Source organism: Pseudomonas sp. AD21 (genome assembly GCF_002878485.1).
Lineage (GTDB): Bacteria > Pseudomonadota > Gammaproteobacteria > Pseudomonadales > Pseudomonadaceae > Aquipseudomonas.
The window spans coordinates 1-57,671 of record NZ_NQYG01000012.1 but is presented as its reverse complement, the minus strand read 5'-3'; the positions used below and the strand labels follow the sequence as shown (position 1 = coordinate 57,671).

Here is a 57,671-nt window from a genome sequence, read left to right as displayed (position 1 = left end):
CACGCCGTCGCAATTGACCAGCAAAAAGGCGTTGGCGCTTTGCTCTACCGCGCGCTGGAACAGGTGCAGGGCGCTGGTGGCGGTGCGACGGTTATGGTTGTTGATGACCTGCGCGAACTGGTCGGCCAGCTCACCGGCAAAGGCGATTTCATCGGACTGCCAGGCGCGGGTAACGCCGGTCTGCTCCAGGCACAGCACGCCGACCACTTGGCCATCGACGCGGATGCTGGCGTCGAGCATCGCATTGACGTCGCGCGGGCGCAGGGCTTCGGCCATCTCGCGGGTGCGCGGGTCGCGCATCGCATTGTGCGCGTCGATGGCGCGGCTGCCATGCAGGGCTTCCATGTAGTCGGGGAAACCGCTGATGTCGATTACCTCCGGCAGGAGGTATTCCTGGGTCGCGCGGTGATACGCCGAAATCGGCACCAGCAGATTACCTTCGAGGTTCCACAGGCTGGCGCAATCGATTTCATAGATGTCGCAGGCGCAGCGGGTGATCAGCTCGGCGGCTTCCTGCAGCGAGTTGTGGCTGCTGTAGCGCTGGCGGGCCAGCAGCAGGATCAGATCCTGTTGGGCGCGCACTCGCTCAAGGTGCAGCAGTTGTTCCTGCTGGGCGCGCTGGTTCAGTTCCAGGGCGATCTGCAGGCGGGAATTCTGGGTTTCGAGGTCGACGGACGGTAGCGTCGGCGCTTCGTCGAACACGTTGTCGACGGCCAGCAGATAGCCGCGTAACAGATGTCGATTGTGCTGTTTGTAGGCCTCACCGAGTTCGAGGATGCTCAAGGCACCGGCGGCGGTGTGCAGGGTGTAGCGCACCAGATAATGCGGGCTGTCGCGCAGTTGCTGCTGGATCGCGTCGTGCAGTTGATAGCGCGCTTCGGGCTCCATCAGGCTGGCGTAGGGCGAGCCGACCAGCGCGCAGAGTTCGACGGCTGGCTGGCCGAACTGGCGCTCGCAATTGGGATCGAGAAACAGCATCGCCCAACTGGCTTCATTCAAGCGCTCGAAACGCAGCATGCCGAGCCGCGAGGGCACAGGCAACTGCGTCACTACCTCGGCCGCCATACGGCTGGCGGCATCGGGTTGGCTCTTCATGAAGGAACTCGCTTGGAAATATGCTGAACGCGCCGGGCTCTCGCCCTCTTTACTGTTGCCTGCGGCAAGGTTGCATCATTGCGGCACCGACTGACAAGAGAGATGAAGGCCAAGTGCTATAAGAATATGTCGGCCGCCCAAGGCATTTCTCCAGCGCGCGTTGCAAAGTAATGCGATTGAACTCCTGAAGTACCATTCCAGAGCGGTTTGTGCGCGGGAACGGCATTTTTTCATAGCTTCAGCGCAGGGTGATTTCGGTCGATTGCAGGCGTTTGCCATCACGATCATGGTAATTGACCTGAATGGCTCCAGCGTCGACCAGCAGATGGGCGAAGTTGTCTTCGCTGACCACTGCGCTGGTCAACTCATGCTGATAGTCGCCCGCTGCGGTGCGCACCAGCGGCTGATCGAGAATGAACGTCGACGCCGTGGCGTAGGGCAGCAGCTTGCTGTTGCAAAACGGCGAGGAAACGATGGTGTGGACTTCGAAGTCCGGGTCTTCGCTGTGGGTCAGGCGCGCGGTCAGCGAGCCGTGCACGTCGCCGGAAACAAACACGACATTCCTGATCCGTTGGGTGCGGATGGTTTCCAGCAGGCGCAGACGCTGTTCGGGGAAGGCTTGCCAGGCGTCGTCACCCAGCCGTTTGCGATCCGGGTAGAACATCACGCTGGTCACGACGAATTTGACCCGTGCCGCACTGTTGGTCAGCCATGTGAGTAGCGCCTGCTCCTGCTCAACATCGAGTACGCGGCGATCAGCGGCGGACAAGTTGCGCCGGGTGCGACTGTCGGTCACGAACCATTCAACATCACCGTCGTTGAATTGATACCAGTAGTGCTCGAGTTTTGCCCGGTTCACTGTGTCGTTAGTTGTCAGTTGATGCGCAGGACTGTGGCTGGCTTGATAAATCTCATAAGCCGCCATGGCGTTGGAATATAACTCGTTGTCTGATCTTTCGGCATTCGCCGGCCAGTTATCTTCGATTTCGTGATCATCAAGAATCATGTAAGTCGAGGTACCAGCCATCAATCGCTGAATATTGGGCTGCGAGAATGCCGCACGGTACTTACTGAGGATCTCCTTGTATTCGCGATCGGGTGCGAACCGATTAAGGTCGTCGACATAAATCTGATCGCCAGTCATCAGCGTGGCGCTGATCGGCGGTTGCGCACCTTCAATCAACTGGTTGATGGAAGCGAAGATCCGGTCACAGAGGTGGGGCAGGGTCGGGATGCCGGCGGTCATGCGCAAATAGCGGCAAGAGCCGACGATGTAAGCCCGAGGCTGCAGGGCCTGGCTGGAGCGAGTGCGCAGGCGGTAGATTTCCCGGGGCCACTGTAGCGGCAGCTCGGCCACACTGTTCACGGTATGCACCGGATTCATCGGGCTGAACCAGCCGGTCTGGTATTCGTATTCGGTGTCGCTGCTCAGGTTGTTAAGCGCGAACACTTGCGTCATGTCGCGCAATGAACCGAGTTCGGCAAAAATACTGGCTGACCACTGCTGTGTGCCTGCTGCCCGGTAACGGATCGCCGCAAATACCCGCGCAGGGCCCTGATTGTCTGCGCGCATAAATATTCGTGCATGGTTAGTTGTAGTGTGGCCGATGATCGGGCCAATAGTCGGTTTGAACATATTCGAATCCATTCGAGTAAGTTTTATGTTTTGTTAATAACATGGGGGATTTGTTATTTAACTAGAGGGCCGAAGGTTAGTTGCCTGCCGGCAAAAAATATCGAGGCGAAGTGGACTGCGTTCGTAGCTTAAGTAAGCCGAACGTGTAGGAAGGGGCGCTGCTTTTGGTTTCAGGCAAAAAAAGCCCCGTCAAACTGACGGGGTTGAGGTACGAGCGTGTGGCGCTCGAAAACGTGAAACACAAGCGGCCCTCCGTTGCCGGAGGGCCGCTTGGGATTACAGCAGGATGGTGCGGATGTCCGCCAGCAGGCTGCCCAGACGCTGGGTGAAGCGTGCGGCAGCGGCGCCGTTGATCACACGGTGATCGTAGGACAACGACAGCGGCAGCATCAGTTTCGGCTGGAAGGCTTTGCCGTCCCAGACTGGCTGGATGGTTGCCTTGGATACACCGAGGATCGCCACTTCCGGCGCGTTGACGATCGGCGTGAAGCCGGTGCCGCCAATGTGGCCGAGGCTGGAAATGGTGAAGCAGGCGCCTTGCATGTCGTCAGCGGTGAGCTTCTTGTCGCGGGCTTTGGCAGCCAGCGCAGCGGCTTCGGCTGCCAGTTGCAACAGGCTCTTCTGGTCGACGTTCTTGATGACCGGTACCAGCAGGCCATCTGGAGTGTCGACGGCGAAGCCGATGTTGACGTACTTCTTGCGGATAATCGCTTTGCCGCTTGGCGCCAGCGAACTGTTGAAGTCCGGCAGCTCCTTGAGCATGTGTGCGCACGACTTGAGCAGCAGCGGCAGGATGGTCAGCTTGACGCCGGCCTTCTCTGCAACAGCTTTCTGCGCCACGCGGAACGCTTCCAGCTCGGTGATATCAGCCGAGTCGAACTGAGTCACGTGCGGGATGTTCAGCCAGCTGCGGTGCAGGCTCGACGCGCCGATCTGCATCAGGCGAGTCATCGGCACTTCTTCGATTTCGCCGAAACGGCTGAAATCGACGACCGGAATCGGCGGGATGCCCGCGCCACCGGTTGCGCCAGCAGCAGCGGCCGGTGCTTCCTTGGCCTTCTGCATCATCGCTTTGACGTAAACCTGCACGTCTTCTTTCAAGATACGACCGTGCGGGCCGCTGGCGCCGACAGCGTTCAGCTCGACGCCGAACTCACGGGCCAGTTGACGCACGGCTGGGCCGGCGTGAACTTTTGCGCCCGGTTTCGCTGGCGTAGCAGCCGGTGCGGCGGCTGGAGCGGCAGCAGGGGCAGGCGCAGCGGCAGCCGGAGCAGCAGCGGCTGAAGCACTTGGAGCAGCAGCCGCAGCTGGAGCCGGGGCAGCAGCAGGCGCTGCGCCTTTGACTTTCAGCTTGAGGATCAGGTCGCCAGTACCGACTTCGTCGTCCAGCTTGATCGAAACACTTTCCACCACGCCTGCGGCAGGCGACGGGATTTCCATGCTCGCCTTGTCGGATTCCAGAGTGATCAGCGACTGGTCGGCTTCAACGCTGTCGCCAGCCTTGACCAACACTTCGATGATCTTGGCTTTGCCAGCGGAGCCGATGTCCGGAACGTGGATGTCCTGAACGCTGTCGGCCACTGGAGCAGCCGGGGCTGCTGCAGGAGCAGGTGCAGCGGCCGGAGCAGCAGCTTGAGCCGGAGCGGCAGTCGCAGGGGCCGCAGCCCCCGCCACTTCCAGATCCAGGATCAGGTCGCCAGTGCCGACTTCGTCGTTGAGCTTGACGCTGATGGCCTTGACCACGCCAGCGGCAGGCGACGGGATTTCCATGCTGGCCTTGTCGGATTCCAGGGTGATCAGCGATTGATCAGCTTCGACCTTGTCGCCGACCTTGACCTGGATCTCGATGATCTGCGCCTTGCCCGACGAACCGATGTCCGGCACGTGCACTTGCTGAACCGACGCGGCAGCAGGGGCAGCGGCAGGCGCGGCAGCAGGAGCAGCAGCCGGTTTGGCTTCAGCTTTTGCCGCCGGTGCAGCGGCAGGCGCAGGAGCCGCTTGCGCGGCGCCCTCGACTTCCAGCTCAAGCAGTTCGTCGCCTTCTTTCAGACGGTCGCCCAGCTTCACTTTCAGGCTTTTGATGACGCCGGCTTTCGGGGCCGGCACTTCCATGCTGGCCTTGTCCGATTCCAGGGTCAGGATGCTCTGGTCGGCTTCGATACGGTCGCCGACCTTCACAAACAGTTCAATTACTTCACCTTCACCGCTGCCGATGTCAGGTACGCGAATGAGTTCGCTCACAAAATGTCTCCTCAGCAGTCCAGTGGGTTGCGTTTTTCCGGGTCGATGCCGAATTTGACGATGGCCTCAGCCACGACTTTAGGTTCGATATCACCACGGTCAGCCAGTGCTTCCAGGGCTGCCAACACCACGAAATGACGGTCGACTTCGAAGAAATGACGCAGTTTCTTGCGGCTGTCGCTGCGGCCGAAACCGTCGGTGCCCAGGACTTTGAATTCCTTGGACGGTACCCACTGACGGATCTGCTCGGCGAACAGTTTCATGTAGTCGGTAGACGCGATGACCGGACCCTTACGGCCGTTCAGGCACTCTTCGACGTAGCTCAGCTTAGGCTTCTGGCCCGGCTTCAGACGGTTGCTGCGCTCGACAGCGAGGCCGTCGCGACGCAGTTCGTTGAAGCTGGTAACGCTCCACACGTCGGCGCCAACGTTGAACTCTTCACGCAGAATCTTCGCCGCTTCACGGACTTCACGCAGGATGGTGCCGGAGCCCATCAGCTGTACGTGGTGCGCCGCATCGCGGGTGTCTTCTTCGAGCAGGTACATGCCTTTCTTGATGCCTTCTTCGGCACCGGCCGGCATGGCTGGCTGCTGGTACGACTCGTTCATCACGGTGATGTAGTAGAAGATGTCCTGTTGCTCTTCGGTCATCTTCTTCATGCCGTCCTGAATGATCACCGCCAGCTCGTAGCCGTAGGTTGGATCGTAGGTGCGGCAGTTCGGGATGGTCGCGGCCAGCAGGTGGCTGTGACCGTCTTCGTGTTGCAGGCCTTCACCGTTCAGGGTGGTACGGCCGGCGGTGCCACCGATCAGGAAGCCACGGGTGCGGCTGTCGCCAGCGGCCCAAGCCAGGTCACCAATACGCTGGAAGCCGAACATCGAGTAGAAGATGTAGAACGGCAGCATCGGCTGGTTATGGCTGGAGTACGAAGTACCGGCAGCGATGAACGAGCTCATGGCGCCCGCTTCGTTGATGCCTTCTTCAAGGATCTGACCTTTCTGGTCTTCCTTGTAGAACATCACCTGGTCTTTATCGACTGGCTCGTAGAGCTGGCCGACGGACGAGTAGATGCCCAACTGACGGAACATGCCTTCCATACCGAAGGTACGGGCTTCGTCCGGGATGATCGGCACGATGCGCGGGCCGATTTCCTTGTCCTTGACCAGTTGTGCGAGGATCCGCACGAAAGCCATGGTGGTGGAGATTTCACGGTCGCCCGAACCATCGAGGATGGCTTTGAGGGTGTCCAGATCCGGCGTCGGCACGCTGAAGCTCTGTGCGCGGCGCTGTGGAACGAAACCGCCCAGTGCAGTGCGACGCTCGCTGAGGTAGCGGGCTTCGGCGCTGTTTGGCTCTGGCTTGAAGAACGGCAGGTTCTCCAGCTCTTCGTCCTTGACCGGGATGTCGAAACGATCGCGGAACAACTTCAGGCTGTCGACGTCGACTTTCTTGGTGTTGTGCGCAGTGTTTTTCGCTTCGCCGGCACCGGTGCCATAACCTTTGATGGTCTTGGCGAGGATGACAGTCGGTTGTTCTTTGTGATTGACCGCTTCGTGGTACGCCGCGTAGACCTTGTACGGGTCGTGGCCGCCACGGTTGAGTTTCCAGATCTCGTCGTCGGACAGATCAGCAACCATCGCCTTGAGTTCTGGCGTGTTGAAGAAGTGTTCACGGACGAACGCGCCGTCTTTGGCTTTGTAGTTCTGGTACTCGCCGTCGATGACTTCGTCCATGCGACGTTGCAGGATGCCGTCGACGTCTTTGGCCAGCAGTGGGTCCCAGAAACGGCCCCAGATGACTTTAGTCACGTTCCACTGAGCACCGCGGAACACGCCTTCGAGTTCCTGGATGATCTTGCCGTTGCCGCGAACCGGGCCGTCGAGGCGCTGCAGGTTGCAGTTGATGACGAAGATCAGGTTGTCCAGTTTCTCGCGGCCGGCCAGGGAGATCGCGCCCAGGGATTCCGGCTCGTCGCACTCGCCGTCGCCCAGGAAGCACCAGACTTTCTGTTTGCCCGGCTGGATGAAACCGCGGTGTTCCAGGTACTTCATGAAGCGTGCCTGGTAGATCGCCTGGATCGGACCCAGACCCATGGATACGGTCGGGAACTGCCAGAAGTCAGGCATCAGCCAAGGGTGCGGGTAGGACGACAGGCCCTGACCGTCGACTTCCTGGCGGAAGTTGTTCATCTGGTCTTCGGTGATGCGGCCTTCCATGAACGCACGGGCGTAAACGCCTGGCGAGGTGTGGCCCTGGAAGTAGATCAGGTCGCCGCCGTGTTCGTCGGTCGGGGCCTGGAAGAAGTAGTTGAAGCCGATGTCATACAGGGTCGCACTGGAGGCGAAGCTGGAGATGTGACCACCCAGGTCAGAATCTTTCAGGTTCGTACGCATTACCATGGCCATCGCGTTCCAGCGTACCAGCGAGCGAATGCGGCGTTCCATGAACAGGTCGCCAGGCATGCGTGCTTCGTGGGTTACCGGAATGGTGTTGCGGTAAGGCGTGGTGATGGCGTAAGGGAGCTGCGAGCCGCTGCGGGTCGCGAGTTCGCCCATACGGGTCATCAGATAGTGAGCACGGTCTTCGCCTTCTTTGTCGAGAACCGATTCCAGGGCGTCCAGCCATTCCTGGGTTTCGACGGGATCGAGGTCTTGCATGGCTTGCTCCAGGGCGGAAAGGCTTCCAGAATCGGTTGCCTGAGTTTGCGACTGGCCTTGTGGGCAGACGATTTAAAATTCTTGGATTGCCGACAGGTTGTTTCGGCGGCGTGTAGTTTTACTACAAATCTTTGAGCATTTCAGCCTTTCGGATGTATAGACGAGTAGTAAAACTACAGATGAAAGGCTTGTGGCCTCCGACTGCGTTGTGAGAATAATCGTTAAGGTTGGTCGATTGCCATCCATAAAAGGTGAAACTTTGATGCTGGGTGCTAAAGAAGAAGAAATTTCAGCTATTTCTAACTTTTGTTCGACAGTCCTTCGCGTAGCGGGTTTTCATCATTCACTACAAGCGGCCATTTACACGCCGATCAAGGATAGACCATGACCCTGCCCGCGCTTGCCGGACTGCCCGCCATTCTCCTGCCGTTGGTCACTCGATCCGAGCAGTCGTTCCGTACGGCCGTCGCCTCACTGGAAGACGATTACGGCTTCTCGACCTGGACGCCGGAGCGCTGGGCGCAATTCGCCCGCGTCAGTGCCGCCAGCGATTTCTTCATTGAACAGAGCGTTCGTGACCCTTTGATGTTGCTGTCGCTGGTGCAGTCCGGTGAACTCGACCGGCCGTTCGCGCCGGGTGAGCTGTGCGCGCAGATTGCCGCCGCCGTGAACACCGCGCAAGGCGAAGACGAACTCGGGCGCGTACTGCGTCGTCAGCGCGCTCGCCAGCAAGTGCGGATCATCTGGCGTGACCTGAACCGCCAGGCCGATCTGGTGCAGACCTGCCGTGATCTTTCCGACATGGCCGACGCGACCATCGACCAGGCCTATCAATGGCTGTACAGCCGCCATTGCCAGCAGTTCGGCACGCCGACCGGCCGGCGCAGCGGCTTGCCGCAGCAGATGGTCATCCTCGGCATGGGCAAGCTCGGCGCGGTCGAGCTGAACCTGTCGTCGGACATCGACCTGATTTTCGCCTACCCCGAGGGCGGCGAAACCGTCGGTGTGAAACGCGCGCTGGATAATCAGGAGTTCTTCATCCGCCTCGGCCAGCGTCTGATCAAGGCCCTCGACCCGATGACCGTCGACGGCTTCGTGTTCCGCGTCGACATGCGCCTGCGCCCGTACGGCTCCTCCGGCGCGCTGGTGCTGAGCTTCAATGCGCTGGAGCAGTATTACCAGGATCAGGGCCGCGACTGGGAACGCTACGCGATGATCAAGGCGCGGGTGGTGGCCGGCGATCAAGCGGCTGGCGCGCAGTTGCTCGACATGCTGCGGCCATTCGTCTATCGGCGTTATCTGGACTTCTCGGCGATCGAAGCGCTGCGCACCATGAAGCAGCTGATCCAGCAGGAAGTGCGGCGCAAGGGCATGGCCGACAATATCAAGCTGGGCTCCGGCGGTATCCGCGAAGTCGAGTTCATCGCCCAGGCCTTCCAGTTGATCCACGGTGGACGCGATCTGAGTCTGCAGCAACGTCCTCTATTAAAGGTATTGAGCACGCTGGAGGGGCAGGGCTATCTGCCGCCAGCGGTGATCAGCGAGTTGCGCGAAGGTTACGAATTCCTGCGCTACACCGAACACGCGATCCAGGCGATTGCCGACCGCCAAACCCAGATGTTGCCGGACAGTGCTCAGGATCAGGCACGGATCGCGTTCATGCTCGGTTTCGCCGATTGGGACGCTTTCCACGAGAAACTGATGTTCTGGCGTGGCCGGGTGGCCTGGCACTTTGCGCAGGTGATCGCCGATCCTGATGAAGAGGAGGGCGCCGATTGCGAAGTGGTGGTTGGCGGTGAATGGCTGCCACTGTGGGAAGAGGCGCAGGATGAAGAAGCCGCTTGCCGACAGTTGGAAGAAGGCGGATTCAAGGACGCGACCAAAGCGCTGAAAGCGCTGGCCGGTTTGCGCAGCAGCCCGCAGTTGCGTGCGATGCAGCGGTTGGGACGTGAGCGTCTTGATGCCTTTATTCCGCGCCTGCTGGCGCAAGCGGTGGAGCATGCCAATCCGGATCTGGTGCTTGAAAGGGTATTGCCGCTGGTTGAAGCAGTGGCCCGGCGTTCGGCTTATTTAGTGTTGCTGACGGAAAACCCCGGCGCCTTGCGGCGCTTGCTGACGCTGTGTGCGGCCAGTCCGTGGATTGCCGAGCAGATCACGCGCTTCCCGCTGTTGCTCGACGAATTGCTCAACGAAGGTCGCCTGTTCAAGCCGCCACTGGCCCCTGAACTGGCCGCCGAGCTGCGCGAGCGCCTGACGCGGATTCCCGAAGACGACCTCGAACAGCAGATGGAAGCCTTGCGTCACTTCAAGCTCGCGCACCGTTTGCGCGTCGCCGCTTCGGAAATCGCCGGCAGCCTGCCGTTGATGAAAGTCAGTGATTACCTGACCTGGCTGGCCGAAGCGATTCTGGAGCAGGTGCTGGCCCTGGCCTGGCGCCAGACGGTCGCCAAGTACGGTACGCCGCTGCGGACCGACGGCACCTTGTGCGATCCCGGCTTCATCATTGTCGGTTATGGGAAAGTCGGCGGGCTGGAACTGGGGCATGGTTCGGACTTGGACCTGGTGTTCATCCATGACGGCGATCCGCAGGCGGAAACCGACGGGCCGAAGCCGATCGATGGCGCGCAGTTCTTCACCCGGCTGGGCCAGCGGATCATTCACCTGCTGACGGCGCAGACCAACTCCGGTCAGTTGTATGAAGTGGACATGCGCCTGCGGCCGTCCGGTGCGTCAGGGCTGTTGGTCAGTTCGCTCGGTGCGTTCGAGCGCTATCAGGAAAATGAAGCCTGGACCTGGGAACATCAGGCGCTGGTGCGGGCGCGGGTGCTGGTCGGCAGTCAGGATGTCGGGCAGGCGTTCGAGAAAGTCCGGGCGCAGGTCTTGGGCAAGGCGCGGGATCTGGCGAAGCTGCGGCAGGAAGTCAGCGAGATGCGCGCCAAGATGCGCGACAACCTCGGCAGCAAGGGCACCGCGGCGGGCACGGCGGCAAATGCCTTCGAGGCCACTGCGCCGTTCGACCTCAAGCAGGACGCCGGAGGTATCGTCGATATTGAATTTATGGTGCAATACGCGGCCCTGGCGTGGTCGCACAGCCCCCCGCCATTGCTGCGCTGGACCGATAACATCCGCATTCTGGAAGAGCTGGAACACGAAGGGCTGATGCCTGCCGAAGACGCCAGCCTGTTGCGCGAGGCCTATAAAGCCTACCGCTCCGCCGCCCACCGGCAGGCCTTGCAGAAGGACGCCGGGGTAATCCCGGGCGATCAGTTTGTCGAGGAACGCCGGCAGGTACTGCGGATCTGGCGTGAGTTGGGGCTAAGCTGATCCACAGACTTGTGGCTAATGCAAAACCCTGTAGGAGTGAGCCTGCTCGCGATAGCGGAGTGTCAGACAACATTAATGTTGAATGTAACGACCCCATCGCGAGCAGGCTCACTCCTACAGTGGATCTGCGGTGTATGCAGATTCAAGGCAGGACGAACAAACCATGTGGGAGCGAGCCTGCTCGCGATAGCGGAGTGACTGTCGACAGTGATGTTGAAGGTAATGACCCATCGCAAGCCGCCGGTGTTCCCACTGTGATTCTCGAGGCGGGGAGGCGTAAATGCCTCCCCGGTTCGTTTATGGAAACCACATGAATATTCTGATCGTTGGGCCCAGTTGGGTCGGTGACATGGTGATGGCGCAGACACTGTTTCAGTGTCTCAAACAGCGCCACCCGCAATGCGAAATCGACGTGCTGGCCCCCGAGTGGAGCCGGCCGATCCTTGAGCGTATGCCCGAAGTGCGCAAGGCCTTGAGCTTTCCGCTCGGCCACGGCGCGCTGGAATTGGCGACGCGCCGGCGGATCGGCAAGTCGCTGGCCGGCCAGTACGATCAGGCGATCCTGCTGCCCAACTCGCTGAAGTCGGCGCTGGTGCCGTTCTTTGCCGGCATCAAGCAGCGCACCGGCTGGCGCGGCGAGTTCCGCTACGGCCTGCTCAACGACGTGCGTGCGCTGGATAAAGAGCGTTATCCGCTGATGATCGAGCGTTTCATGGCGCTGGCCTATGAGCCGAACGCCGAGCTGCCGAAACCCTATCCGCGCCCGAGCCTGCAAATCGACCCGGTGACCCGCGAAGCGGCGCTGGCCAAGTTCGGTCTGACCCTCGACCGCCCGGTGTTGGCCCTGTGCCCCGGCGCCGAGTTCGGCGAGTCCAAGCGCTGGCCGTCCGAGCACTATGCCAAGGTCGCTGAAGCGCGGATTCGCGAAGGCTGGCAGGTGTGGCTGTTCGGCTCGAAAAACGATCATGCAGTGGGCGAAGACATTCGCGCGCGGCTGATTCCCGGCCTGCGTGAAGAGTCGGTCAACCTCAGTGGCGGCACCTCGCTGGCCGAGGCGATCGACCTGATGTCCTGTGCCGACTCGGTGGTATCCAACGATTCCGGCCTGATGCACGTCGCCGCCGCACTCAACCGCCCATTGGTGGCGGTTTACGGCTCGACTTCGCCGGGGTTCACTCCGCCGCTGGCCGAGCACGTCGAAATCGTTCGGCTGGGTCTCGATTGCAGCCCTTGCTTTGATCGCACCTGCCGTTTCGGCCATTACAACTGCCTGCGCCAGCTGATGCCGGACGCGGTCAACGATGCCTTGCAGAAACTGCAGGGCTCTGTGGTCGAGGTTCAATAAGTTGCGGGTATTGCTGATCAAGACTTCATCGCTGGGCGACGTGATTCATGCGTTGCCGGCGCTGACCGATGCGGCCCGGGCCATCCCCGGGATCAAGTTCGACTGGGTGGTGGAAGAAGGCTTCGCCGAGATCCCGACCTGGCACCCGGCCGTCGGCAAAGTGATTCCGGTGGCGATCCGCCGCTGGCGCAAGAACCTCTGGCAGACCATCAAGAGCGGCGAGTGGAAGCGCTTCAAGCAAAGCGTGCGTGCCAGCAAGTACGACCTGGTGATCGACGCTCAGGGCCTGTTGAAAAGTGCCTGGCTGACCCGCTACGTCAAAGCCCCGGTGGCCGGTCTCGACAAAGGTTCGGCGCGGGAGCCGATCGCTGCACGATTCTATGACCGCAAACTGGCCGTGGCCCGGGGGCAGCACGCTGTCGAGCGCGTGCGGCAGTTGTTCGCCATCGCTCTGGGTTATGACCTGCCCAAAGGCTTGGGCGACTACGGCCTCAACGTCGAGCGTCTGGTGGAATTGCCACGCAAGAGCGCCTTCGTGGTGTTCCTGCACGGCACCACGTGGGACACCAAACACTGGCCGGAAGCCTACTGGCGCGAGCTGACCGAGCGGGTCGGCTATCTTGGCGTCGGCGTCAAACTGCCGTGGGGCAATCCGCTGGAGAAAGCCCGCGCCGAGCGCATTGCTGCCGGGTTCAAGCACGCCGAAGTGTTGCCGAAGCTGAACCTGGCCGGCGTCGGTAAAGTGCTGGCCGGTGCCCAGGCCTGCGTGGCGGTCGACACCGGCCTGGGCCATCTGGCGGCTGCGCTGGACGTGCCGACGATTTCGCTGTTCGGTCCGACCAACCCGGGCCTGACCGGCGCCTACGGCAAGGTGCAGATTCACATGGCCAGTGATTTCCCCTGCGCCCCTTGCCTGCAAAAGAAATGCACTTACCAACCGACTGCGCAGGATGCCCGTCAGTTTGACCTGAAACGCGAGCAGCCTCTGTGCTTCACGCGTGTGAATCCCGAGCGTGTCGCCAGCCGACTGAGCACGTTGTTAATGGCTGAGGAGCTGCGCTGATGCAATTGGCATTTGTCCTGTACAAATATTTCCCGTTCGGCGGCTTGCAGCGCGACTTCATGCGCATCGCCCTCGAATGCCAGAAGCGCGGTCACCAGATTCGCGTCTACACCCTGATCTGGGAAGGCGACGTGCCGCCCGGGTTCGAAGTGCTGGTGGCGCCGGTCAAGGCGTTCTTCAACCACCGTCGCAACGAGAAACTCAGCACGTGGATGGAAGCGGACCTGGCCAGGCGTCCGGTGGACCGGCTGATCGGCTTCAACAAGATGCCGGGGCTGGACGTCTACTATGCCGCCGACGGCTGCTTTGAAGACAAGGCGCAGAACCTGCGTCACTCGCTGTACCGCCGCTGGGGCCGCTATCGCCACTTCGCCGAGTACGAGCGCGCGGTGTTCGCCAAAGACGCGAAAACCGAAGTGTTGATGATTTCCGAAGTGCAGCAGCCGCTGTTCATCAAGCACTACGACACGCCGCTTGAGCGCTTCCACCTGCTGCCGCCGGGCATTGCCCAGGACCGTCGCCGGCCGGCGGATGCCGATGAGATTCGCGCCGGTTTCCGCGCCGAATTCAACCTCAAGGATGACGAACTGCTGCTGGTGCAGATCGGTTCCGGGTTCAAGACCAAGGGCGTCGATCGCAGCCTCAAGGCGCTGGCCGCACTGCCGGCGGAGCTGAAGAAACGCACCCGGCTGTTTGTAATCGGCCAGGATGACCCCAAATTGTTCCAGATGCAGAGTGCAACTTTGGGCCTGGGCGACAACGTGACGTTCCTCAAGGGCCGCAGCGATATCCCGCGTTTCCTGCTCGGCGCCGATCTGTTGATCCACCCGGCGTACAACGAAAACACCGGTACGGTGCTGCTCGAAGCGCTGGTCGCCGGTTTGCCGGTACTGGTCAGCGCGGTCTGCGGTTACGCCCATTACATTGCCGAGGCGGACGCCGGGCGAGTGCTGGACGAGCCGTTCGATCAGGCGCAACTCACCCAATACCTGACCGAGATGTTGACCGACGCCTCTGCACGCGCGGCCTGGAGCCGCAATGGTCTGGCCTTCGCCGAGACGGCCGACCTCTACAGCATGCCGCAACACGCGGCCGATGTGATTCTGGCGGAGCACGCTTAAATGAAGTTGATGCTGGCTGAACCGTTCAAGAGCCTTTGGGCCGGACGCGACCCGTTCGCTGAAGTCGAAGGCTTGCAGGGCGAGGTCTATCGCGAGCTGGAAGCTCGACGGACGCTGCGCACGGAAGTCGACGGCAACGGATTTTTCGTCAAGATCCACCGTGGCATCGGCTGGGGGGAAATCTTCAAGAACCTGCTGACCGCCAAGCTGCCGGTGCTCGGCGCGGGTCAGGAGTGGAAGGCGATCCAGCGTCTGCAGGAAGTCGGCGTGCCGACCATGACTGCGGTCGCCTATGGCGAGAAGGGCAGCAACCCGGCCGATCAGCATTCGTTCATCGTTACCGAAGAGCTGGCGCCGACCATCAGCCTCGAAGACTTCAGCATTGAATGGGTCAAGCAGCCGCCAGAGCCAACGCTCAAGCGTGCGCTGATCGCTGAGGTGGCACGCATGACCGGCATGATGCACCGCGCCGGGGTCAACCACCGCGACTGTTACATCTGCCACTTTCTGCTGCACACCGACAAGCCGATCACCCCGCAGAGCTTCAAGCTCTCGGTGATCGACCTGCATCGCGCCCAGACCCGCCCGGCGATCACTCAGCGTTGGCGCAACAAGGATCTGGCGGCGCTGTACTTCTCGGCGCTGGACATCGGCCTGACCCGCCGCGACAAACTGCGCTTCCTCAAAGGCTATTTCCAGCAGCCGCTGCGGCAGATCCTGGCGCAAGAAGCACCGCTGCTGAGCTGGCTCGAAGGCAAGGCCAACAAGCTCTATGCGCGCAAACAGCGTTACGGGGATGCGCTCTGATGGCGGGTTGGACTCTGGAGCCGCAGTACAGCGATCTGGCCGAAGATTTCGGCAGCCTCGAAGCGGTGTTTGCCCTGCAGGGTGAACGCCTGACCCGCGATCCGCTGTCCGAAGTCATTCGTGTGCAGCGCAACGGCGTCAATTACTACGTCAAGCGCTACGTCGGCGCGGGCAAGGGTTTGCGCCGTTACCTGGGCAAGCCCCGGGTGAAGATGGAGTGGCAGAATCTCAAACGCTTCGCCAAATGGGGTATTCCCACCGCTGAAGTAGTGGGCTGGGGCCTGGAGCGGCGTGGCGCCGCCTATGCCCGTGGAGCGATGATCACCCGTGAGCTGCCGCGCACCGAGGACCTTTCGGCGCTGGCCGACCGTAAAGATCCCAAGCTCAAGGATCGCCGCTGGGTCGATGGCATCAGCCGGCAATTGGCGGTTTACACCCGGACCATGCACGATCAGCGCTTTACCCATAACGACCTGAAGTGGCGCAACCTGCTGATCGACGATCAGGCGCAGCTGTTTCTGATCGACTGCCCGAACGGTGATTTCTGGCGCGGCTTCTGGCTCAAGTACCGCATCACCAAGGACCTGGCCTGTCTCGACAAAGTGGCCAAATATCACCTGTCGAACACCCAGCGCCTGCGCTTCTACCTGCAATACCGCGGACGTGACCGGCTCAATGCCGCCGACAAGAAACGGATTCGTCACGTGGTGAGATTTTTCGAGGGACGCGAATGACTGATTTCCTGGCCGCTGAAGACCGGGCGCTGCTTGAGCGTCATGGCCTCGGCACTTTCGATGCGCTCTGGGCCAAACAGCTCGAAGCGGTGGACGAGCCGAACACCGATGGCGGTGGCTGGAGCAGCGTGTTTCGCCTGGAGCTGGAAGGGCAGGCCTACTACCTCAAGCGTCAGAGCAATTACCTGACCCGCACCCTGCACGCGCCGTTCGGCGAACCCAGCTTTGCCCGTGAGTTTCGCAATATCAGCCGCTACAACAAGCTGGGGATTCCCGCGTTGCAGGCGGCGTTCTTCGGTGAGCGCAAGGTCAAGGGCGACGTCCACGCGATCCTGCTGACCCGCGCCCTCGACGGCTGGGATGACCTCGATTCGCTGTTGCAGCGCTGGTCCGAGCTGACCGCTGCGCAGCATTCGGCAATTCTCCAGGCCTGTGGACAGCTGGCGCGCCAGCTGCACGGCGTACGTCAGGTGCACGGCTGCTTTTACCCCAAACACATCTTTTTGCGGGCTGATGGCGAGCGCTATCGGGCGCAGTTGATCGACCTGGAAAAGACCCGGCCCCTGCTGTTCGGTCTGCGTGATCGGGTCAAGGATCTGGAGCCGTTGCTGCGTCGCGCGCCGGAATGGAGCGAGGCGCAATTGCGCGAGTTGCTGGCGGCGTATCTCGATCAGCCAATCGACAGTTCGCTGGTCGACAGTTGGGTTTCGCGACTGACCGCACGTCGCAGTCGCAAGGAGACCCGTTGATGCGGTTGTCCGAACTGAAAAACGCCGGACGTGCGCCGAGTCTGCCGCTGACGATCACTCTCGCCGATGCGGCAGGCCCTGCGGATCTGCAGTTGCTGAGCCTGCTGCGAGTGTTGCCCGGACAGCGCTATGTCGGTGCCGGGGTCTGGCGCGGGCGGCCGGTGCTGGCCAAATTGCTGGTGGGCAGCAAGGCTGCGCGGCATTTTCAGCGCGAGCTGACGGGCGTAAAGTTGCTCGCCGACCAGGGCCTGACCACGCCGTTGCTGTTGGCCGATGGCCTGCAGGACGGCGAGGGCGGCTGGCTGCTATTCGAATTCCTTGAAAACGCCGAAAGCCTCGGTGACACCTGGCAGCAGGTCGAGTCGCTGCCAGTGCTGGCGGACGAGCAATCGGCGGTACTGGCCGAAGCGCTGGGGGCCATCGGTCAACTGCATGGCAAGGGCCTGTGGCAGGAAGATCTGCACCTGGACAACCTGCTGCGCCATGACGGTCAGTTGTACCTGATCGATGGCGCCGGAATTTGCGCCGAGACCACCGGTCAGCCGTTGTCGCGGCAGAAGGTGCTGGAAAACCTCGGGGTGTTTTTCGCCCAGTTGCCCAAGTCGCTGGAGCCGTTCACCGAAGAATTGCTGGTGTATTACCTGCTGAGCAACAGCGAGCACGCGCTGCCGCTAGAGGCACTGCAGAAGCAGATCGCCAAGGTTCGCGCCTGGCGCCTGAAGGATTACCTGATCAAGGTCGGCCGCGAGTGCACCCTGTTCAGTGTGCAGCGCGGTGCGTTTGGCCTGCGGGCGATCCGTCGCGAGGAAGAAGCAGCGATGCTGCCGGTGCTGGATCAAGCCGATGCGTTGCTCGATCAGGGCCATCTGTACAAGACCGGCGGTGCGGCGAGCGTCGGCAAGGTTGAAGTGGCCGGGCGCACGCTGGTGATCAAACGCTACAACATCAAAGGCTTTGCGCACTGGCTCAAACGTTTCTGGCGCCCGAGCCGCGCCTGGCACTCGTGGCGTGAAGGCAATCGCCTGGCGTTCCTCGGCATCGCCACTCCCAAACCGCTGGCCGTGCTGGAAAAGCGCTTTCTGTGGCTGCGCAGTCGAGCCTATCTGGTGACCGAGTTCCTGCCGGGCCCGGACATCATCGAGCGCTTCGCACCGTACGTCGAAAGCGGCACTGCGCCGGAGTCCGAGTTGTTGGCGCTGGATCAGCTGTTTTCACGGCTGATCGCCGAGCGCATCAGCCATGGCGACTTCAAGGGTCACAACCTGTTCTGGCAGGAGGATCGCTGGGCGCTGATCGACCTGGATTCGATGTGTCAGCACGCCTCTGCCAGCAGTTTCGCGCCGGCCTATGCGCGGGATCGAGCGCGGTTCATGCGCAACTGGCCCGAGAGCAGCGCGTTACATCAGGTGATCGATCAGCGGCTACCCAAGGACATCTCCAGCGCGGCCTGAGCCGCCTTCGCGAGCAAGTTCACTCCCACATGGGATTGCATTCCCCTGTAGGAGTGAGCCTGCTCGCGATGAGGCTCTAAATCCTCAAAAAATCCCCCCTCGAGCAATGACGGACAAGCACCACTGACTTGTCCTACAGCTTCTCCGGAAGCCATGAACTGTGCCCGCTCCAGCCTCGATGCTAGTTTGCCCTGACCACTTCGGAGGGCAAATCTTGACCATCAAAAAGGCTGTAACCCTGAGCGCCTGCTCATGGGTTCTATCCGGTTGCGGCACCGCCGCCTCGGTGCTGCAAATGGACGCCGACGTCGCCCGCGACATGCGCAAGCAGAAAACCTATTGCCAATCGATCCCGCGGATCTACAGCGGTCTGGCATTCGATTTCTGCGTACTCAATGCCCCGCCTGACCCGACAGGCGTGCTGCTGCCATTCGTGCTGCTGGATCTGCCACTGTCGGGTGTGCTGGACACGGTGGTGCTGCCGTACACGATTTATCGTCAGGCCAGCGATGGCAACCTTGGTATCTATTGGCGGCAGCGCGGTTATTGAGCCTGAGCACAAGGTTTATCCGGCCCAATCAACCTGGGGTAATTCGCACAGGGTCATTCCCGCCACGTTTACGCTATAATCCCGCCCTTTAGCTGTCTCTCGCCCGGTGCGAGGGCACATCAATTTTCAAGGCGCATCGCGCCTGAATGCAGACTAAAGAGGCTAGACCCTGTGGCATTGACGATTCTTGGCCTGTCCGGCGCCCTTAGCCATGACCCTTCAGCCGCCTTGTACATCGACGGCAAGCTGGTGGCGGCGGCTGAAGAAGAGCGCTTCGTCCGCGATAAGCATGCAAAGAACCGCATGCCCTACGAATCGGCGAAGTTCTGCCTGGAACAGGCCGGTATCAAGCCGTCCGACGTTGACGTGGTGGCGATTCCGTTCGCGCCGATCAGCCTGTTCGGCAAGGCCCGCTGGCAGTACGCCAAGCGTTACTGGTACGCCCCGGATCGTGCACTCGACGCGATCCTGATGGGTAACCGTCGCTACAAGCGTTATCGCAACAAGATCGTCTGGTGCCTGGAGCAACTGGGTTTTGATCCGAAGAAGATCAAGATCGAGCCGGTCGAGCACCACCTGGCTCACGCCTCCAGCGCCTACCACTGCTCGGGTTTCAAAGAGAAAACCGCGATCCTCGGTATCGACGGCAAGGGCGAATACGCCACGACTTTCTTCGGTTATGGCGAAAACGGCAAGATCCACAAGATCAAGGAATTCTTCGATCCGGACTCCCTCGGCGGCCTGTACGGCGCGATCACCGAGTTCCTTGGCTTCGATATGCTCGACGGTGAGTTCAAGGTCATGGGCATGGCGCCGTACGGCGACGCCAGCAAATATGACTTCTCGCGTCTGGCCTCGTTCGAAAACGGCGAGTTGGTGATCAACACCGACTACGCCAACGTGATCGGCCTGCGTCGCTACAAGGAGAAGGGCAAGGGTTACTACTTCTCGCCGAAACTGATCGAGTGGCTGGGTCCCAAGCGCGAAGGCGACATCGCCGACGAACCGTACATCCACTACGCCGCGAGCATTCAAGCGCTGTTCGAGAAGATCGCGCTGCAGATGATCGATTACTACCTGGGCGACGTGCTCAAGGAAACCGGCAAGCTGGCCTACGCCGGTGGCTGTGCGTTGAACGTCAAGCTCAACCAGAAAATCATCGCCCGCGATGACGTCAAAGAGCTGTTCGTACAGCCTGCATCCGGCGACGCCGGCACCGCGGTTGGCGCGGCGGCCTATGTGTCCAACGCCCGTGGCGTGCCGGTCGAGAAGATGGAACACGTCTACCTCGGCCCGTCGTACAGCAACGAAGACGTGATCGCCGCCTGCGCCCGTCACGAGAACAAGCCGACCTGGCGCAAGCTCGACAACATGCCGGAGCAGATCGCCAAGATCATGGTCGATGGCAACCCGGTGGCCTGGTTCCAGGGCCGCATGGAGTTCGGCCCGCGTGCACTGGGTGGTCGTTCGATCATCGGTTGCCCGAGCATTGCCGGTGTGGCTGACCGCATCAACCACCAGATCAAGTTCCGCGAGCGCTGGAGGCCTTTCTGCCCGTCGATGCTCGACACTGTTGCACCGCAGATGATCAAGATCGATCATCCGGCGCCATTCATGACCTTCACCTTCGAAGTGGCGGAAGAGTGGAAGACCCGCGTGCCGGAAGTCGTCCACGAAGACGGTACTTCCCGTGCCCAGGTGCTCAAGCGCGAATACAACCCGCGTTACTACGACATGATGAAGGCGCTGGAAAACCTCACCGGCAATGGCGTGTCGCTGAACACCTCGTTGAACCGTCGTGGTGAACCGATGATCTGCTCGCCGACCGACGCCCTGAACATGTTCTTCGGCTCCGATCTGCAGTACCTGATCATGGAAGACATTCTGGTGGTCAAAGAGGGCGCAAACGCTTATGACTCGCTCGGCTGAACGCCATGTGCTGCAGTTCTGTCACGGCTATGACGGGCCGTTCCTCGACTGCGCACGGCAGTACGCCAGCCTGTTCGCGGGCACCGGTTATCGGGTGACCACGGTCTTTCTGACCGGGGCCGCCGATAGCGAGGTGGCCGCAGCGTGTGCTTCCGATGAAGTGTTGTTCATGGAATACAGCTCCAAGGCCATTCGTGGCCTGAAGCTGGGCGCCATCGGCGATCTGCGCAAGATCGCCGCTTCACGCAATTTCAGTTTCTGCATCGCCCATCGCTTCAAGCCGATCTACATCGCTTTGCTCGGCACGTCGCTGCCGGTGGTTGGCGTGCATCACGCGTTTGACGATTACAAGCGCGCCACGCGCAAGCTGTTCGCGCAGATTTTCCGCAAGCGCCTGAGCTTGCTTGGCGTGTCCGACGCGGTGCGTGACGACATGCGTCGTTGCCTGCCGAAATGGCCGTCCACCCGCATTCAGACCCTGTACAACCGCATCGACGTGCCAGCCTTGCAGGCCAGTCAGGTGTCGGCTCGCGCAGCCCGCGAGACCCTCGGGCTGGCGGCGGATGCATTCATTGTCGGCAACGTCGGACGGCTGCACCCGGACAAGGATCAGGCCACGTTGCTGCACGGTTTTGCCGCGGCGTTGCCGGGGCTGCCGGGCAACAGCCAACTGGTGATCCTCGGCAAGGGCCGTCTGGAGCAGGACCTCAAGGAATTGGCGCGCGAACTGGGTATCGGTGACCGGGTACTGTTTCTCGGTCAGGTGCCGGAGGCGCGCAATTACTTCCGCGCCTTCGATGTGTTTGCCCTGAGCTCTGATCACGAACCGTTCGGCATGGTGCTGCTTGAAGCCATGGCCGCCGGCGTGCCTTTGCTCGCCACCGCGTGTGGCGGGGCGAAGGAAGTGGTCGAAGGCGTTGGCATTCTGTTCCCGCTGGGCGATGCCGAACACCTGGCACAAGGCCTGCAACATTTGGCGGGTATGGATGATCAGCAGCGCCGGCAGTGCGCCGAGCTGATGCTCGATCGCCTGCGTGAGCGTTTCTCCGACCGTGCGGTGCGCGACACCTTCTGGCGTCTGCCGCAAGTTACCGATCTGGCACCGAGGGGCTGATGCTCAACCGATTTCAAGGCTGGCGCGAACGTGGCTGGTCGCCCGTTGACGCCTCCACCTATGCAACCGCCTGGCAGCGTTTTGGCGGCAGCGTCGCGACCCATCCGCTGGTGGTCGAGCGTCTGGCCGCGCTGGCCGGCATCCCGGTGCGCTATCTGGCGTGGGAGCAGGGCGGTGAAGTCAAAGCGGCAATTCCGACCTGGGGGCGCGATCTGGCGCTGTCCAAGGACGTGCTCAAGCGCAGTGGCAAAAAAGGCCTGTTCGACCTCGGTAACGCCGAGCTGATCCTGCCGGCCGCCGTCGATGCCCAGGCACCGCTGCGTCATCGCGCACGCTATCTGTCAGCGCTCAACGAAAACCGCTTCAGCGGCATCAAGTTGCAGACCGAACAACTGGCCATGGCCCGTACCCCCGAAGAGCTGTCGAAGAAGTTTCGCTACAACCAGCGTCGTGAACTGCGCCTGCTGGAAGAGGCAGGCGGTGTGGTGCGTGCGGTCAGCGAGTTCTCCAGTGCCGAACTGGCGGTGATCTACTGTGATCTGTTCCAGCGCCGTTGGGGTTTCCCAGCCACGGGCGCGGCGCGCATGGCCGAGGTCATCGAGCTGCTGCGCGAACTGCTGATCGGCTCGGTGATCTTCCTCAACGATGCGCCGATCGCGATCCAGCTGGTGTACCGCGTCGAAGCGCCGGAGTGGATCAGCGTCGAGTACATCAACGGCGGTGTCGATCCCGAAACCCGCGAATTCAGCCCCGGCAGTGTGTTGAGCTTCCTCAATACGCAAAGTGCCTGGGAACACGCGCGAGCACTGAACAAGCCGCTGCGGTTCTCCTTCGGTCGCGCCGACCGTGAATACAAGGATCGCTGGTGCAATCCTGTGCCGGTGTTCACCGTATGAGTCAGCCCATGAGCCGCAAACAGCAACTGCTCAAGCGTCATCGTCGCAATAAACGCATCACCTTGCTGATCGCCTTGATCGTGTTGATCACGCTCGGTGTGCTGGTCGCGTGGTGGTTGCCGCTGGTGCTTGCGGTGCTCGGCTGGATCGCCCACGAGGCGTGGTTTGCCGATCATCTGTTCTATTCGCCGAAAGACGATTACCAGTACAGCTTTCCACCATTCACTCCGCAGCCGAAGGTTCATCTGAACGGCGAGCGATTGCGCCTGGACGAGGGCGTGATGCTGGTGGACGAGGCCACGCTGATTCTCGCGGTGCGGGTCAAAAGCAGCTGGCTCGGACGCTTCTTCGATCCGCGCGTCGAACTGCTCGGCGGAACGAATCCGGATGCGCAAAGCTTCGAGCGCGGCGCCAATGGCGTGCGTTACCTGAACCTCAGCGGTCAGGCGCAAGCCCTGTCGCAAGGCCAGTTGCGTCTGCGCGGACGGTTCTGCCGGGTGGCCGGCGAGCCGGTGCTGTGGGCGCTGGAACAACCGGACTACCGTCGTCAACGGGTGATGGTGATTGCACCGCATGCCGACGATGCCGAGCTGGCAGCCTACGGCTTGTACAGTCAGGCCGACGAAACCTGGATCGTCACCCTGACCGCTGGCGAGATCGAAGCCGAACATTATCAGCAGATGGGCATGAACAAAGTCGAGGCGGCGCGGCTCAAGGGTCGCCTGCGTGCCTGGGACAGCCTCGCCGTGCCGCGTTGGGCCGGCGTGCCGCAGGAAAACTGCGTGCAGCTCGGTTATTTCTGCCTGCAACTGGCAGCGATGCAGGTTGCGCCGAATCAGGCGGTGGGTTCGCGGGAAGCTGACCTGAACGACACGCGACTGTTTCGCCAGTTGAATCCGTTCACCCTGCCGGGCGACACCGATGGCGCGCCGACCTGGAACAATCTGCTGGCCGACCTGCGTGAAGTGCTGCTGCGCGCGCGCCCGGACGTGATCGTATTGCCGCATCCTACCCTCGATCCGCACCCTGATCATATCTGCGCCCAGCAAGCGGTCTTGCAGGCCTTGCACGGTCTGGACTGGCAGCCGACGCTGCTCGGTTACGCCAACCATTTGCACGACAACGACCGCTGGCCGATGGGCAACACCGGGCAGGGCATTGCCCTGCCGCCGGCCTTCGAATCGACCGTGGCGATGCAGCCGCTGTGCCTGCCACTGTCCATTGAACAGCAGCGAGACAAGGCCATGGCGCTGGGCATGATGCATGACCTGCAGCCACCGGCCCCGTTCAAGCGCCGCCTGCGCCGAGTGATTCAGCGCCTGCTGGCCGGTCGGGCACCCTCGGTGTATGGGGAAAACGAGTTTTTTCGAAAAGCGGTCAGACGCCAGGAATTGTTCTGGTTATTGAAGCACGGTGAACCGGGCGATCAGCGGGGAGAGTCATGAGTCAACGGTCCAAGGTGTTGCAGCTGCAACCCGACTACAACGTCAAAGCCCATGATTTCGCCGACCTGGCCGAGCAGATCGTCAAGGCGTTGCCGTCGGATCGCTATGAAGTCACCGCCGCGTTCCTGCGTGGCAAACCGGGGCCGGGCGAGCCGGTCAGTCGGGCCGACCGTTCGGTGTATTTCGAGTTTTCCGACAAGTCGCTCAAGGGCATGCGCCTGCGGGCGATGTGGCAGCTGTACAAGTTCTGCCGCCGGGAAAAGTTCGACGTGGTGATCTGCAACCGTTTCAAGCCGGTGAACATGATGCTCGCGCTCAACCGCTGGTTGAAGGTGCCGCTGTGCATCGGCATCTCCCACGGTTTCGGCGAATACGATCGTTTTTACCGGCGCCGCCAGACCCAGCGCCTGATTGATCGGCACTGGCGTTTCGTCGGCGTGTCGCCGGCGGTCAAACAGTACCTGCTGGACTGCGATTGCGGTTTTACTGACCAAAACACCTACGCCATTACCAATGCCATCGACATCGAGCAGGCCGAAGGTTTGCAGCACAGCCGCGAAAAAGCTCGTGAGCTATTGGGCATCGACCCGAATGTGCGTTTGATTGGCGCACTGGGCCGACTGGTGTCGGTCAAGGGCCACACCTATCTGTTGCAGGCTTTTGCCGCGCTGAAAGACAAATACCCGAACACGCAGTTGGCGATCATCGGCGCCGGGCGCCTGCAAGCGCCACTGGCGGCGGAGATCGAGCAACTGGGCCTGAGCGGCCGCGCGCACCTGCTGGGGTTCAAGGAGAACGCCCTGCAGTACGTGCGTGCGTTCGACATCTGGACCATGCCGTCGCTGGCCGAAGGCCTGGGGCTGGCGTTGCTCGAAGGCATGAGCGGTCACCTGCCGGTGATCGCCTCGAACGTGCCCGCCATGTTGCCGCTGATCGAAGGTGCCGGCGGGCTGGCAATTACGCCGAAGGATGTGCCGAGTCTGGTCGCGGCGCTGGATAACTATCTGGCGCTGTCCGATGACGAACTCAAGGCCAAGGGCGAGCAGGCCTACCGTTATCTACAGGAACAACACGACATCGAGGTGTTCCGTCAGGAATATCTGGACCTGATCGATTCAGGCCTGGAGCAGGCTCGCAAGGAGCAGCCGTGAGCGAAGAAAAAGCCATGAGCGAAGAGAACGCCGCGAGCGAAGCAAACGCCCTCGTCACCGTCATTATCGCCTCGTACAACCACGGCCCGTACATTGAGGAAAGCATCCTCAGCGTCCTCAACCAGAGCTACAAGAACATTGAGCTGCTGGTGGTCGATGACGGTTCGAAGGACGACAGCGTCGAGCGCATCAATGCGTTGCAGGCGCAGTATGGTTTCGATTTTCGTGTGCAGCAGAATCAGGGGCTGACCAACACCCTCAACGGTGCCATCGCCCGCTCGAAGGGCAGCCTGATCGTGCCGTTCGGCTCCGACGACATCATGTATCCGGAGCGTATTGCCACCCAGGTGGCGTACATGGATGGCAAGCCTGAAGTCGGGATCTGTGCCGGCAACATCGAGTTGATGCACGCCGACGGCAGCCTTTACCCGGAGAAGCGTCAGCGTCGCGACGTGCCGTTCCGCCGCCTCGATTTCGATGACATGTTCCTTGAGCGCAAGCCCTATCCACCGGCACCGACCCTGATGATCCGTCGCGAGGCGCTGGAGAAGGTGGGAGGATTCGATCCGACTATCCGTCTTGAAGACCTGTACATCGAACTGAAGGTGACCCGCGCCGGTTACTTCATCGACGGTCTGAACGTGGTGATGGCACGCTACCGCAAGCACGCCACCAACTCGTACAAGAACCATCGCTTCATGATCGAGAACATTCTGCGCACCTATGCGCTGTTCAGCGATCACCCGTTGTACGACGAAGTGCGCTTCAAGGCGCTGAACTCGATGTTCCTCAAGACCGCCAACCGCAATCGCAAGCTGGCGCGCGAGCTGCTGGCACAGATCCCGTTCAAGGCCTGGAACAAGAAAACCTGGCGCGGATTGGGGCGTTTGCTCTTTTCTCCGCTGGAAAAGGACTGAGGCGACGGTCGCCCGCACTCAGCGAGCGACTTTCTCCGGAAGATGCTTTTCGCCCTTCTGGCGCTGGCGCAACCAGTGCACAACCTTCTTGCCGGCAGCCATGCCCGGTTGCTCGATATAGAGGAAGGTCGCGCTGCTGATCAGAATCAGCAAACACGTGCAGACGGCCACCAAGGGCAGGTACACCGACGTTTCCCGCGCATCGATATTCAGCAGCAGCGGTAACCGTTGAACCATCAGCCACAGGACGAAACCGTGCAGCAGGTAGGTGCTGTAGCTGATCTCGCCGAGCCAGCGAATGCTGCGCGGTTTCAGCACACCGAACAGATTATTGCCGGACGCCACGATCACGAAAAACAGCGACAGCAATAAAAGCGGTGCCGTCTTGAACGCCCGACTGAACGCAGTGAACGCAATCACCAGGGCGAGCACGGCGATGATGCCTGCCAGGCGCGACTGACTCCATGCCACGAGCGCCGGCCGGCGAATCCAGTACGCGGCCGCGATACCGCCGAGAAAACTCGCCAGAAAGTGCTTCTTCAGCGAATGCTCCCAGCCGATGAACTGGTACAGCGCGTAGATGCCGAGCAGGCACAGCACCACTTGCAACCAACTGCCGCGGTAGATGAACACCAGCCCGGCCAGTGGCAGGGCCAGGTAGAAAAACACTTCATAGGCCAGCGTCCACGTGACGTTGGAGATCAGCATGCCGGAGTGACGGTACTGGTTGATGTCCGGCCGGTCGAACGTCAGCCAGGCGAGAATCTGCTTGAACAGCTCAAGGCCAGGCTCTTTCAGTTGCCAGTTCTGCAAGTGGAAGACCGAAACGAACACCAGCAGCATCAGCGGCAGGTACAGCGGATACAGGCGAAATACCCGTGAGACGCCGAAGGCCAGCCAGTCGTGGTTGCGTCCCTGGGCGAGCAGGCGGCTCCAGAACAGAAACCCGGTGATCATGAAGAACAGCGCAACGCTGCCCTGGCCCAGCATCGAATAGAAGTTGCTCGGGGGGAAGTCGATCACTCCGGTGCGCAAGAAGATCCAGGTAATGATCGAGTGGTGCACGAATACGCCAAACGCCAGATAGCCGCGCAGGCCGTCGATGCTGGCATAGCGGCTTTCGCCGGAATGCTGCAGGTGCCGAGCGATTTTCGGCACCGCGCGCAACAGCAGGGCAGAGGTGACGATGGCCAGCAGATAGGCGGCCAGCGCAAATACAGGATTGGTTTCGGTCATCAGTGAACTCGGGCCGGTGTGTTGCCGGCCAGCACTTGCCTGTGCAGATTTTCAACCGCGGATTTAGACGCCGTCATGGCGTACCCCTGGAGCAACGCATCGAGGTGATCCTCGAACAGCCAGCGTTTGTCGACAGTGTAACGTTGCATATGACGCAAATTGCGTTGGCGCAAAGAAAGACTGAGCGGGGTAGGGTAGATACGCAGGTCGGCCAGATCAATCAGCCCGAATTCGCCATCTTCCAGTACCAGTACGTTGCCCAGGTGCAGCGAGCGGAAATACACACCTTTCTCGTGCAATTGCGCCATGAATTTGCCAAAGCGCTCTACCAGCGCCTGGCGCACTGCCGGGGCCGTGATGCTTTGCAGCACCTGGCGCAGGGTGTGCCCCGGCAAGGGTGCGTAGTGCACCGCGCTGCTGCCGTCGTCGAGACGGTACAGATTCAAGACTTGCGGTGTGGGAATGCCCTTCTGGCGCAGTTGTTCGCTGTTGACCGCGAAGCGTTCGGAGTAAGGATTGAAACTGCCGGAGGTGTACCAGCGGCGACGGCGGAACAATTTGAGGAAGCTGCCGTCGGACAGGCGCAGCACTTTCGGGCCAAGGCCATCTTCTTCAATGATCTGGGCTGCGCTGCTCAATTGCTCAAGGCCTGTCGCCGTGAGTTTTTGCACCGGCAGGGTCAACAGGCGCCGCGCGCGTTGATTGATGCATAGCGCCGCGATCAGTGCCAGCGGGATCCACAGCAGGAACCAGTGCTCCTTGGGTCGCGAAATGATTCCGCCGCCTTCGGTCAGCCCGGCACCGATACCGAATACCAGCCAGGTCGAGGCAATGATCAGCAGTGGCTGCACACGCTGGCGCCAACTGCTCAGCAGCCCCCACCCGAGGAAAAACAACCAGGGCAGCAGGCCGATGATGCCGACGTAAAACAGGACACCCAGGACAAAGCTGTGCGGCTCCTGGAAGCTGACACCGTTACCAGGGTCGACGGCAAGACTGGCGCTGTAGCCATGGCCGATCCACGGATGATCAGCAATCATGTGCAGCACTTTCTGCCAGATTTCCAGGCGGTAGGAATCGCCACGCTCGGTGATCATCTGCGCAAACAGGCCAAGAACGGCCGCGCCGCTCAGGGCCAGCGCGATCAGCAGCCCGACCGAGCGTCGGTTCCAGCAGATGAAGCACAGCCACAGCGCCGCCATGGTCAGTGCCACCAGCGGCGTTCTGGAGCCGGTGCCGATCACCGCCATGAACATGATGGCCATTGCCGGTACGCTGAGCCACATCATCTGGCGGCGTTTGCAGGTCATGGTCACGCTCAGCCAGTAGGCACTGAAGAACCCGAACAGGTGCGAACTGAGCAGCGGATTGTCGAAGGCGCCACCGCCGATCAGGCGCATCCCCGGTTCGTAGACCCGGGCGAACATGAGCAGGAAAATGGTCGTGGCGATCAGGGCCACCAGTGCCGCGCCGAACAGCAACGGTTGGAGGATATCGCTGCGATAGCGCACCAGCAGGTAGCAGCCGGCGAACAGCAGCAGGGTATGCAGTGGCGGCTTCAGCATTCCACCGAAGGGCTCGCCTCCAGGTCCCCAGGCGAGGCTGAGCAGGGCCCACGCCGCGAACAGCAGGACCGCGAGGAAAATCGGCTCGCGCAACAGTTCCTTGAGTTCACGCGGGCGCAGACACAGCGCGATCAGTGTCGGAATGCTGAAGAGTCCATAAAACAGCTTGTGATGCAGGCTTCGGCCCGGCAAAAAGAACAGCGCGCACAGGAGCAAGAAATAGCCGGTGGGAAGAATCCACAGGCTAATGAAATCGAAAATTCGATTGGACGTACTGCTGAAGCCGCGAAGTTGCATGCTGTGAGATTCAATCCTGAAGTTGATCGACCATTCGGATGATGGCTATTTGATGCGGAAAAGGTGCTTAACAATACCAGCCTTTCGCCGATTGCCAGAACCCTGAAGAAGCTGTGCTAAAGTCAGCGTCCTTTTTATCGACTTTCGCGTGATATGACCGACTCCAGTCCAGCCGCAAGCCCTTCGAGCTTGAAAATCTACTTCCGCCTGCTCGGCTATGTCCGGCCGTACATCAGTCTGTTTCTGATCAGCATCGTCGGTTTTCTGATTTTCGCCTCGACGCAGCCGATGCTCGGCTACATCCTCAAGTACTTTGTCGATGGCCTGTCCAACCCTGAAGCGGTGCTGTTCCCCTCCGTTCCGTACCTGCGTGACCTGCAACTGCTGCAGGCCGTACCGCTGCTGATCATCCTGATCGCCGCATGGCAGGGGCTGGGTTCCTATCTGGGCAACTACTTCCTGGCCAAGGTTTCCCTGGGACTGGTGCATGATTTGCGTGTGCAGTTGTTCAATAACCTGCTGGTCCTGCCCAACCGCTATTTCGACAAGCATAACTCCGGTCACCTGATTTCGCGTATCACCTTCAACGTGACCATGGTCACGGGGGCGGCAACAGATGCGATCAAGGTCGTAATCCGTGAAGGGATGACGGTGATCTTCCTGTTCGCGTCGCTGTTGTTCATGAACTGGAAGCTGACGCTGGTGATGGTAGCGATCCTGCCGCTCATCGCCGTGATGGTGCGCACGGCGAGCAAGAAATTCCGCAAGCAGAGCAAGAAGATCCAGCTGGCGATGGGCGACGTCACGCATGTGGCCTCGGAAACCATCCAGGGCTATCGCGTGGTACGCAGCTTCGGCGGCGAAGCTTACGAAGAACAACGCTTCCTCAACGCCAGCCAGAGCAACACCGACAAGCAACTGCGCATGACCCGCACCGGTGCGATCTATACGCCGATGCTGCAACTGGTGATCTACACCGCCATGGCCGTGCTGATGTTCCTGGTGCTGTTTCTGCGCGGTGACGCCTCGGCGGGTGACATGGTCGCCTACATCACGCTGGCGGGCCTGCTGCCCAAGCCGATCCGCCAACTGTCCGAAGTCAGCTCGACCATTCAGAAAGGCGTGGCCGGCGCCGAGAGCATCTTCGAGCAACTGGACGTCGAGCCGGAAGTCGACACCGGTACGGTCGAGCGCGACGCGGTGAGCGGTCGTCTGGATGTGCGCAACCTGAGCTTCACCTACCCGGGCACCGAACGTCAGGTGCTCGACGACATCAGCTTCTCGGTCCAGCCGGGGCAGATGGTGGCGCTGGTAGGGCGTTCGGGCAGCGGCAAGTCGACGCTGGCCAACCTGATTCCGCGTTTCTATCACCACGACAAGGGCGAAATCCTCATCGACGATGTGGAAGTCGAACAGTACAAACTGCTCAACCTGCGTCGTCACATCGCCCAGGTGACTCAGCACGTGACCCTGTTCAGCGACACCGTGGCCAACAACATCGCTTATGGCGATCTGGCCGGTGCACCGCGTGAGGACATCGAGAAAGCGGCGCGTGATGCCTATGCAATGGATTTTATTGCGCAACTGCCTGAAGGCCTGGACACCCAGGTCGGCGAAAACGGCGTGTTGCTGTCCGGTGGCCAGCGCCAGCGCCTGGCGATTGCCCGTGCACTGCTCAAGAATGCGCCGCTGCTGATTCTCGACGAAGCCACCTCGGCGCTCGATACCGAATCCGAGCGGCACATTCAGGCGGCACTGGATCAGGTGATGAAGGGCCGCACCACGCTGGTGATTGCCCACCGTCTGTCGACGATCGAGAAGGCCGATCTGATTCTGGTCATGGATCAGGGACGAATTGTCGAGCGCGGTACCCATGATCAGTTGCTGGCACAGAACGGCTACTACGCACGTCTCAATGCCATGGGCCTCGATGCCCCGGCCGAAGACATCGCCTGATTCCAGGCCTTACCCTGTGGGAGCGAGCCTGCTCGCGAAAGCGGTGCAACAGACGACATCCATGTCGAATGAGCACACGCCATCGCGAGCAGGCTCGCTCCCACAGTCGTTTGTATCCAGACCTTTACCCTTCTTGACCAAACCGGAATAAATCCGGGCACCGCGCTTGTTAAGGTTCCTCAACGAACTCTGACTTTCATCGAGGGGGCCATCCCCGTCGCGCGGGTGCTTTCATGCTGCAACGCTATCTCTGGAAACTGCTGCCCAAGCCGCAGCGGGCCTTTCTGTTGGGGCGCCTGTCGGTGGTCGATCGCCAGGTGGTGAACAAATCGATGTCGGCCAACCTGACGTTTCCCCAAGCCTTCCAGCAGCATTCCTGCCTGTTCATCCACGTCCCCAAATGCGCCGGCAGCAGCATTTGCACGGCGATGTTTGACGGCTGGCGCCCCGGGCATTTGCCGCTGTACTGGTACGAAGAGCAATTTCCCGAACAGTTCGCGAAGGCTTTCAAGTTCGCTTTTGTCCGCGACCCGCTGGAGCGCGCCTATTCGGCCTATGCCTTTCTGCGTGGCAACGCGTTGAGCACGCGTGACCACCCGGCGCAGCAGATGGTGCGCAAATACCGCGATTTCGACGACTTTGTCACCCGCTGGCTGCACCCGGAAACCATTGCCCGGCAATTGCACTTCGCGCCACAGACTGACTTTCTCGTTGATTCGCTCGGGCACCTGGCACTGGATTTCGTCGGTTACCAGGAGCACCTGGCGCGCGATTTTGCTCTGGTCTGCGAGCAGTTGGGGCTGAACAGTCAGTTGCCTCACGTCAACAGCTCGCGGGAGCGGCAATCGATGCCTGCGCGTGAGTTCTGTTGCGTACGCACCCGGCGCCTGGTGCGTCGGGTTTATCAGCGTGACTACGAGTTGCTCGGTTATGAATGAGTTCTTGTCACAGGCGGTACAGCCGCTCGCGATTCGGCCTTATGGTCTGGCACTCTCGCATCAGGCCCGGGCAGCGCTCAAGGCGCAGCGTCCATGCTGCCTGTGGCTGACCGGATTCTCCGGTGCCGGCAAGTCGACCCTGGCCAATGCCCTCGAGCTGCACCTGCATGCGTTCGGTCGGCACACTTTTCTGCTCGATGGCGACAACGTGCGCAACGGTCTGTGCCGTGACTTGGGCATGAGTGATGCCTGTCGCCGGGAAAACACCCGGCGCATGGCGGAGGTGGCGCGGCTGATGGTCGACGCCGGGTTGATTGTGATCGTTGCGGCCATCTCGCCGTTCCGCGCCGAACGCGACGCCGCGCGTGGGCTGTTTGCGCAGGACGCGTTCATTGAGGTGCATGTCAGCACCTCGCTGGAAGTCTGTGCCCGCCGCGATCCAAAAGGTCTGTATCAGGCCGTACGGGAAGGACGGATCAAGCACTTCACGGGGGTGGACAGTCCTTACGAACCGCCGCTGACAGCCGAGTGGCAGATCGATACCGAGGACCTCGACTTGTCCGAAGCCTGCCAGCAGTTGGCGGCGTTGGTGCTCAAAAAATAAGCAAAATACCGAGCTGTTTCATCCTGTTGCAGGCGGCACTCAAGCCTGCGCCAACCCTGTGTTAATATCGCGCCCCTGTTCATTTTGTATGTGGGTTGCTCCATGAAGTTGTCCATGCCGCGATTCGATCAAGCCCCAGTCTTGGTGGTCGGCGATGTCATGCTCGACCGTTACTGGCATGGTGGAACCTCACGGATTTCCCCTGAGGCACCGGTTCCGGTCGTAAAAGTCGAGCAAATCGAAGACCGCCCGGGCGGTGCTGCCAACGTTGCCTTGAACATTGCCGCGCTGGGTGCGCCGGCGTCGCTGGTCGGTGTGACCGGTGATGACGAAGCCGCCGACAGCCTGAGCAACAGTCTCAAGGGCGCGGGCGTGCGCGCGCTGTTCCAGCGCATTGCGCATCAACCGACCATCGTCAAGCTGCGGGTCATGAGCCGGCACCAGCAATTGCTGCGTATCGACTTCGAAGAACCGTTTGCCACCGATGCACTGGCCCTGGCCTCGCAGGTCGACGATCTGCTGGAAGGTATCAAGGTGCTGGTGCTGTCCGACTACGGCAAAGGCGCGTTGAAAAACCATCAGGCCTTGATTCAGGCCGCCCGGGCCAAAGGCATTCCGGTGCTGGCCGACCCCAAGGGCAAGGATTTTTCGATCTACCGTGGCGCCAGCCTGATCACGCCGAACCTCAGCGAGTTCGAAGCCATCGTCGGCGGTTGCGCCGATGAGCACGAGCTGGTGAGCAAGGGCGCCACCCTGATGCACGACCTCGAACTCGGCGCGCTGCTGGTGACTCGTGGCGAACACGGCATGACTCTGCTGCGTCCGGAGCATCCGGCGCTGCACCTGCCGGCCCGTGCCCGTGAAGTGTTCGACGTGACCGGTGCTGGTGATACGGTGATCTCCACGCTGGCGGCGGCGATCGCCGCCGGTGAAGAACTGCCGCACGCCGTCGCGCTGGCCAACCTCGCAGCCGGTATTGTGGTCGGCAAGCTCGGTACCGCTGCAATCAGCGCGCCGGAACTGCGCCGCGCGATCCAGCGTGAAGAAGGCTCGGAACGTGGTGTTCTGGGTCTCGAGCAACTGGTACTGGCGGTCGCTGATGCCCGCGCGCATAACGAGCGCATCGTCTTCACCAACGGCTGCTTCGACATTCTGCATGCCGGTCACGTGACCTATCTTGAGCAGGCGCGTGCCCAGGGCGACCGTCTGATCGTGGCGATCAACGATGACGCCTCCGTCAGCCGCCTGAAAGGCCCGGGACGTCCGATCAACAGTGTCGACCGACGCATGGCGGTCCTCGCTGGTCTCGGTGCGGTGGACTGGGTGATCAGCTTCCCGGAAGGCACCCCGGAAAACCTGCTGCGCGAGGTCAAGCCGGACGTGCTGGTCAAGGGCGGTGATTACGGCATCGACCAGGTGGTCGGCGCGGACATCGTCAAGGCGTACGGCGGCACGGTGAAAGTGCTGGGGCTGGTGGAAAACAGCTCGACAACGGCGATTGTCGAAAAAATCCGCGGTCACTGATTCAAGCTGAAAAGATCGCAGCCTGCGGCAGCGCCTACAGGGAAATGTATTCCACTGCAGGCGCTGCCGCAGGCTGCGATTTTTTGCGTTTCAGGAACTGACTTTCTTGCGCGGTACGATCTTCTTCAGCAGTTGCTTGGCCTTGCCACGCAACCGCGCCAGTCCAGTGGGTTTCTCCGGTGGCGTCAGGCCTTGTTGACGCAACCAGTCCTTCCAGCGAATCCGCTCCTCGCGCACCAGCCAGCCATCCTGTTTGGCAAAGCTTTCAGCCAGATACAGACCGCGCGTGCCTGCCGGAGACAGCTGGCCTTTTTTCAAGGTGTAGAGTTCGGCCAGCGGCTCGCCGTCCTGCAACGGCATCAGGTACAGGTCCGGGCGTTTGCGGTCCAGACGTGCGACCAGTTGATCACCTTCCAGCCGCTCGTCGACATGAAACAGGCTCAGGGATTTGGCTTCCTTGGGCACGTCCAGGCGCAGGTCATAGATCAGTTGCAGCGACGCGGTGGGCAAATGCACATAGGCCCTTGGACGCTCCAATAATTGCAGATTGGCACAGCGCACCGGCCGCGCCGAGCCGGACAGCGGCGTCAGGCGAAACGGCAGGGCCTCGCGATAATGCAGCGCGGACGAGTAGGGCGCCGGTAGCCAGGTGTCGTTGAAGCGTCCGCCGAGCCAGCCTTCCGGGGTTTCCAGCAGGCACTCTTCGGCAATCTCCTGAATCGCGGTGTGCAGCGGGATGTTCAGCTCATGGGCCGGCACGTAACCGGAAATCAGCTTGAGCACCACGTCACCGCGATCCTGGCGGCGTTGGCGTACCAACACCCAGTAGTCGCGATTCTGCCAATGCAGGGTCAGGCGCACCGAGACTCCGAGGTTGGCCAGCTCCAACGCGAAACGCTCGGCGTCCGCCACGCTCACCGGTTTGCGCCGCTGCAAGGTCTGGGCGAAGTTCAGCGGCATGCCGACGCTCTGATAGGTCAGGCCTTCGGGCGTGGCTTCGACGAACAGCGGCAGGGTCTTGAAGTTGCTCGGGTTCTTTCTGATGAGCGTGCGCGGCATGTCGGCTCCTGCTTAAGGCCGCGGGGCGGCGTCAGTGACCACGAAGGACCTGGGCAACGGTCGCAACGTTATGGGCGAGGTGCAGCGGATTGATCGTCCCGACAATAGCACTGGCAACGCCGGGTTGTTGGAACAACAACTCGAAGCTGGCGCGCACCGGGTCCACGCCGGGACTCAGGCACACATGGCCGCTGGCCAGGGCCTTTTTCACCAGGATGGCTTTGCCGTGGGCAGCAGCATAGTCAATGACTGCCTTCTCGTTCTGTTCGTTCAGATTGTAGGTGACCATCGCGCAGTCACCTTGCTCCAGCGCCTTGAGCCCGCCTTCGACGGTTTTGCCGGAGAAGCCGAAGCCACGAATCTTGCCCTCGGCCTTGAGCGTGGCGAGGGTGGCGTAGACCTCCTCCTGCTCAAGGATCGCCAGGTCGTTGCCGTCGGAGTGCACCAGCACCAGGTCAATAAAGTCGGTTTCAAGACGTTGCAGGCTGCGCTCGACCGACATCCGCGTATGCGCGGCGCTGAAGTCATGGTGCGACAGGCCGTCGGCAAACTCTTCGCCGACCTTGCTGACGATCACCCAGTCCTGACGCTGGCCGCGCAGCAGCGGGCCGAGGCGTTCTTCGCTGCGGCCATAGGCCGGGGCGGTGTCGATCAGGTTGATGCCCAGTTGTTGCGCCTGTTTGAGCAGCATACGTGCTGCGTCATCGTCAGGGATCTGAAACCCGTTGGGGTATTTCACACCCTGGTCGCGGCCGAGCTTGACCGTGCCCAGGCCCAGCGGAGAAACCAGCAGGCCAGTGCTGCCCAGCGGGCGATGCAGTTCGTGCAGGGTCGCTACGCTCATGGCAACAGTTGCTCCCAGGCCGGTACGCCCATCGGTGGTTTCGGCAGCGCCGGCAATGGCTCGGCAGCTTGCGGCTGGATGCCGTCGCGTTCCAGCGAGGCGATGACCCGGTCGGCGAAGTCTGGCGCCAGTGCGAGTTTGGTTGGCCAGCCGACCAGCAGGCGTCCCTGTTCGGCGAGGAAAGCGTTGTCCGGGCGAGTCAGCCCGGTTTGCAGCGGTTCGGCGCGATCGACACGCAAGGTCGCCCACTGCGTAGTGCTGAGGTCGATCCACGGCAACAACTGCGCGATTTCTTTTTGCGCCGTGGCAATCTGCTCGGCCGGCTCGCGGTGCACACCTTCGCTTTCGGCGATGTCGCCGCCCATGTACCAGACCCAGTTGCCATCAGCGGCCGGGTGAGTGGTCACGGTGATGCGCGGTTTGGTGCCGCCGCCCAGGCAGTGAGCATACAGCGGCTTCAGGCCCGGGCCTTTGGCGATGATCATGTGCAGCGGGCGACGTTGCATGGCGGGTTGGGTCAGGCCCAGGTCCTCCAGCAATTGGGCGGTACCGGCCCCGGCACTGAGGACGATGCGCTGAGCACGAATTTCGCGGCCGTCGACTTTCAGGCCGACCAGCACGCCCGCTTCCAGCAGTGGCTCGATGGTTTGTCCGGCGAGCAAACCGTCACCGGCCAGATCGGCCAGGCGCTGGATCAGACTCGGCACATCGACCACCAGTTCGGCGAGGCGATAGACCTTGCCCTTGAAGCGCTTGTCTTGCAGCGCTGGCGGCAGTTGATCGCCCGTGACCTGATCGACGCGGCCGCGCACGGCTTTGCTGGCGAAGAAACTGGTGAGGTTGCCGGCCAGAGTGCCTGGCGACCACAGGTAATGCGCTTCGGACAACAGGCGCACGCCGGACAGGTCCAGTTCGCCGTTGCCGGCCAGCGCCTCACGCCAGCGGCGCGGCATGTCGGCGATCGCTTCCGAAGCGCCGGTCAGCGCGCCGTGCAAGGCGTATTTGGCGCCACCGTGAATGATGCCCTGGGACTTCACACTTTGCCCACCGCCGAGGCTGGCGCTTTCCACCAGCACGGTCGAAAAACCCTGACCGCGCAGGCGCGCGTTCAGCCAGAGGCCGGCGACACCAGCGCCGACAATCAGAACGTCGGTGGAAATAACGGATGGCATGCAACGACCTCAGTGTTCAAGACGAGGGCGCAGTATACAGACTCGGGAAAAGAGGGGATTTGTCGATGATCAACAGGGACGCCGCGAACCTGTAGGAGTGAGCCTGCTCGCGATAGCGGTGTATCAGCCGACATCAATGTTGAAGACAGACAGTTATCGCGAGCAGGCTCACTCCTACAAGGGGAATGTGCTTTGCCGTTAGTGCCCGGCGGTCTTGGAGAACAGCTGAATCACCACCACACCCAGCACGATCAGCGCCATGCCGAGCATCGCCGGCAGATCCAGCTTCTGCCCATAAATGAACAGCGCCGCGACGCTGACCATCACGATGCCCATGCCTGCCCACACGGCGTAGGCGACGCCCACCGGAACGGTGCGCACCACCAGCGTCAGCATCCAGAAAGCGATCCCGTAACCGACGATGACCAGGATCAGCGGCAGCGGGGTGCTCAAGCCTTTGACCGCTTTCATCGAAACGGTGGCAATCACTTCGGCGCAGATGGCGATAGCCAGGTAGGCGTAAGCGTTCATGTGTAAATCCTCATGTAAAACGTTGCATTGCTGAGGCGGCATTCTAGTGATTCGCCAGATGGGGTAAAGTCATCACCTATCTGATTTTAAGATGGGTCAAGCCATGAATACCCAGTGGAATCTGGAACAACTGCGCGCCTTCGTCAGCGTCGCCGAGCAACGCTCGTTTTCCGCCGTGGCCCGCCAGCAGCGCAAGGCGCAGTCGGCGATCAGCAGTGCAATTGCCATGCTGGAAGATGATCTGGGCGTCAGCCTGTTCGAGCGTAGCAGTGGACGGCAACCCAGGCTCACCGAAGCCGGGGAAGCGCTGCTCGAAGAAGCCCGGGAAGTGTTACGTCAATGCGAGCGCCTGAACGGCCGGGCGATGGCGATGATGCGCGGCCAGGAAGCGCAGTTGCGCGTGGCTCAGGACGAAGCGATGCCATATCAGGCATTGGTGGAAAGCTTCGACGCTCTGGCCGAGCAATTTCCCAGCCTCGAAGTGCAACTGACCAGCGCCGCTCAGGGCGAAGTCGCGCGCAAACTGGTCGAGCGCCGCGCCGATCTGGGCCTGCTGTTCTATCACGATGAAATCCCTGAAGCGTTGGAACGCCGGGTATTGGGCCGGGTGGAAATGGTCACCGTCTGCGGGATCAATCATCCGCTGGCGACCCAGTCTTACGTCACCTGCCAGCAGATGGCGCAACACCGGCAGCTGTTGATGTCGACGCAAACCAGCGTCTATCCCGGCAACGAGCCAGCCAGCCCGCAGGTGTGGCGTGCCGACAGTTTCTACGTGATGGCCGAATGGCTGGTGCGTGATCTTGGTTGGGCGTGGCTGCCCCGGCACGTGGTGCAGTACTCGGCTTACCAGGGCCTGATGGTTGAGCTGGAGAGCGAATGGACACCGCCAGCGCTGGTGGTGGAACTGGTCTGGCGCCGGGATGAGCCATTAGGGCCTGCCGCGCGCTGGCTGGCTGAACGTTTTGCCGTGCACTTGCGGGCGATTGGCGACAAAAGTCGATAAACTCCGCCGCCATGAATAGAACTCTCTACACCGTGCTGTTTTACCTGGGGCTGCCATTGGTGGCGATTCGGCTGTGGCTGCGCTCGCGCAAGGCCCCGGCGTATGCCAAGCGGATTGGAGAGCGCTTCTCCTACGGCATGCCGTCACTGCAACCCGGTGGGATCTGGGTGCACGCGGTGTCAGTGGGCGAAAGCATCGCCGCCGCGCCGATGATCCGTGCCTTGCTGCAACGTTATCCACAGCTGCCGATCACCGTGACCTGCATGACCCCGACCGGTTCGGAGCGGATTCAGGCGCTGTTCGCCCACGAGCCGCGAATCCAGCATTGCTATCTGCCGTACGACTTGCCGTGTGCTGCGGCGCGCTTCCTTGATCGGGCACGGCCGAAACTGGCAGTGATCATGGAAACCGAACTGTGGCCCAACCACATTCATCAGTGCGCCAGACGCGGGATCCCGGTGGCGCTGGCCAACGGCCGATTGTCCGAACGTTCGGCTCGGGGTTATGGCCGCTTCAGCAAGCTGACCGCGCCGATGCTCGCCGAAATGAGTTTGTTCGCGGTGCAGACCGAAGCCGAAGCCCAGCGCTTCCGCGATCTGGGCGCACGCCCGGAGACGGTCGAGGTCACCGGTTCGATCAAGTTCGACCTGACCATCGACCCGCAACTGCTGCAGCGCGCCAGTGAGTTGCGCGGCCAATGGCAGGCGCTGGAACGCCCGGTGTGGATCGCCGCCAGCACCCACGAGGGTGAGGACGAAGTGGTGCTCAACGCCCATCGTCGGCTGCTGGCGAACTACCCGAACGCGCTACTGATTCTGGTCCCGCGGCATCCTGAGCGTTTCAACTCGGTGTTTGAACTGTGCCAGCGCGAAGGCTTTGCCACGGTGCGCCGTTCGACCGGCGCCAGCGTCGAGACGGATACCTCGGTGTTGCTCGGCGACACCATGGGTGAGTTGCTGTTTCTCTATGCCCTGGCCGACAGTGCTTTCGTTGGCGGTAGCCTGGTGCCGAATGGCGGACATAACCTGCTGGAACCTGCGGCACTGGCAAAACCGGTGATCTGTGGCCCGCACCTGTTCAACTTCCTCGACATCGCCGCGCAGTTGCGCGAAGCCGGTGCGTTGGCGCAAGTGGATGATGCCGAAGGGCTGGCGGTGGAAGTGCAGCGACTGTTCGAATTGCCGCGTGATGCGCAGCGCATGGCCGAGGCCGGGCTGGCGGTGATGCGCCGCAATCAGGGCGCGTTGCAGCGTTTGCTGGATGGACTGGGCCGGCTGATTCGCTAAGGCATACGGAACTGTCTGAACAGAGGAGATCTCTGTGGCGAGGGGATTTATCCCCGATCGGCTGCGCAGCAGTCGTAAGCCCTGCTTGCCCTATCTGACTGAATCAACCCGGTGAATGGTTTTGGGGCTGCTACGCAACCCGTCGTGGATAAATCCCCTCGCCACAGGGGATTTATCCAGAGTGTTTACGGTCGCGCCTTGAGCTGCGCTTCCGCTGCCTGGGCCAGATCCGGCGGCAGGAAATCCTTGTCCGGGTTGTAGTCGGCTTTCAGATAACGCCGCAGATCTTCCAGGTCCCCCGGATTCAACGTCCCCGCTGCCTGCTTCAAACGCAGGTTGTCGAGAATGTAGTCATAGCGGGTGTTGTTGTAGTTGCGCACCGAGGTGTACAGCTGGCGCTGGGCGTCGAGCACGTCGACGATATTGCGCGTACCCACCTGGTAACCGATTTCTGTGGCTTCCACTGCGCTCTGGTTGGAGATGATTGACTGGCGGCGCGCCTGCACCTGCTCGACATCGGTGTTCACCGCGCGGTGCAGGTTGCGGGTGTTTTCCACGATCTGCCGGCGCAGCGATTCGCGCTGTTGCTCGCTCTGATCGAGTTGCGCGTAGGACTGGCGCACTTGCGAGCTGGTCAGTCCGCCGCTGTAGATCGGGATGCTCAGTTGCAGGCCCACCGTACTCTGCTCGACGTTGCCACTGTACGGGGTACCGAACGCGTTCGGGTTGGCGAAACCGAGGGCGTCGTTGTCACCTTTTTCGTATTTGGCCACGGCGTCGAGGGTCGGCAAGTGGCCGGCCTTGCGCTGCTTCAGGGTCTGTTCGGCAGAGCTGACGGCAAAGTTGCTCGCCAGCAGATTGAGGTTCTGTCTGGCGGCGGTGTCGACCCAGGCCTTGGCGTCATTCGGCGTTGGCGGCAGGATCGGCAGTGTGTGCACGATGCCCTGAATCGAGTTGTACTGACGGTTGGTCAGGGTGATCAGCGCTTCGAAGGCATCGTCGACCTGACGCTGGGCAACGATCCGGTTGGCGCGCGCGGTGTCGTAACTGGCTTGCGATTGCAGCACGTCGGTCTTGTCCGACAGGCCCACGTCGAAGCGTTCGTTGGACTGGTCGAGCTGACGCTTGAACGCGGCCTCTTCGGCCTTGGTCGACGCGAGGTTGTCCTGGCTGCGCAGCACGTTGAAGTAGTCTTGCGCCGATTGCAGGATCAGGTTCTGTTCGGTGGCCGAAAGTTGCAGCGCGGCTTGCTCGTTGACGTCCTTGGCGGCCTGGTACTGGAACCAGCGATCGGCGCGAAACAGCGGCTGGGCGAGGGTCGCCTGATAGGAATGCGCGCTGCGATTGGCGATGGCCGAAGGCTGGTCGATGGAGGTGCGCACGTTGGCTGTTTCGGCACCGCCGGACAGGTTCGGCAGCAGCCCGGCACGGGCCTGTGGCACGACCTCTTTCTGCGCACCGTACTGGGCGCGGGCGGCGGCCAGATCGGCGTTGTTGTCGACGGCTTCCTGATAGACGCTGACCAGATCGGTCTTGGTCGACAAGGGCGCTTCTGCTGCCCAGGCCATTGCGGTGGACGCACAAGACACGGCCACAGCCAGTGAAAGTTTGCGCAGCATGAGGCGATCCCTAGCATTAATATTATGGAAATAATCTTCGCGCCAAGGCTACGGCGCGTCCCGTTTAGCGTCAAGGCGTTACGGGGCAAAGCGAGTGTAGTTGCGCATTCGCATCGCAACAATCCGTCTCGCCTCTGTATTTGCGCCATTCATCATGGTGGCTGCTGCGGTGTTGGCGTTCTTTGCCGGTTGTGTCTAGACTGGCCGGGTTCTTGTCGGGGTGCCTTGCTATGAGGCTGAGATCGAATAATTTCGGATCCCGTTGAACCTGATCAGGTTAGCGCCTGCGTAGGGAACAAGATTTCTCGTCACCCGGCGAGTCCTCTTGTGCTTCGTCCGGGATATTGTTCGACAATCGAACGCTCGACGACGATGCACAGCACCAGTCCTGGTGCGTCCGTGCCTTTCAGGTTCTGCTCCGACAATCCATGCCTGGATGCTGTCTGGAGAGCCCGTGATGACGACTACAAAATCAAAAAACGCGATCAACCTGAGTGACTCGGCCAAGGTCGACGAGCAATCGGTCAAGCCGTTCACCCGTTCGCAAAAAGTCTACGTTCAGGGCTCGCGCCCGGACATCCGCGTGCCGATGCGCGAAATCACCCTGGACGTGACCCCGACCGACTTCGGCGGCGAAATCAACGCGCCGGTCACCGTGTATGACACCTCGGGCCCGTACACCGATCCGAACGTGGTGATCGATGTGCGCAAAGGCCTGGGCGATGTGCGTTCGGCGTGGATCGACGACCGTGGCGACACCGAGCGCCTGCCAGGTTTGAGTTCGAACTTTGGCCAGGAACGCCTCGCCGACCCGGAACTGACCAAGCTGCGCTTTGCCCACGTCAACAACCCGCGCCGCGCCAAGGCCGGGGCCAACGTCAGCCAGATGCACTACGCGCGCAAAGGCATCATCACCGCCGAGATGGAATACGTCGCCATCCGCGAAAACATGAAGCTGCAAGAGGCCCGCGCTGCCGGCCTGTTGGACCAGCAGCACGCCGGCCACAGCTTCGGCGCGAGCATCCCGAAAGAAATCACCGCTGAATTCGTCCGCGAAGAAATCGCCCGTGGTCGCGCGATCATCCCGGCCAACATCAACCACGTTGAACTGGAACCGATGATCATCGGCCGTAACTTCCTGGTGAAGATCAACGGCAATATCGGTAACAGCGCGCTGGGTTCGTCCATCGAAGAAGAGGTGGCGAAACTGACCTGGGGCATTCGCTGGGGTTCGGACACCGTGATGGATTTGTCCACCGGCAAACACATTCACGAAACCCGCGAGTGGATCATCCGCAACTCGCCGGTGCCGATCGGTACTGTGCCGATCTATCAGGCCCTGGAAAAAGTTAACGGCGTCGCCGAAGACCTGACCTGGGAGCTGTTCCGCGACACGCTGATCGAGCAGGCCGAGCAGGGCGTCGACTACTTCACCATTCACGCCGGCGTACTGCTGCGCTACGTGCCGCTGACCGCCAAACGCGTGACCGGTATCGTTTCCCGTGGTGGTTCGATCATGGCCAAGTGGTGCCTGGCGCACCACAAAGAGAACTTCCTCTACACCCACTTCGACGAAATCTGCGAAATCATGAAGGCCTACGACGTCAGCTTCTCGCTGGGCGACGGCCTGCGTCCGGGCTCTATTGCCGACGCCAACGACGAAGCGCAATTCGGCGAACTGGAAACCCTCGGCGAGCTGACCAAGATCGCCTGGAAGCACGACGTGCAGTGCATGATCGAAGGCCCGGGCCACGTGCCGATGCAGTTGATCAAAGAGAACATGGACAAGCAGCTGGAGTGCTGCGACGAGGCGCCGTTCTACACCCTCGGCCCGCTGACCACTGACATCGCACCGGGCTACGACCACATCACTTCCGGTATTGGTGCGGCGATGATCGGCTGGTTCGGTTGCGCAATGCTCTGCTACGTGACGCCGAAGGAACACTTGGGGCTGCCGAACAAGGATGACGTGAAAACCGGGATCATCACCTACAAGATCGCTGCTCACGCAGCGGACCTTGCGAAGGGCCATCCGGGCGCGCAGATTCGTGACAACGCCTTGAGCAAGGCGCGTTTCGAATTCCGTTGGGAGGACCAGTTCAACCTTGGTCTCGATCCGGACACCGCGCGTTCGTATCACGATGAAACCCTGCCGAAGGACTCGGCCAAGGTCGCGCACTTCTGTTCGATGTGCGGGCCGAAATTCTGCTCGATGAAGATCACCCAGGAAGTCCGCGAGTACGCGGCCAACCAGCGGATCGACGCGGTCGACGTGGACGTCGCCCAAGGCCTGGCGGAACAAGCCGAGCGGTTCAAGAAGGAAGGCAGTCAGCTTTACAAAAAAGTCTGATCCGGTTCTCACTGATCGTTCCCACGCAGAGCGTGGGAACGATCACTACACAACAAAAATGTCCCTCTGAGATAACACCCTTGAGCATTCAACCCGGCACCTATTCCCCCGACCTCGCCGTCCCCGCCGACAAGCGTGTATTCGGCGGTCGCGATCTGTTTTCCCTGTGGTTTTCCCTTGGCATCGGCCTGATGGTTCTGCAGACCGGCGCATTGCTGGCGCCAGGTCTGGGCCTGTCGGGTTCGTTGCTGGCGATTTTTCTCGGCACGCTGGTGGGCGTGCTGCTGTTGGCCGCCGTTGGCGTGATTGGCAGCGACACCGGCCTGTCATCAATGGCGGCCCTCAAGCTGAGCCTGGGCAGCAAAGGCGCGAGCCTGCCGGCGCTGCTCAATTTGCTGCAACTGATCGGTTGGGGCTCGTTCGAAATCATCGTCATGCGCGACGCCGCCAGCCTGCTCGGTACCCGCGCGTTCAGCGAAGGTTCGCTATGGGCCAGTCCGATGCTGTGGACCTTGTGTTTCGGTGCACTGGCGACTTTGCTCGCGGTCAGCGGGCCGCTGACGTTCGTGCGCAAGATCCTGCGCAAATGGGGCATCTGGCTGATTCTGGCCGCGTGCATCTGGCTGACGTGGAACCTGTTCGCCAAGGCTGATCTGGCTGCACTGTGGGCGCGCACAGGTGACGGTTCGATGCCGTTCGCCGTGGGTTTTGACATTGCCATCGCGATGCCGCTGTCGTGGTTGCCGCTGATTGCCGACTACTCGCGATTCGGCAAGCGCGCGAAGAATGTCTTCGGTGGCACGGCCATTGGTTTCTTCATCGGCAATTTCTGGCTGATGAGCCTCGGCGTGGCCTACACCCTGGCGTTCGCCCCGAGCGGTGAAGTCAACGCGCTGCTGTTGGCCTTGGCCGGTGCCGGCCTGGGGATTCCGCTGTTGCTGATTCTGTTGGATGAGTCGGAAAACGCTTTCGCCGACATTCATTCGGCAGCGGTGTCGAGCGCGATTCTGTTGCGCTTGAAGGTCGAGCATCTGGCCTTGGCCATCGGCGTGATCTGCACCCTGATCGCGTTGTTGGCGCCACTGGCGCAGTACCAGAACTTCCTGCTGTTGATCGGTTCGGTGTTCGCGCCGCTGTTCGGCGTGGTGCTGGTGGATCACTTCATCCTGCGCAAACGCAGCGCTCAGGTGGCCTCAGCCGCATTGCGCTGGCCGGCGCTGCTGGCGTGGCTGGGCGGGATCAGCACCTACCACTTGCTGGCGAATCTGTATCCGGACATCGGCGCGACCCTGCCGGCACTGGTGCTGGCAGGGCTGTTGCAACTGGTGCTCGGTCGAGCCTTCAGTTACGGCCCGGAAACAGCTCGGGTTTGATGATGCCGTTCAGACGCGGGTAAGGAATCTTCAGTTCGACGTGGCCCAGCGCGTAAGGCGCGAGGGTGCTCACGTCGTACTTGAGGATCACGCCGCCGTAGGTCAGCGCCACGTTCGGGGTTTTCACGAACGGCCAGTTCTTCACGAAGTCGGCTTCCTGATCAAGCTTGGTGCTGATCAGCCAGCTGTTGTGCGCGACTTGCGCAGCCTTCCAGAACGCCTCTTCCTGACCCGGCAGCAACATATCCGACAGGTTCAGCACTTTATGCTGCTGGCGCGAATAGTTGATGAAGCCACGACCGGGGGTGCCGTGGGCGCCGCCGGTATCGAGGTAGCTCGACAGCTCGATGATCACCAAGCCGTCATGCTGCTCGCGTACCTTGGCCTGCAAATAGCTGCTGTTGCGCGGGCCGGCCGTTTGCAGGAACTGTTCACGATAAGCCGCCAGCGTCGGTGCCACCGGCGCATTCGCCTCGGTGCGGGTCATTTGCAGCAGGCGTTTTTCGATAATGCCGTCCAGCGCAGGTTCGGCCGCGAAGTGCACGGTATCGATATTCACCAGCGGACAGTCAGGGTTGGAACAGCCGGGTTTCAGGGTTTCCGACGCGTCGCGGGTGGTTTCCAGCGGCGCACGGTAGTTGGGTTGGAACAGGTTGGCGCAGGCGCCCAGGGTCAGGGCGATGGCGGCCACGGAGGCAATTTTGAAAAGCGACATGGGCGTCCTTTCTGAAACAGGGGAAGGCAAAAAGTTATCCGCTTCGACTCTCGCCGAAGCAGTCAGTTCGCCACTAAGCTAATTAGAGTGGGTTTCGCCTCCACCGTCCATCCCGCTGACGGTAAAGGGGCTGCATCAATCATCAGCGGCGCGTTAGGATGGCGCGAAGTCGAGGTTGCAAGTAACAAAACGGAACCTCGTATTGGATTTGCAGTAAAGAGGATGCTCATGACTGATTTTGCCAACGCCACTCCGGCCACCGTCGATGTCGTAAAGCGCGAGCGCTGCTACGAGGGCTTCTACAAGCTCGACCGTTTGCACTTGCGCCATGAACTGTTCGCCGGCGGCATGAGTCGCGAAATCAACCGCGAAGTCTTCGTGCGTCACGATGCCGTGTGCATGCTGCCCTACGATCCGCAGCGCGACGAAGTGGTGTTGATCGAGCAGTTTCGCGTCGGCGCCATGGGCAAGACCGACAACCCGTGGCTGGTAGAGCTGGTCGCCGGTCTGATCGACAAAGAAGAAGTGCCGGAAGAGGTTGCTCACCGCGAGGCGCAGGAGGAAGCTGGACTGGACATCAAGGCCCTGTGGCCGATGACCAAATATTTCCCGTCACCGGGTGGCAGCAACGAATTCGTGCATTTGTTTCTGGGGCGTTGCAGCACCGAAGGCGTAGGCGGCCTGCATGGGCTGGAGGAAGAAGCAGAAGATATCCGCGTCACGGTCTGGGCCTTCGAAGATGCCTTGCAGGCCGTCCGTGACGGACGCATTGCCAACGCGGCGAGCATCATCGCCTTGCAATGGCTGGCGCTCAACCGCGCCGAAGTGAGGGGGTTATGGTCGTAAACAAGCTGCGCGATCGTTATCGAGTTGACCTTGCGGGGCTGCAAGCCGCCTGCGAGGCCAACTACGCGCGCCTGATGCGACTGGTCCCGGACATGCGCAACGACCCGGAGGCGCGGCGCATTGCCGTGACCCAGGGCGAGCAGATGCTCGGCGTGCTGGCTCTCGAAGTGCTGCAGACCTGCCCATACACCACCACTTTGCAGGTGCGTCAGGAGCACAGCCTGCCGTGGCTGCCGGTGCCGCAACTGGAAGTGCAGGTCTATCACGACGCGCGCATGGCCGAGGTGATCAGCGCCGAGCATGCACGACGCTTTCGCGGCATCTATCCTTACCCGAACGCCGCGATGCATCAGCCGGATGAAAAGGCCCAGCTCAATCTGTTCCTGGGGGAATGGCTGAGCCATTGTCTGGCTTTGGGGCACGAGTACGAAGTCGTACGCTAGTTGTGAACTGCGTCCGGTTCGCCGGTTTCCCCTTTGCGTCTTCCCCCAGCATAATTGCGGCACTCAACCGATTCCGTGCTTTTGCCCTGGGAGAACGCCTTGCCGAGCGTATCCACATTGACCACCGCCGATCCGGCGTTGCTGGTGCAGCTATCCGACAGTCACCTGTTCGCCGAGGCGGACGGTACGCTGCTGGGCATGAACACCCGCGAGAGCCTGCAAAAGGTCATCGAACAGGTGCTCAGGCAGCAACCTCGGATCGACTTGATTCTGGCCACGGGTGACCTTTCCCAGGATGGCACGCTGGAGTCGTATCAACAGTTTCGTGAAATGACGGCACAGATCGATGCGCCGGCGCGCTGGATTCCCGGCAATCACGATGAGCCGCAAATCATGGCTCAGGCCGCAGTGCAAAGTGCATTGCTGGAGTCAGTGGTCGATGTCGGCAACTGGCGCGTGACCTTGCTCGACTCGGCGGTGCCGGGCTCCGTGCCCGGTTATCTGCAGGACGATCAATTGCAGTTGCTCGCCCGTTCGCTGAGCGAGGCGCCGGAACGCCATCATCTGGTGTGTTTCCACCATCATCCGGTACCGGTGGGTTGTGCCTGGGCGGAGCCGATCGGCTTGCGCAATCCCGAAGCATTCTTCGACGTGCTGGACCGCTTCCCGCAGGCGCGCGCGGTGCTGTGGGGGCATGTGCATCAGGAAATTGACCGAGAGCGCAACGGCGTACGGCTGATGGCTTCGCCTTCGACCTGCATTCAGTTCGAGCCGAACAGTCACGACTTCAAGGTCGGCGAACAGGCCCCGGGGTATCGCTGGTTGCGGCTGTTGCCGGATGGACGGCTGGAGACTGGCGTCGAGCGAGTTACCGACTTCGAGTTCACCGTCGATTACGGCTCCAACGGTTATTGAAGACCGCGTTGCGGCCATCGCGAGCAGGCTCACTCCCAGGGGAATGCGATCAACTGTCGGAGCGAGCCTGCTCGCGAAGGCGTCCGCACAAACACCCACGATCTCCCTGACTCCCTGTAAACTCCGCTATCTTTCGCCGACACTCAGGGAGCTCAAATGTCCGGTTCGATCCTCTATATCCACGGTTTCAACAGCGCCCCGGCCTCGAAAAAAGCCTGTCAGCTGGTCGCGGTGATGGAGCGGCTGGGTTTGAGCGACAAGTTGCGTATCCCGGCGCTGCACCACCACCCGCGCGAAGCCATCGGTCAGCTGGAGCAGGCAATCGCCGAGCTGGACAGCCCATTGCTGGTGGGAAGCTCACTCGGCGGCTACTATGCGACTCACCTTGCCGAGCGCCATGGCCTGAAAGCCCTGCTGGTCAACCCGGCGGTCAGCCCGCACCGGATGTTCGACGGATACCTTGGCCCGCAGAAAAACCTGTATACCGATGAAACCTGGGAACTGACCCACGACCACGTGACGGCCCTGGCCGAACTGGAAGTGCCGGCCCCCGTGGATGCGCAGCGCTATCAGGTGTGGTTGCAGACCGGCGATGAAACACTGGATTATCGCCTCGCCCAGCAGTACTACCGGGCCTGTGCCTTGCGCATTCAGGCCGGCGGCGACCATAGTTTCCAGGGTTTTGCCGGGCAATTGCCGGCGTTGCTGAGTTTTGCCGGCATTGGCGCCGATTTGTATCAGGCAATCGATTTCACCGCACTGTGATGTCTTGCCCCTTTTTCATTGAATCACTGACGACGAGACCCTATGGCCACTCCCAGCGCTAGCTCTTATAACGCCGACGCCATCGAAGTCCTCTCGGGCCTCGACCCGGTGCGTAAACGCCCCGGCATGTACACCGACACCAGTCGGCCGAACCACCTGGCCCAGGAAGTCATCGACAACAGTGTCGATGAAGCCCTGGCCGGCCACGCCAAATCGGTGCAGGTGATCCTGCACGCCGATCACTCGCTGGAAGTCAGCGACGACGGTCGCGGCATGCCGGTCGACATTCACCCGGAAGAGGGCGTGTCGGGTGTCGAGCTGATCCTCACCAAACTGCATGCGGGCGGCAAGTTTTCCAACAAGAACTACCAGTTCTCCGGCGGTCTGCACGGGGTGGGTATTTCTGTGGTCAACGCCTTGTCGACCGAAGTCCGGGTGCGTGTAAAACGTGACGGCAACGAATACCAGATGACCTTCAACGATGGCTTCAAGGCCACCGAGCTGGAAATCGTCGGTACCGTCGGCAAGCGCAACACCGGTACCAGCGTGTACTTCGCGCCGGACCCGAAATACTTCGACTCACCGAAATTCTCCATCAGCCGCCTCAAGCACGTGCTCAAGGCCAAGGCTGTGCTGTGCCCGGGGCTGCTGGTCAGCTTCGAAGACAAAGGTACCGGCGAGAAAGTCGAGTGGCATTACGAAGACGGCCTGCGCTCCTATCTGGTGGACGCGGTCAGCGAATTCGAACGCCTGCCGGAGGAGCCGTTCTGCGGCAGCCTGGCCGGCAATAAAGAAGCGGTCGACTGGGCGCTGCTGTGGCTGCCGGAAGGTGGCGACGCGGTGCAGGAAAGCTACGTCAACCTGATCCCGACGCAGCAGGGCGGTACCCACGTCAATGGTTTGCGTCAGGGCCTGCTCGATGCGATGCGCGAGTTCTGCGAATTCCGCAGCCTGCTGCCGCGCGGCGTGAAGCTGGCGCCGGAAGACGTCTGGGAGCGCATCGCTTTCGTGCTGTCGATGAAAATGCAGGAGCCGCAATTCTCCGGCCAGACCAAAGAGCGTCTGTCATCCCGCGAAGCGGCGGCGTTTGTCTCAGGTGTGGTCAAGGACGCCTTCAGCCTGTGGCTCAACGCCAACCCGGAAACCGGTCTGGCGCTGGCCGAACTGGCGATCAACAACGCCGGTCGCCGCCTCAAGGCGAGCAAGAAAGTCGAGCGCAAGCGCGTCACCCAAGGCCCTGCGCTGCCGGGCAAACTGGCTGACTGCGCGGGTCAGGACCCGATGCGTTCGGAGCTGTTCCTGGTCGAAGGTGATTCCGCCGGTGGTTCCGCCAAGCAAGCGCGGGACAAGGAATTCCAGGCAATCCTGCCCTTGCGCGGCAAGATCCTCAACACCTGGGAAGTCGACGGCAGCGAAGTGCTCGCCAGCCAGGAAGTGCACAACATCGCCGTGGCCATCGGGGTTGATCCGGGTGCGGCAGACATGAGCCAGCTGCGCTACGGCAAAATCTGCATCCTCGCCGACGCCGACTCCGACGGTCTGCACATCGCCACGCTGCTGTGCGCGTTGTTCGTCCAGCATTTCCGCCCGCTGGTGGACGCCGGTCACGTCTACGTGGCGATGCCGCCGCTGTACCGCATCGATCTCGGCAAAGAGATCTACTACGCCCTCGACGAAGCCGAGCGCGACGGTATTCTCGACCGTCTGGTGGCCGAGAAGAAGCGTGGCAAACCACAGGTCACCCGATTCAAAGGCCTGGGCGAAATGAACCCGCCACAGCTGCGTGAGACCACCATGGACCCGAATACCCGTCGTCTGGTGCAACTGACGCTGGGCGAAGATTTTGCCGAAACCTCGGAAATGATGGACATGCTGCTGGCGAAGAAACGCGCCGGTGACCGCAAGACCTGGCTCGAATCCAAGGGCAACCTGGCCGAGGTGCTGGCCTGATGCGGTTTGGCTGGGTATTGGCGAGTGCGTTGCTACTGAGTGCGATGACGGTGTCGGCGGAGCCTGCACCAGAGTTGAAGTTACTGTCCGAACATCCGGTTGACGGCATGCGCGGCGGCAACCTGTCGGGGCTGGCGATGTGCGGTAAAGATCTGTGGACGGTCTCTGACCGTGACGATGACCAGATCTATCGTCTCGACACCCGTGATCAGGTCTGGCAGGCCGAAACGGTGCGTGTCGACGTGCCGTCATTGCCAGACAGCGGATTGCCTTGGGGCTTGCGCGTGCGGACGTGGGCAGCGCAGTTCGTGCGTGGCGGTGATCTGGATTTCGAAGGCATCACGTGCGACAACGCGGGCAATCGCTACATCGTCAGCGAAGCCCATGCAGCCGTATTGCAGGTATCGCCGCAAGGCACGGCGTCGTGGCTGAAAATCTCGCCGATGCTGGTCCGTGAAGCACGAGCCAGTGGCATGTTGCTGCACTTCAACGCCTTGTTCGAAGGCCTGACGGTCAACCCGGCGGGCGATGAAATATGGCTGGCTGCCGAGCGCGAGCGCCGTGGCCTGCTGAAGATCAAGCGCCAGCAAACGGTCTGGGATTGCGACGGCGGCTGTGTGCTGTTCAGCGAAGACGGGGTCGAGATGCAGCCGCCGCAGTTTCCCAATGCCCGGGTGGTGACGCGCGACTTCGCCGATCTGGCGTTGTTCAACGGCAAGCTGTTCACGCTGGAGCGTAACGCGTACCAGATCTGCCGCCGCGATGCGGTGACGGCCAAAGTCGAACGTTGTTGGTCGTTCGCCGAGGAGGCCTTGCAGCCGCAGCGACGTTATTCACAGGCCTTCGGTTTGGCGGAAGCGCTGGTGGTGGACGCCGACGGCGCCTGGATCGGCCTCGACAACAATGATGGTGCCCGCGCTGACGGCGAGAAACGCCCGATTGTCTGGCGCTTCGCCGCACCTGATGGTGGCTGGAGCGCCCAGCCTTAGCCGTGCTGTGTCGGAGTATTGCGCAAGGGTTTTCGCCGATCTGCGAGCAGATCAGGAAACTGCTGCAATACTTCAATTGGGAACGATCGCCCGGTTATTGTTGAGCACGTCTGAGGTGGCTCAATCGGGCTGGTTATGAACAGCGTGCCATTGATGAGGCGCGCTGGATGATGTGTGCTGGCCGGTGGTTGAGGTCCGAGCCATGGTGAGCAGGCAATGAAGCTCTGAGGCAATGCTGTCGAGAGAGTTGTGTGGTCGTTGAATTCCGACATGTCGTGCAAGGCTCGGGGAAACTTGAAACGCCGACTGCGGGAGATTCAATGATGAAACTCAACCTCTTTATTGCGGGTTTTTTGCTTGTCTGGAGTGCACAGGGATTGGCCGCCGACCCTGAGCTGCGGATGCTTTCAGAGCATCCGGTTGATGGGATGCGCGGAGGTAATCTGTCCGGGCTGGCCAAGTGTGGCGAGCAGTTGTGGACGGTGTCGGATCGAGATGATGATCGGATCTACAGGCTCGATACGCAAGGCAAGGTGTGGAAGGCCGAGGCTGTTTTGATTAATGTTCCACCGGTGCCTGAAGATCCCGGTCGGACCTTGGCCATGAAAACCCAGAGCTTTTTCAGGTCGCTTGCGGGAAACGGTGCGTTGGACTTTGAAGGGATCACCTGCGACGCTGCCCGGAATCTTTACGTTCTCAGTGAAACGTATTCAGCCATTCTCAAGGTCTCGACAAATGGAGCCTTGGTCTGGCTGACCATCTCGCCGAGGATGTTGACGAAGGCGAGGGAAGCCGGGTTGTTGGCGCACGCCAATGCGCTGTTTGAAGGATTGGTGATTACGGGTGTTGCGAGCACTGAAATCTGGCTGGCTGCTGAGCGGCAAAAAAGAGGGTTGGTAAAAATCGAGCGGCGTATTACGCCCATTTATTACACATGGTATTGCGCTTCCGATTGTGTGGTGATGACCGAGGGAGGGCTGGCGCCGCAGCCACCACAATTTCCAGGTTCCAAACCGGTAGAGCGGGATTTTTCGGATATTGCTCTATTCAATGACAAGCTGTTTCTGCTGGATCGCAACGCTTTCAAAATCTGTCGACATGAAATGTTGACGGGTAAACAGGAGCGCTGCTGGTCATTCGCTGCGGATGCACTGGTTCCGAATCGTCAATATGCCTCCGAACACGGATTGACCGAGGCGTTGCTGATCGACGCGCAAGGCGCGTGGATTGGCGTCGACAACAATTTTGCAACCCGTGCCGATGGCGAGTCTCGCCCAATTGTGTGGCGCTTTGCAGCGCCTGAGGGTGGCTGGAGTCAATGAGCATGAGTGAACAACCACCGGGCAAGCGCGCCGGGCGGATTTTTATGATTTTGGCCTGGTGCGCAGCGCTGTTTCTGGCCACACGGTTTTTCGGCCAGTGGGAGCAACGCCAGCAGAATCCGAACGTGGTGGTCAGTTCGGAGCAGGGCGAAGGATTTATCGAAGTGAAGCTGGCCGGCAATGCCCAAGGGCATTTTGTCGCCAGCGGCCAGATCAACGGTGAGCCGGTGGAGTTCATGCTCGACACCGGTGCCACCGATGTGGCGATCCCGGCGGATCTGGCCCAGCGCTTGAAACTGGAAGAAGGTTTCGGTGTGACCCTGAGCACGGCCAACGGCCTGAGCCAGGGCTACCGGACAAAGATCGACCGCCTGCAACTGGGCGACATTGTGCTGCGGGACGTCCGCGCATTGGTCGCGCCGGGGCTGCATGGCGATCAGGTGCTGCTCGGCATGAGCGCCCTGAATAAACTTGAATTTACCCAGCGCGGTGGCACCATGCTGCTGCGCCAGACAACGAACCGATGAGGCCCGCATGAGCGACTCCCTTGATCTCAGCCTGGACGGTGTAGAACGCCGCTCGCTGGCTGACTTCACCGAAAATGCCTACCTCAACTACTCCATGTACGTGATCATGGACCGTGCTTTGCCGCATATCGGCGACGGCTTGAAACCCGTACAGCGGCGTATCGTCTACGCCATGAGCGAGCTGGGGCTGGACGCCGATTCCAAGCACAAGAAATCGGCGCGTACCGTCGGTGACGTGCTCGGCAAGTTCCACCCGCACGGTGACTCGGCGTGCTACGAAGCGATGGTGCTGATGGCCCAGCCGTTCAGCTATCGCTACACGCTGGTCGACGGCCAGGGCAACTGGGGTGCGCCGGACGATCCGAAGTCTTTCGCCGCCATGCGTTACACCGAAGCGCGGCTGTCGCGTTATTCCGAAGTGCTGCTCAGCGAACTGGGTCAGGGTACTGCCGACTGGGGCCCGAACTTCGACGGCACCCTGCAGGAACCGCTGGTGCTGCCGGCACGTTTGCCGAATATCCTGCTCAACGGCACCACCGGTATCGCCGTGGGCATGGCCACCGACGTACCGCCGCACAACCTGCGCGAAGTCGCCACTGCCTGTGTGCGCCTGCTCGATGAGCCGAAAGCCACGGTCGAGCAGCTCTGCGAACACATTCAAGGCCCGGACTATCCGACCGAAGCGGAAATCATCACCCCGCGCGCCGACCTGCTGAAAATTTACGAAACCGGCAAGGGCTCGGTGCGCATGCGCGCTGTGTACCACGTCGAGGACGGCGACATCATCGTCACTGCGCTGCCGCATCAGGTTTCCGGGGCCAAGGTGCTGGAGCAGATTGCTGCGCTGATGCAGGCCAAACCGTCGAAAGCGCCGCAGATCGCCGATCTGCGTGACGAATCCGACCACGAAAACCCGTGCCGCATCGTGATCATTCCGGTCAACAGCCGCGTCGATCACGAAGCGCTGATGCAGCACCTGTTCGCCAGCACCGAACTGGAGTCGACCTACCGGGTCAACGTCAACATCATCGGTCTGGACGGCAAGCCGCAACTGAAAAACCTGCGTGCGTTGCTGGTCGAATGGCTGGAGTTCCGCGTGCTGACCGTGCGTCGCCGCCTGCAATTCCGCCTCGACAAGGTCGAGCGCCGCCTGCACCTGTTGGACGGTTTGCTGATCGCTTATCTCAACCTGGATGAAGTGATCCACATCATCCGTACCGAAGAGCACCCGAAAGCCAAGCTGATCGAGCGTTTCGCCCTCAGCGAGATCCAGGCCGACTACATCCTCGACACCCGTCTGCGTCAGTTGGCGCGACTGGAAGAGATGAAGCTGCGCGACGAGCAGGATGAACTGCTCAAGGAACAAGCCAAGCTGCAAGCGCTGTTGGGCAGCGAAGCCAAGCTGAAGAAGCTGGTGCGCACCGAGCTGTTGAAAGACGCTGAAACCTATGGCGATGACCGCCGCTCGCCAATCGTCGAGCGCGCTGAGGCCAAAGCGCTGACCGAACACGATCTGCTGCCGAACGAGAAAGTCACCGTCGTACTGTCGGAAAAAGGCTGGATCCGTTCGGCCAAGGGCCACGAGATCGACGCTACCGGCCTGTCGTACAAGGCTGGCGACGGCTTCAAGACCTCGGCGGCGGGGCGTTCCAATCAGTCTGCCGTGGTGATTGACTCCACGGGTCGCAGCTACTCGGTCGCCGCGCACACGTTGCCGTCGGCCCGGGGCCAGGGCGAGCCGTTGACCGGCCGTCTGACGCCGCCACCGGGTGCCACGTTCGAATGCGTGCTGATGCCGGAAGACGATGCGCTATACGTGATCGCCTCCGATGCCGGTTACGGCTTCGTGGTCAAAGGCGAAGACCTGCAAGCCAAGAACAAGGCTGGTAAAGCCCTGTTGAGCCTGCCGAACAACGCCAAGGTCATCACGCCGCGTCCGGTGACTGATCGCGAGAACGACTTGCTTGCCGCCGTGACAAGCGAGGGGCGGATGCTGGTCTTCAATATCAGCGATTTACCGCAGTTGGCGAAGGGCAAGGGCAACAAGATCATCGGTGTCCCGGGTGACCGTGTCGCCAGCCGTGAAGAGTTTGTCACGGACATCGCTGTTATCCCCGCGGGGGCTACGTTGATCCTGCAAGCAGGCAAACGTCCATATAAACTGAAAGCTGAAGACCTCGAACACTACAAAGGTGAGCGCGGACGGCGTGGTAACAAGCTTCCACGTGGCTTCCAGCGGGTCGATGCGCTGCTCGTCGAAAACCTCAATTAGGCGAAAACGCCCATCTAGAGGCGTCGATCTACGATTTAACGCGTAGATCGACGCTTTGGCGCTGGAGTCGGAACGCATATTCACGGATGATATGGCCTTTCCAAGCGCCGGCGTGGCCGAGCGTTCTTCATATTTATTGAGTATTTTCACTGTGGTCAGCCTTGTGGCGGCCACCTGGACGGGATGATGACTTCTCTGCGCCCCCTTATTTTCCTGCTCGCCGGCGTTCTTGGCCTGGCGGGTTGCAGCGTTCACCAGCCGGTGTCGCTGTATCAGCTGGACAGCGGAAGTCCGGCTCAGCCTGCGCAAAGCACAGGTATGGCGGTTTTGTTGGGCCCGGTAGTCATCGCTGATTACCTGCAACGTGAAACCCTGCTGCAACGTCAACCGGACGGCAGCCTGCAAGCCTCGACCGACGGTCGCTGGGCGGGCAGCCTTTCGTCGGATATTGATCAATTGCTAATGCGTCAGGTTGCCGGTCATCTCGACAGCCAGCGTGTGGTATTGGCGCCGGCCACCTTGGGGTTTACCCCGGATGTGCAGGTATTGCTGACCATCACGCGTCTGGACTCCGGTGAGAAGCAACCGGCGATTCTCGATGCGCAATGGCGCCTGATCGACCGCCGTGGTCAGGTGCGCGATAACCGCATCGTCCATCTGCAAGAGCTGCACGCTGGCACGACGGCTTCGCAGGTTCAGGCACAAGGCATTCTGCTGCAACGTCTGGCCGAGCAACTGTCGGTGGCGCTTAAACCATTGGCCAACCAGCCTCCGGTAGCCGAAGCACCGCGTAAAGCGGCGCCAAAACCGGCAGCGCCGGCAGCGGAATCCGGGAAGCAGCCGAAGATCCCGATGGCTTCGCCGATTCGCACCGACATGGAAGTGTTCCGCTTCTGAGTCTGATTTGAGTCAAAACAAAGCCCGCCTTGTGCGGGCTTTGTTGTGTCTGGGGGCTGGAGATCTACGGTATGACAGCTGGCCTCTTCGCGAGCAAGCCCGCTCCCACGGGGAAGTGATGAGCGTCGCACAACCGATGCAGCAGTTGAAGATCCGCATTGTGTGGGCTGGCCTCTTCGCGAGCAGGCTCGCTCCCACGGGGAAGTGATGAGCGTCGTACAACCGATGCAGCAGTTGAAGATCCGCATTGTGTGGGCTGGCCTCTTCGCGAGCAGGCTCGCTCCCACGGGGAAGTGATGAGCGTCGTACAACCGATGCAGCAGTTGAAGATCCGCATTGTGTGGGCTGGCCTCTTCGCGAGCAGGCTCGCTCCCACGGGGAAGTGATGAGCGTCGCACAACCGATGCAGCAGTTGAAGATCCGCATTGTATGGGCTGGCCTCTTC

At 61.1% G+C, this 57,671-nt stretch carries 45 protein-coding genes and 1 riboswitch (1 of these 46 running past the window's edge); of the genes, 33 read left to right on the top strand and 12 right to left on the bottom strand.

The window, feature by feature from the left end:
• The 4 genes from PseAD21_RS10250 to aceE all read right to left on the bottom strand — a co-directional run.
• Positions 1 to 1,095 carry the 5' end (the start) of a bifunctional diguanylate cyclase/phosphodiesterase gene (locus PseAD21_RS10250; protein ID WP_102355570.1) on the bottom strand. It extends 1,602 nt beyond the left edge of the window, so 1,095 of the gene's 2,697 nt are visible here — the first part of the coding sequence; it begins with the start codon at positions 1,093 to 1,095; the stop codon falls past the left edge of the window.
• Positions 1,096 to 1,333: 238 nt separating this feature from the next.
• Positions 1,334 to 2,731: an alkaline phosphatase D family protein gene (locus PseAD21_RS10245; RefSeq protein ID WP_102355569.1), complete on the bottom strand. Its 1,398-nt coding sequence runs from the start codon at positions 2,729 to 2,731 to the stop codon at positions 1,334 to 1,336.
• A 276-nt stretch (positions 2,732 to 3,007) separates the two neighbouring features.
• On the bottom strand, positions 3,008 to 4,972 hold the full coding sequence (gene aceF / locus PseAD21_RS10240; protein WP_102355568.1) for a dihydrolipoyllysine-residue acetyltransferase: 1,965 nt from the start codon (positions 4,970 to 4,972) through the stop codon (positions 3,008 to 3,010).
• A gap of 11 nt (positions 4,973 to 4,983) precedes the next feature.
• A complete protein-coding gene (gene aceE / locus PseAD21_RS10235) occupies positions 4,984 to 7,629 on the bottom strand; it encodes a pyruvate dehydrogenase (acetyl-transferring), homodimeric type (RefSeq protein WP_007915682.1) in 2,646 nt (881 codons plus the stop codon).
• Between the two features lie 384 nt (positions 7,630 to 8,013).
• Here aceE and glnE point away from each other — a divergent pair, with 384 nt between their 5' ends.
• The 15 genes from glnE (at position 8,014) to PseAD21_RS10155 (ending at position 26,225) form a co-directional block, all read left to right on the top strand.
• Positions 8,014 to 10,953 (top strand): bifunctional [glutamate--ammonia ligase]-adenylyl-L-tyrosine phosphorylase/[glutamate--ammonia-ligase] adenylyltransferase, encoded by a 2,940-nt coding sequence (gene glnE, locus PseAD21_RS10230; RefSeq protein ID WP_102355567.1) that lies wholly within the window; start codon positions 8,014 to 8,016, stop codon positions 10,951 to 10,953.
• 310 nt (positions 10,954 to 11,263) lie between these two features.
• Positions 11,264 to 12,298 (top strand): lipopolysaccharide heptosyltransferase II, encoded by a 1,035-nt coding sequence (waaF, locus tag PseAD21_RS10220; RefSeq protein WP_102355566.1) that lies wholly within the window; start codon positions 11,264 to 11,266, stop codon positions 12,296 to 12,298.
• A gap of 1 nt (position 12,299) precedes the next feature.
• Positions 12,300 to 13,361 carry a lipopolysaccharide heptosyltransferase I gene (gene waaC, locus PseAD21_RS10215; RefSeq protein WP_047600759.1) on the top strand — a complete coding sequence of 354 codons (1,062 nt, stop codon included), beginning with the start codon at positions 12,300 to 12,302 and terminating at the stop codon, positions 13,359 to 13,361.
• Positions 13,361 to 14,482: a glycosyltransferase family 4 protein gene (locus PseAD21_RS10210; RefSeq protein ID WP_102355565.1), complete on the top strand. Its 1,122-nt coding sequence runs from the start codon at positions 13,361 to 13,363 to the stop codon at positions 14,480 to 14,482. Before waaC ends, PseAD21_RS10210 begins: the two co-directional genes overlap by 1 nt.
• Positions 14,483 to 15,289, top strand: coding sequence for a lipopolysaccharide core heptose(I) kinase RfaP (gene rfaP, locus PseAD21_RS10205; RefSeq protein ID WP_102355564.1), 807 nt, complete (start codon positions 14,483 to 14,485; stop codon positions 15,287 to 15,289). It begins immediately after the preceding gene.
• Complete coding sequence (locus tag PseAD21_RS10200; RefSeq protein WP_102355563.1) at positions 15,289 to 16,023, top strand: lipopolysaccharide kinase InaA family protein; 735 nt, start codon at positions 15,289 to 15,291, stop codon at positions 16,021 to 16,023. The genes rfaP and PseAD21_RS10200 overlap by 1 nt, the downstream gene beginning before the upstream one ends.
• Positions 16,020 to 16,772: a lipopolysaccharide kinase InaA family protein gene (locus PseAD21_RS10195; protein WP_102355562.1), complete on the top strand. Its 753-nt coding sequence runs from the start codon at positions 16,020 to 16,022 to the stop codon at positions 16,770 to 16,772. Before PseAD21_RS10200 ends, PseAD21_RS10195 begins: the two co-directional genes overlap by 4 nt.
• Positions 16,772 to 18,223, top strand: coding sequence for a lipopolysaccharide kinase InaA family protein (locus PseAD21_RS10190; RefSeq protein ID WP_102355561.1), 1,452 nt, complete (start codon positions 16,772 to 16,774; stop codon positions 18,221 to 18,223). The genes PseAD21_RS10195 and PseAD21_RS10190 overlap by 1 nt, the downstream gene beginning before the upstream one ends.
• A gap of 214 nt (positions 18,224 to 18,437) precedes the next feature.
• Positions 18,438 to 18,773, top strand: coding sequence for a YceK/YidQ family lipoprotein (locus tag PseAD21_RS10185; protein WP_102355560.1), 336 nt, complete (start codon positions 18,438 to 18,440; stop codon positions 18,771 to 18,773).
• Positions 18,774 to 18,944: 171 nt separating this feature from the next.
• Positions 18,945 to 20,702: a carbamoyltransferase gene (locus PseAD21_RS10180; protein WP_102355559.1), complete on the top strand. Its 1,758-nt coding sequence runs from the start codon at positions 18,945 to 18,947 to the stop codon at positions 20,700 to 20,702.
• Positions 20,686 to 21,816, top strand: coding sequence for a glycosyltransferase (locus PseAD21_RS10175; protein ID WP_102355558.1), 1,131 nt, complete (start codon positions 20,686 to 20,688; stop codon positions 21,814 to 21,816). Before PseAD21_RS10180 ends, PseAD21_RS10175 begins: the two co-directional genes overlap by 17 nt.
• Positions 21,816 to 22,712, top strand: coding sequence for an antimicrobial resistance protein Mig-14 (locus PseAD21_RS10170; protein WP_102355557.1), 897 nt, complete (start codon positions 21,816 to 21,818; stop codon positions 22,710 to 22,712). The genes PseAD21_RS10175 and PseAD21_RS10170 overlap by 1 nt, the downstream gene beginning before the upstream one ends.
• A gap of 8 nt (positions 22,713 to 22,720) precedes the next feature.
• Positions 22,721 to 24,157 (top strand): PIG-L deacetylase family protein, encoded by a 1,437-nt coding sequence (locus PseAD21_RS10165; protein WP_102355635.1) that lies wholly within the window; start codon positions 22,721 to 22,723, stop codon positions 24,155 to 24,157.
• Positions 24,154 to 25,308, top strand: a complete 1,155-nt coding sequence (locus tag PseAD21_RS10160; RefSeq protein ID WP_025110200.1) for a glycosyltransferase family 4 protein — start codon at positions 24,154 to 24,156, stop codon at positions 25,306 to 25,308. The genes PseAD21_RS10165 and PseAD21_RS10160 overlap by 4 nt, the downstream gene beginning before the upstream one ends.
• Positions 25,309 to 25,322: 14 nt before the next feature.
• On the top strand, positions 25,323 to 26,225 hold the full coding sequence (locus PseAD21_RS10155) for a glycosyltransferase (protein WP_102355634.1): 903 nt from the start codon (positions 25,323 to 25,325) through the stop codon (positions 26,223 to 26,225).
• Positions 26,226 to 26,243: 18 nt separating this feature from the next.
• Here PseAD21_RS10155 and PseAD21_RS10150 read toward each other — a convergent pair whose 3' ends face one another.
• Together PseAD21_RS10150 and PseAD21_RS10145 are read right to left on the bottom strand one after the other, a co-directional pair.
• A complete protein-coding gene (locus PseAD21_RS10150; RefSeq protein WP_102355556.1) occupies positions 26,244 to 27,461 on the bottom strand; it encodes an acyltransferase in 1,218 nt (405 codons plus the stop codon).
• On the bottom strand, positions 27,461 to 29,323 hold the full coding sequence (locus tag PseAD21_RS10145; protein ID WP_102355555.1) for a bifunctional O-antigen ligase/aminoglycoside phosphotransferase family protein: 1,863 nt from the start codon (positions 29,321 to 29,323) through the stop codon (positions 27,461 to 27,463). Before PseAD21_RS10145 ends, PseAD21_RS10150 begins: the two co-directional genes overlap by 1 nt.
• A gap of 153 nt (positions 29,324 to 29,476) precedes the next feature.
• Here PseAD21_RS10145 and msbA point away from each other — a divergent pair, with 153 nt between their 5' ends.
• From msbA to hldE, 4 genes are all read left to right on the top strand, one after another.
• Positions 29,477 to 31,279, top strand: coding sequence for a lipid A export permease/ATP-binding protein MsbA (msbA, locus tag PseAD21_RS10140; protein WP_102355554.1), 1,803 nt, complete (start codon positions 29,477 to 29,479; stop codon positions 31,277 to 31,279).
• A 233-nt stretch (positions 31,280 to 31,512) separates the two neighbouring features.
• Positions 31,513 to 32,217 (top strand): sulfotransferase family 2 domain-containing protein, encoded by a 705-nt coding sequence (locus PseAD21_RS10135; protein ID WP_102355553.1) that lies wholly within the window; start codon positions 31,513 to 31,515, stop codon positions 32,215 to 32,217.
• Positions 32,210 to 32,821, top strand: coding sequence for an adenylyl-sulfate kinase (gene cysC, locus PseAD21_RS10130; protein ID WP_102355552.1), 612 nt, complete (start codon positions 32,210 to 32,212; stop codon positions 32,819 to 32,821). Before PseAD21_RS10135 ends, cysC begins: the two co-directional genes overlap by 8 nt.
• Positions 32,822 to 32,923: 102 nt before the next feature.
• On the top strand, positions 32,924 to 34,345 hold the full coding sequence (gene hldE / locus PseAD21_RS10120) for a bifunctional D-glycero-beta-D-manno-heptose-7-phosphate kinase/D-glycero-beta-D-manno-heptose 1-phosphate adenylyltransferase HldE (RefSeq protein ID WP_047600743.1): 1,422 nt from the start codon (positions 32,924 to 32,926) through the stop codon (positions 34,343 to 34,345).
• Between the two features lie 90 nt (positions 34,346 to 34,435).
• Here the strand turns inward: hldE and PseAD21_RS10115 are convergent, their stop codons facing one another.
• From PseAD21_RS10115 to PseAD21_RS10095, 4 genes are all read right to left on the bottom strand, one after another.
• Positions 34,436 to 35,404, bottom strand: coding sequence for a metal ABC transporter ATPase (locus PseAD21_RS10115; protein ID WP_102355550.1), 969 nt, complete (start codon positions 35,402 to 35,404; stop codon positions 34,436 to 34,438).
• A 31-nt stretch (positions 35,405 to 35,435) separates the two neighbouring features.
• The gene (locus PseAD21_RS10110) at positions 35,436 to 36,248 is read right to left on the bottom strand and encodes an aldo/keto reductase (RefSeq protein ID WP_102355549.1); all 813 of its coding nucleotides are present in this window, start codon (positions 36,246 to 36,248) and stop codon (positions 35,436 to 35,438) included.
• Complete coding sequence (locus PseAD21_RS10105) at positions 36,245 to 37,420, bottom strand: FAD-binding oxidoreductase (protein ID WP_102355548.1); 1,176 nt, start codon at positions 37,418 to 37,420, stop codon at positions 36,245 to 36,247. The genes PseAD21_RS10110 and PseAD21_RS10105 overlap by 4 nt, the downstream gene beginning before the upstream one ends.
• A 198-nt stretch (positions 37,421 to 37,618) precedes the next feature.
• A complete protein-coding gene (locus PseAD21_RS10095) occupies positions 37,619 to 37,951 on the bottom strand; it encodes a multidrug efflux SMR transporter (protein WP_102355547.1) in 333 nt (110 codons plus the stop codon).
• Between the two features lie 103 nt (positions 37,952 to 38,054).
• On the opposite strand from PseAD21_RS10095, the gene PseAD21_RS10090 reads away from it, so the two are divergent.
• Together PseAD21_RS10090 and waaA are read left to right on the top strand one after the other, a co-directional pair.
• Positions 38,055 to 38,957 carry a LysR family transcriptional regulator gene (locus PseAD21_RS10090; protein ID WP_102355633.1) on the top strand — a complete coding sequence of 301 codons (903 nt, stop codon included), beginning with the start codon at positions 38,055 to 38,057 and terminating at the stop codon, positions 38,955 to 38,957.
• Between the two features lie 11 nt (positions 38,958 to 38,968).
• Complete coding sequence (waaA, locus tag PseAD21_RS10085; RefSeq protein WP_102355546.1) at positions 38,969 to 40,243, top strand: lipid IV(A) 3-deoxy-D-manno-octulosonic acid transferase; 1,275 nt, start codon at positions 38,969 to 38,971, stop codon at positions 40,241 to 40,243.
• Positions 40,244 to 40,428: 185 nt separating this feature from the next.
• Here the strand turns inward: waaA and PseAD21_RS10080 are convergent, their stop codons facing one another.
• Positions 40,429 to 41,862 carry a TolC family outer membrane protein gene (locus PseAD21_RS10080; RefSeq protein ID WP_102355545.1) on the bottom strand — a complete coding sequence of 478 codons (1,434 nt, stop codon included), beginning with the start codon at positions 41,860 to 41,862 and terminating at the stop codon, positions 40,429 to 40,431.
• A gap of 206 nt (positions 41,863 to 42,068) precedes the next feature.
• Positions 42,069 to 42,174: riboswitch (TPP riboswitch) on the top strand.
• A 145-nt stretch (positions 42,175 to 42,319) separates the two neighbouring features.
• Between PseAD21_RS10080 and thiC the strand changes: the two genes are divergently transcribed.
• Together thiC and cytX are read left to right on the top strand one after the other, a co-directional pair.
• On the top strand, positions 42,320 to 44,212 hold the full coding sequence (gene thiC / locus PseAD21_RS10075) for a phosphomethylpyrimidine synthase ThiC (RefSeq protein WP_102355544.1): 1,893 nt from the start codon (positions 42,320 to 42,322) through the stop codon (positions 44,210 to 44,212).
• An 80-nt stretch (positions 44,213 to 44,292) separates the two neighbouring features.
• A complete protein-coding gene (gene cytX, locus PseAD21_RS10070; protein ID WP_102355543.1) occupies positions 44,293 to 45,585 on the top strand; it encodes a putative hydroxymethylpyrimidine transporter CytX in 1,293 nt (430 codons plus the stop codon).
• On the opposite strand, the gene PseAD21_RS10065 is transcribed toward cytX, so the two are convergent.
• Positions 45,554 to 46,300 carry an RsiV family protein gene (locus tag PseAD21_RS10065; RefSeq protein WP_102355542.1) on the bottom strand — a complete coding sequence of 249 codons (747 nt, stop codon included), beginning with the start codon at positions 46,298 to 46,300 and terminating at the stop codon, positions 45,554 to 45,556. The two genes, cytX and PseAD21_RS10065, sit on opposite strands and share 32 nt — an antisense overlap.
• A gap of 228 nt (positions 46,301 to 46,528) precedes the next feature.
• On the opposite strand from PseAD21_RS10065, the gene PseAD21_RS10060 reads away from it, so the two are divergent.
• From PseAD21_RS10060 to PseAD21_RS10015, 10 genes are all read left to right on the top strand, one after another.
• Complete coding sequence (locus PseAD21_RS10060; protein WP_102355541.1) at positions 46,529 to 47,146, top strand: NUDIX domain-containing protein; 618 nt, start codon at positions 46,529 to 46,531, stop codon at positions 47,144 to 47,146.
• On the top strand, positions 47,137 to 47,589 hold the full coding sequence (locus PseAD21_RS10055; protein ID WP_007967395.1) for a DUF1249 domain-containing protein: 453 nt from the start codon (positions 47,137 to 47,139) through the stop codon (positions 47,587 to 47,589). Before PseAD21_RS10060 ends, PseAD21_RS10055 begins: the two co-directional genes overlap by 10 nt.
• 99 nt (positions 47,590 to 47,688) lie before the next feature.
• The gene (gene cpdA, locus PseAD21_RS10050; protein WP_102355540.1) at positions 47,689 to 48,504 is read left to right on the top strand and encodes a 3',5'-cyclic-AMP phosphodiesterase; all 816 of its coding nucleotides are present in this window, start codon (positions 47,689 to 47,691) and stop codon (positions 48,502 to 48,504) included.
• Positions 48,505 to 48,660: 156 nt separating this feature from the next.
• Positions 48,661 to 49,269 carry a YqiA/YcfP family alpha/beta fold hydrolase gene (locus PseAD21_RS10045; RefSeq protein ID WP_102355539.1) on the top strand — a complete coding sequence of 203 codons (609 nt, stop codon included), beginning with the start codon at positions 48,661 to 48,663 and terminating at the stop codon, positions 49,267 to 49,269.
• A gap of 42 nt (positions 49,270 to 49,311) precedes the next feature.
• Positions 49,312 to 51,219, top strand: a complete 1,908-nt coding sequence (gene parE, locus PseAD21_RS10040) for a DNA topoisomerase IV subunit B (protein ID WP_102355538.1) — start codon at positions 49,312 to 49,314, stop codon at positions 51,217 to 51,219.
• Entirely contained in the window at positions 51,219 to 52,208 is a 990-nt protein-coding gene (locus PseAD21_RS10035) for an esterase-like activity of phytase family protein (protein ID WP_102355537.1), read from the top strand. The genes parE and PseAD21_RS10035 overlap by 1 nt, the downstream gene beginning before the upstream one ends.
• Before the next feature lie 323 nt (positions 52,209 to 52,531).
• On the top strand, positions 52,532 to 53,530 hold the full coding sequence (locus PseAD21_RS10030; RefSeq protein WP_178082117.1) for an esterase-like activity of phytase family protein: 999 nt from the start codon (positions 52,532 to 52,534) through the stop codon (positions 53,528 to 53,530).
• Between the two features lie 2 nt (positions 53,531 to 53,532).
• Entirely contained in the window at positions 53,533 to 54,057 is a 525-nt protein-coding gene (locus PseAD21_RS10025) for a TIGR02281 family clan AA aspartic protease (protein ID WP_102355535.1), read from the top strand.
• Positions 54,058 to 54,064: 7 nt separating this feature from the next.
• The gene (gene parC / locus PseAD21_RS10020; protein ID WP_102355534.1) at positions 54,065 to 56,329 is read left to right on the top strand and encodes a DNA topoisomerase IV subunit A; all 2,265 of its coding nucleotides are present in this window, start codon (positions 54,065 to 54,067) and stop codon (positions 56,327 to 56,329) included.
• Between the two features lie 186 nt (positions 56,330 to 56,515).
• Entirely contained in the window at positions 56,516 to 57,226 is a 711-nt protein-coding gene (locus PseAD21_RS10015) for a membrane integrity-associated transporter subunit PqiC (protein ID WP_102355533.1), read from the top strand.
• Positions 57,227 to 57,671 lie beyond the last annotated feature (445 nt).

Excerpts from the sequence above, each read along its gene's own strand:
- PseAD21_RS10245 (WP_102355569.1), bottom strand. The coding sequence starts at position 2,731 with ATGTTCAAACCGACTATTGGCCCGATCATCGGCCACACTACAACTAAC.
- aceE (WP_007915682.1), bottom strand. The coding sequence starts at position 7,629 with ATGCAAGACCTCGATCCCGTCGAAACCCAGGAATGGCTGGACGCCCTG.
- glnE (WP_102355567.1), top strand. The coding sequence starts at position 8,014 with ATGACCCTGCCCGCGCTTGCCGGACTGCCCGCCATTCTCCTGCCGTTG.
- waaF (WP_102355566.1), top strand. The coding sequence starts at position 11,264 with ATGAATATTCTGATCGTTGGGCCCAGTTGGGTCGGTGACATGGTGATG.
- PseAD21_RS10210 (WP_102355565.1), top strand. The coding sequence starts at position 13,361 with ATGCAATTGGCATTTGTCCTGTACAAATATTTCCCGTTCGGCGGCTTG.
- rfaP (WP_102355564.1), top strand. The coding sequence starts at position 14,483 with ATGAAGTTGATGCTGGCTGAACCGTTCAAGAGCCTTTGGGCCGGACGC.
- PseAD21_RS10200 (WP_102355563.1), top strand. The coding sequence starts at position 15,289 with ATGGCGGGTTGGACTCTGGAGCCGCAGTACAGCGATCTGGCCGAAGAT.
- PseAD21_RS10195 (WP_102355562.1), top strand. The coding sequence starts at position 16,020 with ATGACTGATTTCCTGGCCGCTGAAGACCGGGCGCTGCTTGAGCGTCAT.
- PseAD21_RS10190 (WP_102355561.1), top strand. The coding sequence starts at position 16,772 with ATGCGGTTGTCCGAACTGAAAAACGCCGGACGTGCGCCGAGTCTGCCG.
- PseAD21_RS10175 (WP_102355558.1), top strand. The coding sequence starts at position 20,686 with ATGACTCGCTCGGCTGAACGCCATGTGCTGCAGTTCTGTCACGGCTAT.
- PseAD21_RS10170 (WP_102355557.1), top strand. The coding sequence starts at position 21,816 with ATGCTCAACCGATTTCAAGGCTGGCGCGAACGTGGCTGGTCGCCCGTT.
- PseAD21_RS10165 (WP_102355635.1), top strand. The coding sequence starts at position 22,721 with ATGAGCCGCAAACAGCAACTGCTCAAGCGTCATCGTCGCAATAAACGC.
- PseAD21_RS10160 (WP_025110200.1), top strand. The coding sequence starts at position 24,154 with ATGAGTCAACGGTCCAAGGTGTTGCAGCTGCAACCCGACTACAACGTC.
- PseAD21_RS10155 (WP_102355634.1), top strand. The coding sequence starts at position 25,323 with ATGAGCGAAGAGAACGCCGCGAGCGAAGCAAACGCCCTCGTCACCGTC.
- PseAD21_RS10150 (WP_102355556.1), bottom strand. The coding sequence starts at position 27,461 with ATGACCGAAACCAATCCTGTATTTGCGCTGGCCGCCTATCTGCTGGCC.
- PseAD21_RS10145 (WP_102355555.1), bottom strand. The coding sequence starts at position 29,323 with ATGCAACTTCGCGGCTTCAGCAGTACGTCCAATCGAATTTTCGATTTC.
- msbA (WP_102355554.1), top strand. The coding sequence starts at position 29,477 with ATGACCGACTCCAGTCCAGCCGCAAGCCCTTCGAGCTTGAAAATCTAC.
- PseAD21_RS10135 (WP_102355553.1), top strand. The coding sequence starts at position 31,513 with ATGCTGCAACGCTATCTCTGGAAACTGCTGCCCAAGCCGCAGCGGGCC.
- cysC (WP_102355552.1), top strand. The coding sequence starts at position 32,210 with ATGAATGAGTTCTTGTCACAGGCGGTACAGCCGCTCGCGATTCGGCCT.
- hldE (WP_047600743.1), top strand. The coding sequence starts at position 32,924 with ATGAAGTTGTCCATGCCGCGATTCGATCAAGCCCCAGTCTTGGTGGTC.
- PseAD21_RS10115 (WP_102355550.1), bottom strand. The coding sequence starts at position 35,404 with ATGCCGCGCACGCTCATCAGAAAGAACCCGAGCAACTTCAAGACCCTG.
- PseAD21_RS10110 (WP_102355549.1), bottom strand. The coding sequence starts at position 36,248 with ATGAGCGTAGCGACCCTGCACGAACTGCATCGCCCGCTGGGCAGCACT.
- PseAD21_RS10105 (WP_102355548.1), bottom strand. The coding sequence starts at position 37,420 with ATGCCATCCGTTATTTCCACCGACGTTCTGATTGTCGGCGCTGGTGTC.
- PseAD21_RS10095 (WP_102355547.1), bottom strand. The coding sequence starts at position 37,951 with ATGAACGCTTACGCCTACCTGGCTATCGCCATCTGCGCCGAAGTGATT.
- PseAD21_RS10090 (WP_102355633.1), top strand. The coding sequence starts at position 38,055 with ATGAATACCCAGTGGAATCTGGAACAACTGCGCGCCTTCGTCAGCGTC.
- waaA (WP_102355546.1), top strand. The coding sequence starts at position 38,969 with ATGAATAGAACTCTCTACACCGTGCTGTTTTACCTGGGGCTGCCATTG.
- PseAD21_RS10080 (WP_102355545.1), bottom strand. The coding sequence starts at position 41,862 with ATGCTGCGCAAACTTTCACTGGCTGTGGCCGTGTCTTGTGCGTCCACC.
- thiC (WP_102355544.1), top strand. The coding sequence starts at position 42,320 with ATGACGACTACAAAATCAAAAAACGCGATCAACCTGAGTGACTCGGCC.
- PseAD21_RS10065 (WP_102355542.1), bottom strand. The coding sequence starts at position 46,300 with ATGTCGCTTTTCAAAATTGCCTCCGTGGCCGCCATCGCCCTGACCCTG.
- PseAD21_RS10060 (WP_102355541.1), top strand. The coding sequence starts at position 46,529 with ATGACTGATTTTGCCAACGCCACTCCGGCCACCGTCGATGTCGTAAAG.
- PseAD21_RS10055 (WP_007967395.1), top strand. The coding sequence starts at position 47,137 with ATGGTCGTAAACAAGCTGCGCGATCGTTATCGAGTTGACCTTGCGGGG.
- PseAD21_RS10045 (WP_102355539.1), top strand. The coding sequence starts at position 48,661 with ATGTCCGGTTCGATCCTCTATATCCACGGTTTCAACAGCGCCCCGGCC.
- parE (WP_102355538.1), top strand. The coding sequence starts at position 49,312 with ATGGCCACTCCCAGCGCTAGCTCTTATAACGCCGACGCCATCGAAGTC.
- PseAD21_RS10035 (WP_102355537.1), top strand. The coding sequence starts at position 51,219 with ATGCGGTTTGGCTGGGTATTGGCGAGTGCGTTGCTACTGAGTGCGATG.
- PseAD21_RS10030 (WP_178082117.1), top strand. The coding sequence starts at position 52,532 with ATGAAACTCAACCTCTTTATTGCGGGTTTTTTGCTTGTCTGGAGTGCA.
- PseAD21_RS10025 (WP_102355535.1), top strand. The coding sequence starts at position 53,533 with ATGAGTGAACAACCACCGGGCAAGCGCGCCGGGCGGATTTTTATGATT.
- parC (WP_102355534.1), top strand. The coding sequence starts at position 54,065 with ATGAGCGACTCCCTTGATCTCAGCCTGGACGGTGTAGAACGCCGCTCG.
- PseAD21_RS10015 (WP_102355533.1), top strand. The coding sequence starts at position 56,516 with ATGACTTCTCTGCGCCCCCTTATTTTCCTGCTCGCCGGCGTTCTTGGC.